Origin of the sequence: Candidatus Solirubrobacter pratensis (assembly GCF_000425945.1) — a bacterium.
In the GTDB taxonomy this organism is placed as follows: Bacteria; Actinomycetota; Thermoleophilia; order Solirubrobacterales; family Solirubrobacteraceae; genus Solirubrobacter; species Solirubrobacter pratensis.
Genome location: NZ_AUEK01000010.1, coordinates 1 through 55,695 on the forward strand (window position 1 = coordinate 1; position 55,695 = coordinate 55,695).

At 72.4% G+C, this 55,695-nt stretch carries 57 protein-coding genes, 1 pseudogene and 1 riboswitch (1 of these 59 only partly in view); of the genes and pseudogenes, 33 read left to right on the top strand and 25 right to left on the bottom strand.

Going from position 1 to position 55,695, the window contains the following annotated elements:
• Window positions 1-481 precede the first annotated feature (481 nt).
• Complete coding sequence (locus H958_RS0115450) at window positions 482-1,174, bottom strand: response regulator transcription factor (RefSeq protein ID WP_196807371.1); 693 nt, start codon at window positions 1,172-1,174, stop codon at window positions 482-484.
• 95 nt (window positions 1,175-1,269) lie between these two features.
• On the opposite strand from H958_RS0115450, the gene H958_RS0115455 reads away from it, so the two are divergent.
• The gene (locus H958_RS0115455; RefSeq protein ID WP_028059336.1) at window positions 1,270-1,530 is read left to right on the top strand and encodes a hypothetical protein; all 261 of its coding nucleotides are present in this window, start codon (window positions 1,270-1,272) and stop codon (window positions 1,528-1,530) included.
• An 11-nt stretch (window positions 1,531-1,541) separates the two neighbouring features.
• On the opposite strand, the gene H958_RS43425 is transcribed toward H958_RS0115455, so the two are convergent.
• Window positions 1,542-2,696, bottom strand: a complete 1,155-nt coding sequence (locus H958_RS43425; protein WP_196807372.1) for an alpha/beta fold hydrolase — start codon at window positions 2,694-2,696, stop codon at window positions 1,542-1,544.
• Between the two features lie 178 nt (window positions 2,697-2,874).
• Here H958_RS43425 and H958_RS0115465 point away from each other — a divergent pair, with 178 nt between their 5' ends.
• From H958_RS0115465 to H958_RS0115510, 10 genes are all read left to right on the top strand, one after another.
• Window positions 2,875-3,657: a DivIVA domain-containing protein gene (locus H958_RS0115465; protein WP_028059337.1), complete on the top strand. Its 783-nt coding sequence runs from the start codon at window positions 2,875-2,877 to the stop codon at window positions 3,655-3,657.
• A gap of 137 nt (window positions 3,658-3,794) precedes the next feature.
• The gene (locus tag H958_RS37625) at window positions 3,795-5,090 is read left to right on the top strand and encodes an extracellular solute-binding protein (protein WP_051324313.1); all 1,296 of its coding nucleotides are present in this window, start codon (window positions 3,795-3,797) and stop codon (window positions 5,088-5,090) included.
• Complete coding sequence (locus H958_RS0115475; protein ID WP_081685930.1) at window positions 5,090-6,025, top strand: carbohydrate ABC transporter permease; 936 nt, start codon at window positions 5,090-5,092, stop codon at window positions 6,023-6,025. Before H958_RS37625 ends, H958_RS0115475 begins: the two co-directional genes overlap by 1 nt.
• Complete coding sequence (locus tag H958_RS0115480) at window positions 6,022-6,921, top strand: carbohydrate ABC transporter permease (RefSeq protein ID WP_051324314.1); 900 nt, start codon at window positions 6,022-6,024, stop codon at window positions 6,919-6,921. Before H958_RS0115475 ends, H958_RS0115480 begins: the two co-directional genes overlap by 4 nt.
• Window positions 6,922-6,923: 2 nt before the next feature.
• Window positions 6,924-9,101, top strand: coding sequence for an alpha-mannosidase (locus H958_RS0115485; RefSeq protein ID WP_156028011.1), 2,178 nt, complete (start codon window positions 6,924-6,926; stop codon window positions 9,099-9,101).
• A gap of 44 nt (window positions 9,102-9,145) precedes the next feature.
• Window positions 9,146-9,745, top strand: a complete 600-nt coding sequence (gene nthA, locus H958_RS0115490; RefSeq protein ID WP_028059341.1) for a nitrile hydratase subunit alpha — start codon at window positions 9,146-9,148, stop codon at window positions 9,743-9,745.
• A complete protein-coding gene (nthB, locus tag H958_RS0115495) occupies window positions 9,742-10,410 on the top strand; it encodes a nitrile hydratase subunit beta (RefSeq protein ID WP_028059342.1) in 669 nt (222 codons plus the stop codon). Before nthA ends, nthB begins: the two co-directional genes overlap by 4 nt.
• Window positions 10,407-10,739 (top strand): nitrile hydratase accessory protein, encoded by a 333-nt coding sequence (locus H958_RS0115500; RefSeq protein ID WP_028059343.1) that lies wholly within the window; start codon window positions 10,407-10,409, stop codon window positions 10,737-10,739. Before nthB ends, H958_RS0115500 begins: the two co-directional genes overlap by 4 nt.
• Before the next feature lie 74 nt (window positions 10,740-10,813).
• Window positions 10,814-11,842, top strand: a complete 1,029-nt coding sequence (locus H958_RS0115505) for a hypothetical protein (RefSeq protein ID WP_051324316.1) — start codon at window positions 10,814-10,816, stop codon at window positions 11,840-11,842.
• Entirely contained in the window at window positions 11,839-12,846 is a 1,008-nt protein-coding gene (locus tag H958_RS0115510) for a carbohydrate kinase family protein (RefSeq protein ID WP_028059345.1), read from the top strand. The genes H958_RS0115505 and H958_RS0115510 overlap by 4 nt, the downstream gene beginning before the upstream one ends.
• Here H958_RS0115510 and H958_RS0115515 read toward each other — a convergent pair.
• On the bottom strand, window positions 12,843-13,310 hold the full coding sequence (locus tag H958_RS0115515; protein ID WP_028059346.1) for a VOC family protein: 468 nt from the start codon (window positions 13,308-13,310) through the stop codon (window positions 12,843-12,845). The two genes, H958_RS0115510 and H958_RS0115515, sit on opposite strands and share 4 nt — an antisense overlap.
• Before the next feature lie 124 nt (window positions 13,311-13,434).
• Here H958_RS0115515 and H958_RS47565 point away from each other — a divergent pair, with 124 nt between their 5' ends.
• From H958_RS47565 to H958_RS43430, 6 genes and pseudogenes are all read left to right on the top strand, one after another.
• Entirely contained in the window at window positions 13,435-13,788 is a 354-nt protein-coding gene (locus H958_RS47565) for an ATP-binding cassette domain-containing protein (RefSeq protein WP_196807373.1), read from the top strand.
• Between the two features lie 52 nt (window positions 13,789-13,840).
• The gene (locus tag H958_RS37630) at window positions 13,841-14,575 is read left to right on the top strand and encodes an ATP-binding cassette domain-containing protein (RefSeq protein WP_196807374.1); all 735 of its coding nucleotides are present in this window, start codon (window positions 13,841-13,843) and stop codon (window positions 14,573-14,575) included.
• A gap of 206 nt (window positions 14,576-14,781) precedes the next feature.
• Window positions 14,782-15,237, top strand: a pseudogene (locus H958_RS49075) (ABC transporter permease); the annotation flags it as partial.
• A 130-nt stretch (window positions 15,238-15,367) separates the two neighbouring features.
• Window positions 15,368-15,658, top strand: coding sequence for a hypothetical protein (locus H958_RS49080; RefSeq protein ID WP_407641145.1), 291 nt, complete (start codon window positions 15,368-15,370; stop codon window positions 15,656-15,658).
• Window positions 15,594-16,574: a substrate-binding domain-containing protein gene (locus tag H958_RS0115530; protein ID WP_028059347.1), complete on the top strand. Its 981-nt coding sequence runs from the start codon at window positions 15,594-15,596 to the stop codon at window positions 16,572-16,574. Before H958_RS49080 ends, H958_RS0115530 begins: the two co-directional genes overlap by 65 nt.
• Before the next feature lie 69 nt (window positions 16,575-16,643).
• Complete coding sequence (locus H958_RS43430) at window positions 16,644-17,069, top strand: plastocyanin/azurin family copper-binding protein (protein WP_081685931.1); 426 nt, start codon at window positions 16,644-16,646, stop codon at window positions 17,067-17,069.
• A 9-nt stretch (window positions 17,070-17,078) separates the two neighbouring features.
• Here H958_RS43430 and H958_RS0115540 read toward each other — a convergent pair whose 3' ends face one another.
• From H958_RS0115540 to H958_RS0115550, 3 genes are all read right to left on the bottom strand, one after another.
• Window positions 17,079-17,390 (bottom strand): hypothetical protein, encoded by a 312-nt coding sequence (locus H958_RS0115540; RefSeq protein WP_028059348.1) that lies wholly within the window; start codon window positions 17,388-17,390, stop codon window positions 17,079-17,081.
• 84 nt (window positions 17,391-17,474) lie between these two features.
• Window positions 17,475-19,019, bottom strand: a complete 1,545-nt coding sequence (locus H958_RS37645; RefSeq protein ID WP_051324319.1) for an APC family permease — start codon at window positions 19,017-19,019, stop codon at window positions 17,475-17,477.
• The gene (locus H958_RS0115550) at window positions 19,016-19,879 is read right to left on the bottom strand and encodes a carbon-nitrogen hydrolase family protein (RefSeq protein ID WP_028059349.1); all 864 of its coding nucleotides are present in this window, start codon (window positions 19,877-19,879) and stop codon (window positions 19,016-19,018) included. Before H958_RS0115550 ends, H958_RS37645 begins: the two co-directional genes overlap by 4 nt.
• A 73-nt stretch (window positions 19,880-19,952) precedes the next feature.
• Between H958_RS0115550 and H958_RS0115555 the strand changes: the two genes are divergently transcribed.
• Window positions 19,953-20,558, top strand: a complete 606-nt coding sequence (locus H958_RS0115555; protein ID WP_028059350.1) for a TetR/AcrR family transcriptional regulator — start codon at window positions 19,953-19,955, stop codon at window positions 20,556-20,558.
• A gap of 10 nt (window positions 20,559-20,568) precedes the next feature.
• Here the strand turns inward: H958_RS0115555 and H958_RS37650 are convergent, their stop codons facing one another.
• The 9 genes from H958_RS37650 to H958_RS37660 form a co-directional block, all read right to left on the bottom strand.
• Entirely contained in the window at window positions 20,569-21,516 is a 948-nt protein-coding gene (locus H958_RS37650; RefSeq protein WP_051324320.1) for a lysylphosphatidylglycerol synthase domain-containing protein, read from the bottom strand.
• 100 nt (window positions 21,517-21,616) lie between these two features.
• A complete protein-coding gene (locus H958_RS0115565; protein WP_051324321.1) occupies window positions 21,617-22,252 on the bottom strand; it encodes a TetR/AcrR family transcriptional regulator in 636 nt (211 codons plus the stop codon).
• On the bottom strand, window positions 22,249-23,787 hold the full coding sequence (locus tag H958_RS0115570) for a class I adenylate-forming enzyme family protein (RefSeq protein WP_051324400.1): 1,539 nt from the start codon (window positions 23,785-23,787) through the stop codon (window positions 22,249-22,251). Before H958_RS0115570 ends, H958_RS0115565 begins: the two co-directional genes overlap by 4 nt.
• A gap of 113 nt (window positions 23,788-23,900) precedes the next feature.
• The gene (locus H958_RS0115575) at window positions 23,901-25,208 is read right to left on the bottom strand and encodes an ABC transporter substrate-binding protein (protein WP_028059353.1); all 1,308 of its coding nucleotides are present in this window, start codon (window positions 25,206-25,208) and stop codon (window positions 23,901-23,903) included.
• The gene (locus tag H958_RS37655; protein WP_051324322.1) at window positions 25,196-26,278 is read right to left on the bottom strand and encodes a branched-chain amino acid ABC transporter permease; all 1,083 of its coding nucleotides are present in this window, start codon (window positions 26,276-26,278) and stop codon (window positions 25,196-25,198) included. The genes H958_RS0115575 and H958_RS37655 overlap by 13 nt, the downstream gene beginning before the upstream one ends.
• Window positions 26,278-27,165 carry a branched-chain amino acid ABC transporter permease gene (locus H958_RS0115585; protein ID WP_028059354.1) on the bottom strand — a complete coding sequence of 296 codons (888 nt, stop codon included), beginning with the start codon at window positions 27,163-27,165 and terminating at the stop codon, window positions 26,278-26,280. Before H958_RS0115585 ends, H958_RS37655 begins: the two co-directional genes overlap by 1 nt.
• A complete protein-coding gene (locus H958_RS0115590; protein ID WP_156028012.1) occupies window positions 27,162-27,941 on the bottom strand; it encodes an ABC transporter ATP-binding protein in 780 nt (259 codons plus the stop codon). Before H958_RS0115590 ends, H958_RS0115585 begins: the two co-directional genes overlap by 4 nt.
• A 5-nt stretch (window positions 27,942-27,946) precedes the next feature.
• Window positions 27,947-28,711 (bottom strand): ABC transporter ATP-binding protein, encoded by a 765-nt coding sequence (locus tag H958_RS0115595; protein WP_028059356.1) that lies wholly within the window; start codon window positions 28,709-28,711, stop codon window positions 27,947-27,949.
• A gap of 179 nt (window positions 28,712-28,890) precedes the next feature.
• Window positions 28,891-31,059 carry an MMPL family transporter gene (locus tag H958_RS37660; RefSeq protein WP_051324323.1) on the bottom strand — a complete coding sequence of 723 codons (2,169 nt, stop codon included), beginning with the start codon at window positions 31,057-31,059 and terminating at the stop codon, window positions 28,891-28,893.
• Window positions 31,060-31,254: 195 nt separating this feature from the next.
• On the opposite strand from H958_RS37660, the gene H958_RS0115605 reads away from it, so the two are divergent.
• The 6 genes from H958_RS0115605 to H958_RS0115630 all read left to right on the top strand — a co-directional run bounded on the left by H958_RS0115605 (window position 31,255) and on the right by H958_RS0115630 (window position 36,491).
• Window positions 31,255-31,548, top strand: coding sequence for a hypothetical protein (locus H958_RS0115605; protein WP_028059357.1), 294 nt, complete (start codon window positions 31,255-31,257; stop codon window positions 31,546-31,548).
• 32 nt (window positions 31,549-31,580) lie between these two features.
• The gene (locus H958_RS0115610) at window positions 31,581-31,913 is read left to right on the top strand and encodes a TfoX/Sxy family protein (protein ID WP_028059358.1); all 333 of its coding nucleotides are present in this window, start codon (window positions 31,581-31,583) and stop codon (window positions 31,911-31,913) included.
• Window positions 31,914-32,021: 108 nt separating this feature from the next.
• On the top strand, window positions 32,022-33,788 hold the full coding sequence (locus H958_RS37665) for a S8 family serine peptidase (protein ID WP_156028013.1): 1,767 nt from the start codon (window positions 32,022-32,024) through the stop codon (window positions 33,786-33,788).
• A 2-nt stretch (window positions 33,789-33,790) separates the two neighbouring features.
• Complete coding sequence (locus tag H958_RS37670; protein ID WP_051324325.1) at window positions 33,791-34,903, top strand: MBL fold metallo-hydrolase; 1,113 nt, start codon at window positions 33,791-33,793, stop codon at window positions 34,901-34,903.
• Window positions 34,904-34,986: 83 nt separating this feature from the next.
• Window positions 34,987-35,331: a YciI family protein gene (locus H958_RS0115625; RefSeq protein WP_028059359.1), complete on the top strand. Its 345-nt coding sequence runs from the start codon at window positions 34,987-34,989 to the stop codon at window positions 35,329-35,331.
• 2 nt (window positions 35,332-35,333) lie between these two features.
• Complete coding sequence (locus H958_RS0115630; protein WP_028059360.1) at window positions 35,334-36,491, top strand: RNA polymerase sigma factor; 1,158 nt, start codon at window positions 35,334-35,336, stop codon at window positions 36,489-36,491.
• A 38-nt stretch (window positions 36,492-36,529) separates the two neighbouring features.
• Here the strand turns inward: H958_RS0115630 and H958_RS0115635 are convergent, their stop codons facing one another.
• Window positions 36,530-36,913 carry a PPOX class F420-dependent oxidoreductase gene (locus H958_RS0115635; RefSeq protein WP_028059361.1) on the bottom strand — a complete coding sequence of 128 codons (384 nt, stop codon included), beginning with the start codon at window positions 36,911-36,913 and terminating at the stop codon, window positions 36,530-36,532.
• 45 nt (window positions 36,914-36,958) lie between these two features.
• Complete coding sequence (locus tag H958_RS0115640; RefSeq protein ID WP_028059362.1) at window positions 36,959-37,330, bottom strand: VOC family protein; 372 nt, start codon at window positions 37,328-37,330, stop codon at window positions 36,959-36,961.
• Window positions 37,331-37,389: 59 nt separating this feature from the next.
• Here H958_RS0115640 and H958_RS0115645 point away from each other — a divergent pair, with 59 nt between their 5' ends.
• On the top strand, window positions 37,390-39,489 hold the full coding sequence (locus H958_RS0115645) for an NADP-dependent isocitrate dehydrogenase (protein ID WP_028059363.1): 2,100 nt from the start codon (window positions 37,390-37,392) through the stop codon (window positions 39,487-39,489).
• On the opposite strand, the gene H958_RS0115650 is transcribed toward H958_RS0115645, so the two are convergent.
• Entirely contained in the window at window positions 39,464-40,015 is a 552-nt protein-coding gene (locus H958_RS0115650; RefSeq protein WP_028059364.1) for a TetR/AcrR family transcriptional regulator, read from the bottom strand. The genes H958_RS0115645 and H958_RS0115650 overlap by 26 nt on opposite strands.
• A 27-nt stretch (window positions 40,016-40,042) precedes the next feature.
• Between H958_RS0115650 and H958_RS0115655 the strand changes: the two genes are divergently transcribed.
• The 3 genes from H958_RS0115655 to H958_RS0115670 all read left to right on the top strand — a co-directional run bounded on the left by H958_RS0115655 (window position 40,043) and on the right by H958_RS0115670 (window position 41,979).
• The gene (locus tag H958_RS0115655) at window positions 40,043-40,495 is read left to right on the top strand and encodes an SRPBCC family protein (protein ID WP_037410402.1); all 453 of its coding nucleotides are present in this window, start codon (window positions 40,043-40,045) and stop codon (window positions 40,493-40,495) included.
• Window positions 40,496-40,592: 97 nt separating this feature from the next.
• Window positions 40,593-41,084: a hypothetical protein gene (locus H958_RS0115665; RefSeq protein WP_028059366.1), complete on the top strand. Its 492-nt coding sequence runs from the start codon at window positions 40,593-40,595 to the stop codon at window positions 41,082-41,084.
• A gap of 139 nt (window positions 41,085-41,223) precedes the next feature.
• Window positions 41,224-41,979, top strand: a complete 756-nt coding sequence (locus H958_RS0115670; protein WP_028059367.1) for a VOC family protein — start codon at window positions 41,224-41,226, stop codon at window positions 41,977-41,979.
• Here the strand turns inward: H958_RS0115670 and H958_RS37675 are convergent, their stop codons facing one another.
• Window positions 41,980-44,058 carry a glycoside hydrolase family 15 protein gene (locus H958_RS37675; RefSeq protein ID WP_081685934.1) on the bottom strand — a complete coding sequence of 693 codons (2,079 nt, stop codon included), beginning with the start codon at window positions 44,056-44,058 and terminating at the stop codon, window positions 41,980-41,982. It lies immediately after the preceding gene.
• A gap of 31 nt (window positions 44,059-44,089) precedes the next feature.
• Here H958_RS37675 and H958_RS0115680 point away from each other — a divergent pair, with 31 nt between their 5' ends.
• The gene (locus tag H958_RS0115680) at window positions 44,090-45,040 is read left to right on the top strand and encodes an RNA polymerase subunit sigma-70 (RefSeq protein ID WP_037410322.1); all 951 of its coding nucleotides are present in this window, start codon (window positions 44,090-44,092) and stop codon (window positions 45,038-45,040) included.
• A 70-nt stretch (window positions 45,041-45,110) separates the two neighbouring features.
• Entirely contained in the window at window positions 45,111-45,323 is a 213-nt protein-coding gene (locus H958_RS0115685) for a hypothetical protein (RefSeq protein ID WP_028059369.1), read from the top strand.
• On the opposite strand, the gene H958_RS37680 is transcribed toward H958_RS0115685, so the two are convergent.
• Window positions 45,320-46,153 carry a C40 family peptidase gene (locus tag H958_RS37680; protein WP_196807377.1) on the bottom strand — a complete coding sequence of 278 codons (834 nt, stop codon included), beginning with the start codon at window positions 46,151-46,153 and terminating at the stop codon, window positions 45,320-45,322. The two genes, H958_RS0115685 and H958_RS37680, sit on opposite strands and share 4 nt — an antisense overlap.
• A gap of 116 nt (window positions 46,154-46,269) precedes the next feature.
• Window positions 46,270-46,421: riboswitch (cyclic di-AMP (ydaO/yuaA leader) on the bottom strand.
• Between the two features lie 100 nt (window positions 46,422-46,521).
• Between H958_RS37680 and H958_RS37685 the strand changes: the two genes are divergently transcribed.
• A complete protein-coding gene (locus H958_RS37685) occupies window positions 46,522-48,231 on the top strand; it encodes a putative bifunctional diguanylate cyclase/phosphodiesterase (protein ID WP_196807378.1) in 1,710 nt (569 codons plus the stop codon).
• Window positions 48,232-48,840 (top strand): flavin reductase family protein, encoded by a 609-nt coding sequence (locus tag H958_RS0115700; protein ID WP_028059370.1) that lies wholly within the window; start codon window positions 48,232-48,234, stop codon window positions 48,838-48,840. It abuts the gene before it with no gap.
• Here H958_RS0115700 and H958_RS0115705 read toward each other — a convergent pair whose 3' ends face one another.
• From H958_RS0115705 to H958_RS37700, 5 genes are all read right to left on the bottom strand, one after another.
• Window positions 48,841-49,686, bottom strand: a complete 846-nt coding sequence (locus H958_RS0115705; protein ID WP_028059371.1) for an aldo/keto reductase — start codon at window positions 49,684-49,686, stop codon at window positions 48,841-48,843.
• A 4-nt stretch (window positions 49,687-49,690) separates the two neighbouring features.
• Entirely contained in the window at window positions 49,691-50,455 is a 765-nt protein-coding gene (locus tag H958_RS43435; protein ID WP_051324329.1) for a lysophospholipid acyltransferase family protein, read from the bottom strand.
• Window positions 50,456-50,534: 79 nt separating this feature from the next.
• Complete coding sequence (locus H958_RS0115715; protein ID WP_051324401.1) at window positions 50,535-52,145, bottom strand: lactate racemase domain-containing protein; 1,611 nt, start codon at window positions 52,143-52,145, stop codon at window positions 50,535-50,537.
• A 17-nt stretch (window positions 52,146-52,162) separates the two neighbouring features.
• Window positions 52,163-53,290 carry a zinc-dependent alcohol dehydrogenase gene (locus H958_RS37695; RefSeq protein ID WP_196807380.1) on the bottom strand — a complete coding sequence of 376 codons (1,128 nt, stop codon included), beginning with the start codon at window positions 53,288-53,290 and terminating at the stop codon, window positions 52,163-52,165.
• Window positions 53,290-55,491: an HAD-IB family hydrolase gene (locus H958_RS37700; protein WP_051324331.1), complete on the bottom strand. Its 2,202-nt coding sequence runs from the start codon at window positions 55,489-55,491 to the stop codon at window positions 53,290-53,292. The genes H958_RS37695 and H958_RS37700 overlap by 1 nt, the downstream gene beginning before the upstream one ends.
• A 44-nt stretch (window positions 55,492-55,535) precedes the next feature.
• Between H958_RS37700 and H958_RS43440 the strand changes: the two genes are divergently transcribed.
• Window positions 55,536-55,695, top strand: the 5' portion of a protein-coding gene (locus tag H958_RS43440; RefSeq protein WP_051324332.1) for a TetR/AcrR family transcriptional regulator. It continues 428 nt past the right edge of the window; 160 of the gene's 588 nt are visible here — the first part of the coding sequence; it begins with the start codon at window positions 55,536-55,538; its stop codon lies off the right edge, out of view.

Here is a 55,695-nt window from a genome sequence, read left to right on the forward strand (position 1 = left end):
TCCGGCGAGGGCCTGGCCGCTCGGCCGCGGGTCCTGTCCTCGCGGGTCCCGGGTCGGCGCTGAACTGACACCCGCGCTTGAGCGCCCTGCCACGGGAGCTCGACATCGCGCGTCGGCGCTGCTGCCACGTCAGCCCGGCTTCGCGCGCCGGGTGCCCTGCCGCGCCATTCAGCCGCCGACCCCCAAACGCCCACGAGGCCACCCGCGGGTGGAGCGGTTACGGCGCAGCGACGAGGCCGCCGCTCGCTCCGCCGGCGCTCGCGGGAGCCTCACTCGGCCCCGCAGCCACCCCTGCGCCAGAGTCGACACGCACCCCCTTACCAGCGCACTTCCGGTCCCTGATCACGGCCGGAGATCGCGCACGACCCTGGCCAGAGTCGACACGCATCCCTTACCCCGATTACGGCCGGCACCCGACCCGCGCGCGTCCCTGCGCACGAGCCGACACGCACCCCTCGTCAATCCGTGATCACGCGGCCCGTCAGCCGGGGCGGGATGCGTCGTCGCGTGCGGCCGCGCCGGCGATGCGGTAGCCGACGCGCGGCGTGGTGCTGATCACCGGTGGCTCGCCGAGCTTGCGCCGCAGGCGGCCGATGGTCACCGTGACGGTGTTGGTGAACGGGTCGGCGTGCTCGTCCCAGACCCGTTCGAGCAGATCCTCGGCGCTGAGGTATGCCGGGCTGGTGCGCAGCAGCGCTTCGAGCAGCGCGAACTCCTTGACCGAGAGGTCCAGCAGCTTCCCGTCCCGCGTGACCGCGTGCCGGATCGTGTCGAGCTCGATGCCGGCGACGCGCAGGGTCGGGGCCTGCGCGGCGGGTCGGCGGCGGGCCAGGGCGCGGATGCGAAGCACGAGCTCGGGGAAATGGAATGGCTTGGCGAGGTAGTCGTCGGCCCCCAGGCTGAGCCCGCTGACCCGGTCGCCCGGTGAGTCGGCGGCGGTGAGCATCAGCACCATCACGCGCTCGTCGCGCTCGGTGATCATCCGGCAGAGGGCGTCGCCGTGGATGCTCGGCAGGTCGCGATCCAGCAGCACGACGTCGTAGGCGGTGACGGCGAGCTTGGTGGCGGCTTCGAGCCCGTCGCGCGCCAGGTGGGCGGCCATGGCCTGGTCTCGCAGCCCTTCGGCGATCACGTCGGCGGGCGGTCGCGCGTCCTCGACCACCAGGACCCTCATGCCGGGACTCCCGGCTCGGAGGCTCGTGTCGCCACCGGCAGCGCGATGGTGACCTGGCCCTCATCGCCCTGCTCGCCCTCGGCGCCGCCGCCGTTGTGCGGGACACCGGCGCGGCCATCGGCCTCGTCCTCGGCCTGCTCTACCTCTTCCCGATCATCGCGTCAGCCGCCGCCAACCCACACTGGCAGCGCCGGCTGGAGCAGATCGGCCCGATGACCGCAGGGCTCGAGGTCCAGGCCACCACCGTCCTGCGCAGCCTGGCGATCAGTCCCTGGGGAGGCCTCGGCGTGCTCGCCGCCTGGGCCGCCGCCGCACTGCTTGCCGGCGGACTGCTCCTCCGGTTGCGCGACGCATGATGGGCGCCGGGTCAGTCGCCACCGAGGAACTGTGAGACGGCGTCGTGGGTCTGCCGCGGCCGCTCGACCTGCGGCACGTGCCCGCAGTCGAGCTCGACGTGCCGGGCACCCGGCAGCGCGTCGGTGACGTGGCGGGCGAAGGCGAGTGGGACGATCCGGTCGCGCCGGCCCCAGACGAAGAGTGCGGGCGGGTTGAGGGTGCGCAGGCGAGGCCAGAAGCCGCCGTCGCCCAGCGGCTCCTCGAGGTAGATGTGGCGGGCGGCGGCGTAGAACGCGGCGCGTCCGGCGGGAGTGAGGTACGCGCGCAGGAACTCGTCGACGCCCGCGGCGGCCCAGCCGTCCGCGGCGCCGGGGATGAGGCGGCGGACGATCGCCTCGACGACCGGCCGTGGGGCGGGCTGGAGGAGTCCGAGCTCCGGGCGGACGAGCCGGAGCAGCGGGGCCCAGGGGCGGTTGCGGCGCCAGGCGAGCGACGGCGCCAGCAGCGCCAGGCGGTCGACGCGCTCAGGGCTCTGGAGCCCGACCTCGAGCGCGATCCGGCCGCCGAGGCTGTTGCCGATCAGGTGCGCGCGTTCCAGCTCGAGGGCGTCGAGGACGTCGACGACGGTGCGGGCGAAGAAGCGCGGGTCGTACGAGGCGCCGATCGGCTTGTCGGAGTCGCCGAAGCCCGGCAGGTCGATCGCGACCACGCGGAAGTGGTCGGCGAGCGCGGCGAGCGTGGGCAGCAACGAGCCCTTCGTGGCTCCCAGGCCGTGCAGGGCGAGCACGGCAGGCCCCTGTCCCGCCTCCATCGCCGAGATCGCGAGCCGCCTGGTGGCGAGGGTGCGGAACCGAAGGCGCCCCTGCTCCGACGCGCCGCTGGTGGCCGCGAGGAACCCGACGCCGAGGTGCAGATCGCGGCGCACGGACAGCCGCCCCGCCTGGAACGCCGCCATGCCGCCGCGCAGGTCGCCGGCGATCGCGGCCCAGGTCTCGCCGTCGGCGGTGAGCGTCGCGTCCGGCTCGCCGGCGGCGGCGTCGAGCCGCGCGTGGCCGTCGGAGAGGATCGCGTCGAACGCGTCCTCGCCGTCGACCGCGAGCCGGACTCGCGCCTCGCGGCGCGCCGGCTCGAACGTCTCCGGGTCGTAGCGCTCGACGAGCGCGCGCAGGGTGGGCGGCGCGGGCACGAGCTTAGGATTCCCCGACCGGCCGGTGCCAATCACCGCCGCTTCGGTGAGCTCGAGCGTCGCGGTGCGGCCGCGAGCCCGGTGCTCCCCGACGGGCCGGCCGAGGAGCAGCGGCAACGGTGCTTGCCGACCGCCAAACGGCTTGTGCCCGAGGCGTGAGGCGGTGCATACTCGCGTGGTGGCCGGGAGCGAGACCCCTCCCCCGCCCGACGAGGCGCCGTCCGTGCAGGTCCCCGGCCTGGGAATCACCGACGTGCGCGATCCGCTGCCCCCTGAGGTCCGCGATCCGTCGTTCCCGAGCGCGGTGCGCGGCTACGACCGTCACGCCGTCGACCGCTATGTCGAGCACGTCAATCGCCTGATCGCCGAGCTGCAGGTCAGCGGTTCTCCACGCGCTGCGGTCCGCCACGCGCTGGAGCGCGTCGGCGAGCAGACGAGCGGGATCCTGCAGCACGCGAGGGACACCGCGGAGGAGATCATCTCGAGCGCGCGGGCGGAGGCCGAGGAGACGACCCAGCGCGCCAAGGCGGAGGCGCGCGACATCCTGGCCACCGCCGAGCGCGAGGCGAGCGAAGCCGCGTCGCATTCGTCGGCCGAAGCCGATGAGATCGTCGCGGTCGCCACCGCGCGGTCCACGGAGCTGCTCAGGCAGGTCGGCGACGAAGCCGAGCAGACCCTCGCCCGGGCTCGTGCGGACGCGAACGCACAACACCACCACGCGCGTGAGGAGATCGCCTCGCTCCGCGAGCAGGCCGAGGCGCGGCTGACCGCGCTCCAAGGCGATATCGCGCGAGTGGCCGAAGAGCGCCGGGCGCTGCTGTCCCAGGCGCGGGGCCTCGCGGCGCGGCTGTCCCAGGTCGTCGCCGAGGCCGAGGCCGCGAGCATCGAGGACGCCTCGGCGCACGAGCCGCCGCCGGCCCCGGAGACCGGCGCCTCGCGACCATCCGATCCGGAGAGCTGACACCCCCCACCTCAGCCGCGTGCGTTCGCGCTGCGCCCGGATTGGGAAGCACGGCGGCGAGGAGAGTCGTGCAACGGGCTGCGCATCGTCCAGTGGCGAATGGCGCGGGTTCATTCCGCCCCGCCCGACCGGCTTGCGTGCTGCTTGCGGCGCTCGTGCTGGCCGGGTGCGGCGGCGGCAACTCACTGGTGACGATCGACCGGGTCGGCCGGCCCGACGCGCCCAAGACGCTGAGCCTGCAGATCAACGCGTCCTACTCGCCGCAGGCCTCGACGCCGTCGGTCGCCGCGGGCTTCGAGAAGCTGTTCACCGCGTGGGTCCGCCGGCATCCGCAGTGGCGCATCGACCTCAACATCATCGGCGGGAACATGACCACGACCGAGCAGGCCCGGCTGCTCGAGAAGGCCAAGGTCGGGGAGGCGCCCGACTGCGCGAACGTCGACTCCTTCACGATCCCGCTGTTCATCGAGCAGGGGGTGCTGCAGCCGATCGACCGCTACATCAGCCGCGCGCAGCTGAATGACCTGTTCCCGTACGTGCGGCGCGTGATGACGGGACCCGACGGCCACGTCTATGCGTGGTGGTGGTCGACCGACCTGCGCGTGATCTATCGCCGCACGGACCTGGTCCCGAAGGCGCCGCGCACGTGGAACGAGATGCTCGCGTACGCGAAGGCCGCCCAGCGCAAGGATCCGAAGGTCGACGGCTACCTCTACAACGGCGGCCGCTGGGAGGCCACGACGTTCGACAACCTGGGCTACTTCTGGATGCAGGGAGGCAAGCTGCTCGCCCCCAGCGGACGGCCGATCTTCGCGGAGGGCGCCAACGGGCGGGACATGCTCAACGTCTTCAAGCTCCTGCGCCGCACGGTCGACACCGGGGTCACGCCGAGCCGCGTCACGACGTTCAACACCTACGACGAGCTCTCCACCGCCGCGCAGGCCGGCACGGTGGCCATGTTCCTCGGCGGCTCGTTCCAGTGGCCGACGATGAAGGAGCAGCTCGGCAAGGCGTTCGACAAGTGGCAGGTGTCCGAGCTGCCGGGGCCGCGCGCGGGGGAGACGGCGACCGGCACCGGCGGCTGGTCGGTGGCGGCGTTCAGCAAGGACCCCGAGAAGGTCGCCGCGTGCATGGACATCGTGAAGTCCATCTACGCCGGGCCGGGCAACGCCGTGACCGGTGAGCTGCCGACGTCGCGGCACCAGTTCGACACGCTCAAGGCCTTCAAGCCGCCGATCTACAAGACGTTCCGTCGCTACCTCGCGCACGCGCAGCCCCGTCCCGGCCGGTCGATCTACCCGTCGCTGTCGAACGAGATGCAGATCGCGATCGGACGCGTGCTGACCGGTTCCTCCACCCCAGCGGACGCGCTCAGGAACGCCGGCGACCGCGTCCAGCAGACGTACGAGCTGCTCACGGGAGGGGGGACCTGATGGCCGCACCGACCGTCCGCGGCGTGCCCCGGCGCGCGCAGCCGCGCCTCCAGTTCCCCGTTGACTGGCGGCCGCCGCAGCAAGTGCCGTGGCTCGCCCCGCTGATCGCCTTGGCGACGCTGTTCTTCCTCTGGCCGGTGCTCAACGTGATCCGGCTCGCGTTCACGAACTCGACGGTGCTGCGCGACGGCTACTCATACACGTTCCAGACGTTCTCGCAGACGCTCACCGACCCCGCGCTGCCGAGCGTGCTCGGCGTGACCGCGATCTTCGTGGCCGCCTCGGTCGCGGGCCAGCTCCTGCTCGGCCTCCTGATCGCGATCGTGATGCAGCGTGCGGTGGCGCGCGGGCTGCACGGCGCGGTGCTCGTGCGCTCGGTCGTGCTGAGCGCGTGGGTGATGCCGGGGATCCTGATCGGCGTCATCTGGCAGATCGTGCTCAACGAGGGCCCGTTCGGCCTCGTGAACTCGGCGCTCGGCGCCGTCGGCATCGGCCCCGTGTCGTGGCTGTCGGACACCAAGCTCGCCGTCGTATCGGCCGTGACGGCGAACGTCTGGCGCGGCACGGCGTTCACCATGCTGCTGCTCTACGCGGCGCTGCACACCGTCAACCGCGAGCTGGTCGACGCGGCGAAGGTCGACGGCGCCGGCCGGCTGCGCACGCTCTGGCACGTCACGCTGCCGCAGATCCGCCCCGTGCTGCTCGTCAACACGATCCTGATCACGATCGCGACGCTCAACACCTTCGACATGATCCTCTCGCTTACGGGCGGCGGTCCGGCGCAGGCGACCGAGGTCCTCGCGCTGCACACCTACAACGCCGTGTTCGTGAACTTCAACCTGGCGGGCGGCTGCGTGTTCGCGCTGTTCCTGCTGCTCGCGAGCCTGATCCTGACGGTGCTCTACCGTCGCCTGCTGAGGGAGGAGGAGCTGTGAGCGCGACGACGGTGAGCGGCGCTCGCGCCCGCCGGCTCGCCCGGCGGCGGCCGCGCAGCGCGACGGCGCAGGCGCGCATCGACGACGTCTGGACGTACGTGGGGATGGTGGCGGTGCTGCTGTTCTTCGGGCTGCCGCTGTTGTGGCTCGTGTCGCTCTCGTTCCGCAACGCGTCGGAGATCCTCGTCAGCACGATCAACCCCGTGCCGAAGAACCCGACGCTCGACAACTACCGCGAGGTGCTGCGCTCGGCGCAGTTCCCGCGCTTTTTGCTGAACTCGGCGATCCTGTCGGCGATCGGCGCGTGTGGAGCGATCGCGGTCGCGGCGCCGGCCGCGTACGCGTTCTCGCGCATGCGCTTCCGCGGCCGCCGGATGGTGCTCGTCGGCGTGCTCTCGCTGCAGATGGTCTCGCCGCTCGTGCTGGCCTTCCCGCTGTATCGCTACTTCGCGTCGCTCGGCCTGCTCAACTCGCTGCCGGCCACGGGGCTGGTCTACATCGCGGTGCTGATGCCGCTGGCGACGTGGATGCTCAAGGGCTTCTTCGACGCGATCCCGAAGGAGCTCGACGACGCGGCGCTGATCGACGGCGCCTCGCGGCGGCGCGCGTTCACGGCCGTCGTGCTGCCGATCGCGCTGCCAGGGCTGACGGCGGTCTTCGTCATCACGGCGCTGCTCGCATGGGCGGAGTTCGTGATCCCCTTCATCCTGCTCACGGGCCCCTCGCACCTGCCGATCTCCGTCGGCATCCTCAACTTCCAGGGCACGTACGCGACGAACGCGACGGGCATCCTGGCGGCCGGCAGCGTGATCGCCGTGCTGCCCGCGATCCTGCTCTTCATCGTGCTCCAGCGCTTCATCGTCGGCGCATTCATCGCCGGCGCGCTGAAGGGCTGAGCGTGCTCGTCCATATGATCGGCAACGCGCACGTCGATCCCGTGTGGCTGTGGAGCTGGCCCGCGGGCGTCGACGAGGCGCTGGCGACGTTCCGGGCCGCCGCCGATCGCTGCGACGAGTATCCGCAGTTCATCTTCACCCGAGGCGAGGCGTGGCTCTACCGCTGGGTCGCCCGCGTCGACCCCGCGCTGTCGGCCCGTGTCGACGAGCTCGTCGAGCGCGGGCAGTGGCACGTGACCGGCGGGATGGTCGTGCAGCCCGATGCGAACCTGCCGTCGGAGGCCGGCTGGCGCCGCCAGCTGCGTCACGGCCGCCGCTACTTCGGCGAGCGCTTCGGCATCGTCCCGACCGTCGCCTACAACGTCGACACGTTCGGGCATCCGGCGTCGCTGCCGGACCTGCTGGCCTCGGAGGGGTTCGGCGCCTACGTCTTCCATCGCCCCCATCCGGACCGCGTCCCGCTGCCCGCGCCGGCGTTCCGGTGGCGCGGGAAGGGCGGCGGCGAGGTACTGGGCTTCCGCATCGTGCCCAGCTACGTCACCCGCTCGGACGACCTGCGCGAGCAGGTGCTGCGGACGGCGGAGGCCGCCGCGCCGGAGCTCGGGCACGCGATGTGCTTCTACGGCGTCGGCGACCACGGCGGCGGGCCGACGCGCGCGAACATCGAGTGGATCCTCGAGCATGCGCAGGCGTTCGACGGGCTCGAGCTGCGTTTCTCGACGCCGCAGGCGTTCTTCGACGCGATCGCCTCCTCGGCGCTGCCGGAGGTGGACTGCGAGCTGCAGCACACGTTTCCCGGCTGCTACAGCGTCATGCACGACGTCAAGCGCCGCCAGCGGCGCGGCGAGCTCGCGCTCGACCGCTGCGAGCGCGTGATCGATCTCGTCGGTGGACCGGAGCGCGCCGCGCTGCACGCGCGCCTCGACGCCGCGTGGGAGGACCTCCTGTTCTGCCAGTTCCATGACATCCTGGCCGGCACCGCGATCCCGCCGGCGTGGGAGGCGGTCGCCGCCATGCAGGGGCGCGCGGCGATCGCCGGCGAGGAGCTGCTCGTGGAGGCCACGCGCCGTCACGCCGTCGCCTGCGTGCCGCCCGCACCGTTCCTGCAGCTGGTCGTCGTCAACGCCGACGACGCCCCGTGGGAGGGGCTTGTCGAGGCGGAGCCGTGGCTGGAGTTCGCGCCATGGGGCGAGCGCCGGCTGAGCGCCCCCGACGGCACGCCGATCCCGTTCCAGCTCGTGCAGCCCGAGGCCCAGGCGCTGACGTCGCGGGTCGTCTTCCCGCTCGCGCTCAGGGAGGGCGAGACGGCGCGCGTGCTGGTGCGCACGGATCCGGCGCCGGCGCTCGCACCCGCGCCGAACGAGCTCGCGGCGAGCCCGCAGCTGCTCGGCAGCCGCCGCCTGCGCGCCGGGCTCGACGGCGGGGGCGTCTCCCGGCTGCTGCTCGACGGGGCGCCGCTGACGGGGCGGATCGGCCTGCACCTCCGCCACGACGCGTCAGACACCTGGACCTGGGATGCCGACCGCTTCCCCGAGCCGGTCGACGCCACCCTCGCCGGCGGCGCGTGGGCCGTCGAGGAGAGCGGGCCGCTGCGGGCGCGCGTGCGGCTCGACGCGACGCTCGGCGCCTCGCGCGTGCGCTGGACGCTCTCGCTGCACGCCGGCGAGCCGTGCCTGCGCATGCTGCTGGAGGTCCTGTGGGCCGAGCGCTTGCGGGCCCTGCAGCTCACGGTGACGCTCCCGCAGCCGCCGGCCGGCCACACCGACGGGCTGCCCGGCGGCGCGGTCAGGCGCGACCCGGGACCCATCGAGTGGCCGGTCTGCGGGTGGTCGCGCGTGAGCGTGAGCGGGACCGATCTCGCGCTCGTGACGCCCGACGCCTACAGCCTCAGCCTCGATGGCGCGAGCTGGCAGTGGACGCTGCTGCGCAGTCCCAAGATGGCCTGGGGCGGCGGCCGGCCGCCCGTCTACGGGGGCCGCGACGTCCACACCGACCAGGGGGAGCACGCGTTCCAGCTCGATCTGCACGCGCGTCCGGCACTCGCGGCCGCCGAGCTTCACCGCGCCGCACGCCGTCAGTGCCAGCCGCCGATCGTGCTCCAGCGCTCCGAGGGGATGGAACGCGCGCCGGCACCGGAATCCGCCGAGCTGTTCGCGCCGATCCGCCGTCGCGATGGATGAGCGGTCGCCCGTGGCGGAGACGCGGCTGTAGGCATAATCGATCGATGGGACACGATCACGAGCACGATCACGGCTCGGAGCTGTCTGAGACCCAGCGCCGCGTCCGGGCGCTCGAGACCATCCTCGTGGACAAGGGGTACGTCGAGTCCGCTGCGCTCGACGCGCTGATCGAGACGTACGAGACCAAGGTCGGCCCGCACAACGGCGCGCGCGTCGTGGCGAAGGCCTGGACGGATCGCGAGTACCGCGAGTGGTTGCTTGCGGACGGCACGGCGGCGATCGCCTCGCTCGGCTACACCGGGCGCCAGGGCGAGCACATCGTCGCGCTCGAGAACACGCCGGCGGTCCACCACATGGTCGTCTGCACGCTCTGCTCCTGCTACCCGTGGCCGGTGCTCGGGCTGCCGCCGGTCTGGTACAAGTCCGCGGCCTACCGGTCGCGCGCCGTCGCCGACCCGCGTTCGGTGCTGCGCGAGTTCGGCGTCGAGCTTCCGGCGACCACCGAGATCCGCGTCCACGACTCGACGTCGGAGATCCGCTATCTCGTCGTGCCGATGCGCCCGGCCGGAACCGAGGGCCTCACCGAAGAGGAGCTTGCCGGGCTCGTCACGCGCAACTCGATGATCGGCACGGGGCTGCCGTGAACGGCGCGCAGGACATGGGCGGGATGCACGGCTTCGGCCGCGTCGAGCCCGAGCCCGAGGCCGGCGAGCCGGTGTTCCATGCCGACTGGGAGCGCCGGACGTTCGCCCTCACCCTCGCGATGGGGGCGACCGGCGAGTGGAACCTCGACGCCTCGCGCTTCGCGCGCGAGAACCTGCCGCCGGGGGAGTACCTCTCGCGCACCTACTACGAGGTCTGGCTGGCGGGGCTCGAGCGGCTCAGCGCCGAGCGCGGGCTGGTCGCTCCGGAGGAGATCGCGGCAGGCCGGTCGCTCGAGCCGGCGCGGCCACTCCGCCGCACGCTCGCCGCCGCCGACGTCGAGCGGATGGTGACCAGCGGCGGCCCGGTGAACCGCGAGCCGCAGCAGAGCGCGCGGTTCTCCGTCGGCGACCGCGTGCGTGCCCGCACGATGAACCCGCCGACCCACACCCGCCTCCCGCGCTATGTGCGCGGCCATGCCGGCACCGTCGTCTCGATCCACGGCTGCCACGTCTTCCCCGACGTCCACGCCCACGGCGGCGGCGAGGATCCACAGTGGCTCTACTCGGTCCGCTTCGATGCGCGCGAGCTCTGGGGCGCCGACGCCGACCCGGCCGTGGCGGTGTCCGTCGACGCCTGGGAGCCGTACCTGGAGCCGGCCGCGTGAATCCCTCCGTGCCGGGCATCCCGCGCGACGAGGACGGTCCCGTCTTCCGCGAGCCGTGGGAGGCGCAGGCGTTCGCGCTCGCCGTCGCCCTGCACGAGCAGGGGGTGTTCACGTGGCCGGAGTGGGCGGCGGCGCTGGGCGACGAGATCGGGCGGGTTCCGGACGATGACTACTACCGCCACTGGCTCGCGGCGCTCGAGCGTCTCGTGGCCGAGAAGCGGATCGCCGACGCGGCCACGCTTGCGCGCTATGCCGATGCCTGGGGACGCGCCGCGGAGCGCACGCCGCACGGCACGCCGATCGAGCTGCGCCAGGACGACCTGGCCTGAAGGCGCGCGCGCACCGCGCCCGTCGGCACACCCGTACGCGCTAGAACACGGCATCGACCAACACTGGAGCCCGAATGACGTCCTCCCCGTCAAGTCCTGCCGCGACCGCCGTCCGCCGCCTCGAGCGCAAGCTGGGCAGCATCGCCGCGGGCCGCTACGTCCCCGACGACTTCGTGATCGCGGACGCCAAGGACGCGGACATGGCGTTCGGCGTCGCGGCGCCCGGGCGCATGCCGGGCGCGCCCGAGGGCGTGGCCGGACCCGGCCGGTATCGCACCCGCGATGCCTATCTCGACGCGATGCGGGCGGTCGTCGCGCAGGGTGAGGTCGACATCCTGCTGGCCTCGGCCTCCAATGCCGAGCGGCTGGCCGCGGACGGCTCGGTCGGCGGCGAGGTGACGCTGGCGGTGCGGGCCAACGACAGCACGGACATCTGGTCCAGCCGCGGCGGGAGCTATCTCGCGCGGCCCTCGCGCCCCTTCCGCACGGTCGACCTGGCCGCGATCCAGCCGTTCTGCGACCTGGTGCTGTACTCGGTCACCTTCAACAACGACCGCGACGCCGACCTCGCGTCGCTCGAGGCCTACCGCGCGTTCCGGCTCCAGGCCGCGGCGCTGGGCATCCGGCACTTCCTCGAGGTCTTCAATCCGAACGCGCCGTCGGACCTCGCGCCCGAGGACGCCGGCGCGTTCGTCAACGACTCGATCGTGCGCGCCCTGGCGGGAGTGACGAGCGCGGAGCGTCCGCTGTTCCTCAAGGTCGCCTACAACGGCGCGGACGCGCTGGCCGAGCTCGTCGAGCACGATCGCTCGCTGGTGGTCGGGATCCTGGGCGGATCGGCCGGCACCACGCGGGACACGTTCGAGCTGCTCGACCAGGCGCAGCGGCACGGTGGGCGGGTCGCGCTCTTCGGGCGCAAGATCCAGCGCTCGGAGTCGCAGCTCGACCTCGTCGGCCTGATGCGGCCGGTGCTGCGCGGCGAGCTGACCCCGGCGGAGGCGGTCCGCGCCTACCACGAGGCGCTGGCCGCTGCGGGCATCCGGCCGCATCGCACGCTCGAAGCCGACCTCGAGGTGACCGAGCCCGCGCTGCGCGCCGGATGAGCGCGCGCGCCGGGGTCCTGTGCGCGGGGACGATCGTCGTCGACGTCGCGAAGGTGATCGACGCCTACCCCGCGCTCGACCACCTCGCGATGATCGAGGAGGTCTCCGTGAGCACCGGCGGGCCGGCCCTCAACATGGCGATCGACCTGCGCCGCCTGGGGGCGAGCTTCCCCGTCGGACTGCTCGGCGTCGTGGGCGACGACGGGCACGGCGCGTTCGTGCTGGCCGAGTGCGCGCGGGAAGGCGTCGACACCGCCGGGGTGCGGACGGCCGGCGATGCGGCGACGTCGTTCACCGACGCGATGGTCGAGCGCGACGGCGGACGGCGGACCTTCTTCCACCACATCGGCGCCAACCGGCGGTTCGACGCCTCCGACGCCGAGCTCGAGCGATCCCACGCGAGGATCCTCCACGCGGGCGCCCCCGGGCTGCACCCGCTGATGGACGGCGGCGGCTGGCCGGCGCTGCTGCGGCGCGCGCAGGCGGCGGGGATGCACACCAATCTCGAGCTGGTCACGCTCGAGCCGGAGCGGACGAACGAGGTCGCCCGGGGCTGCCTGCCCTTCCTCGACAGCATCGTGATCAACGAGATCGAGGCCGGCGCCCTGACGGGCATCGACGCCGAGGTGCCCGACGCCGACGGGCCGGTGGATTGGCCCGCCATCGAGACGATGGCGACGCGGCTGATCGAGGCGGGCGTCTCCACGCTCGCCGTCGTGCACTTCCCGGCCGGCGCGGTCGCGGCGGACCGCTCCGGGCGGACCTGGCGGCAGGGATCGGTCCGCTTGCCGCGCGAGCGCGTGCGCAGCACCACCGGCGCCGGCGACGCCTTCGCCGCCGGCGTCATCCTCGGCCTGCACGAGGGCTGGCCCACCGAGCGCTGCCTGCGGCTGGGCGCGGCGTCGGCGGCGGCCTGCGTACGCGGCGCGAGCACGTCCGACGGCATCCGGGCCGCCGGCGCCTGCCTCGCCGAGGCCGACCGCGCCGGCTACCGCGACACCTAGTTCATCGCCGCCATCGCGGCCTTGGCCCGCTGGGCCATCTCCTCGGGCGGCACGTCCTCGATGTGCGTCGCGACCGACCAGACGTGGCCGAACGGATCGGTCACCGTGCCGAAGCGGTCGCCCCAGAACTGGTCTGCGACCTCCATCGTGACGGTCGCGCCCGCGTCGACGGCCTGCTTGACCACGGCGTCGACGTCCTCGACGTACAGGAACAGGCTCCCGCTCGTGCCGCCCAGCTCCTTCGGCGGCCGCGTCGAAGACTGCGGCATGGCGTCCGCGAGCATCAGCCGCGAGTCGCCGATCTGCAGCTCCGCGTGCCCGATCTTCCCACCCGGAGCGTCCATCCGCCCGATCTCCTTCGCGCCGAACGCCCGCGTGTAGTAGTCGATCGCGGCGGCCGCGTCGTCTACGGCGAGGTAAGCGGTGAGGCTGTGGTAGCCCTCGGGAATCGGCTTCGTCGCCATCGTCCCTCCCAAAGGTCGTGAACGAAGTCCCCGGGATGCTACGCGTCGAGCGCCACTCCAGGGCCGGTCACGAGCCTAACCCGCCAGTTTCCGGACACCGCGTCAGGGGGGAGCCTTGCCTGTTGTGGGAGAGGATGCGGTGGTCCGGATCCGCGGGGTGGTCAAGCACTTCCCAGGCGTGCTGGCGGTCGACGGGGTCGACCTCGACATCCGCCCCGGCGAGGTCCACGTCGTGGCGGGGGAGAACGGCGCCGGCAAGTCGACCCTGATGAAGCTGCTCTCGCAGGTCGACCGTCCCGACAGCGGGGAGATCGAATTGGCGGGCGAGCGCGTCGCGTTCCACGGCCCGCGCCACGCGCAGCGCCTTGGGATCGCGATGGTCCACCAGGAGTTCGCTCTCGCGGGCGACCTCACGATCGCCGAGAACCTCGTGCTCGGCCGCGAGCAGACGCACCTCGGGCTGATCCGGCGCGGCTAGGAGAAGGCGCAGGCCCGCGAGCTGCTCGAGCGCGTCGGGCTCAACGGCGCAGATGGGCGACGTGCTGCTGCGCGTCGAGGGACTTACGCGCGACGGCGTGCTCGACGACTGCTCGTTCGACGTGCGCGCGGGCGAGATCCTCGGCTTCTCCGGGCTCGTCGGCGCCGGCCGCACGGAGCTCGCGCGCGCGGTCTTCGGCGCCGACCCGATCTCGAGCGGCACGATCGAGCTCGACGGCGTCGCGCTGCGGCTGCACTCGCCGCGTGACGCGATCGACGCCGGGATCGGCTACGTCACCGAGGACCGCAAGGGCGAGGGGCTCGCGCTGCAGCTGGGGATCGAGCCGAACATCACGCTCGCGAACGTCCCGGGGCCGCCCGCGTGGATCGATCGCGCCGCGGAGCATGAGGCCGCCGAGCGGCGCGCGGACGAGCTCGACATCCGCGCCCCCTCGCTGCGGCGCCGGGTCGAGACGCTGTCGGGCGGCAACCAGCAGAAGGTCGTCGTCGCGAAGTGGCTCGAGACGCAAGCGCGTGTGCTGTTCTTCGACGAGCCGGCGCGCGGCATCGACGTCGGCACCAAGGCCGAGCTGTTCCGGCTGATCGGCGAGCTCGCCGCCAAGGGGCGGGCGATCGTCCTCATCAGCTCCTACCTGCCGGAGCTGATCAACATGTGCGACCGCATCCTGGTGCTGCGCGACGGGCGCATCGCCGGGGAGCTGGCGCGCGACGAGTTCTCCGAGGAGCGCATCGCGTCGCTCGCGACGGGCGTGGAGGTGGCGGCATGAGTGCAGCAGCGGCGGTCGCCGGGCGGATGCCGACGGGCGTCCGCGACCGGCTCAACGAGATCGTCTCCCAGCTCGCGGCGGCCGCGGGTCTGATCGTCGTCTGCATCGCGCTGGCCATCGCCTCGCCGTACTTCCTGACGTCGAACAACCTCTTCAACGTCTGCGTCCAGATCGCCGTGGTGGCGATCATCGCCGTCGGCCAGACGATGGTGATCCTCACCGCGGGCATCGACCTCTCGGTGGGCAGCGTCGCCGGCCTGAGCGGCGTCGTCGGCTGCATGGCGATGTCCAACTGGGGCATGCCGATGATGCTCGGGATCGTCGTCGGGATCCTGATCGGGGCGGTCGCGGGCGTCGCCAACGGCGTCCTCGTCACCAAGGCCGGCCTGCCGCCCTTCATCGCCACGCTCGGCATGATGGGCGTCGCGCGCGGGCTGACGTTCATCGTCTCCGGAGCGGTCGCGATCTACGGCCTGCCGGACTCGTTCCGCAAGGTCGGCGAGGGGCAGATCGGCCCGTTGCCGTTGCCGCTGCCGCTGCTGTACCTGATCGTGATCGCGGTGGCCGGGCACCTGGTGCTCTCGCGCACCAGACTCGGGCGATACACGTACGCGATCGGCTCCAACAAGGATGCCGCGCGCCTGTCGGGCATCCCGATCAACAAGGTGCTCGTGTCGGTGTACGTGATCGCGGGCGCGCTGGCCGGCTTCGGCGGCATGATCGACCTCGCGCGTGCACTCGGGCCAGCCCAACTACGGCGTCGGCCTGGAGCTCGACGTGATCGCCGCGTGCGTGATCGGCGGCTCTTCGCTCTTCGGCGGCCAGGGCACGATCGGCGGCACGCTGATCGGCGCGTTCCTGATGGGCGTCATCCGCGACGGCGCGGTCCTGCTCAACATCACGCAGTACTACCAGGAGGTCGTGATCGGCGTGATCATCTGGGTCGCCGTCTACTGGGACCAGCTGCGGCGCCGCCGGCTGGCGGCCGCCTCCGAGGAGCCACGGCGAGGAGGTGAGGATGCGCAGACTGGCCGTTTTGCTCGCGGTGACCCTGAGCGGGTGCGGAGCGATCAGCGAGCATGAGACGCACGTCTCGGTCAATTCGGGCGGAACCGTCCGGCTGGCCGTGATCCCCAAGTCCGTCGGGCTGGACTACTGGGAGAAGGTCCACAAGGGCGCCCAGTGCGCGGCCTCGCAGGAGCACGGGGTTTCGGTGGTGTGGAACGGCGTCAGCGATGAGACCGACGTGGCCGGGCAGATCGACCTGCTCCAGAACTACATCGGGCAGGGCGTGAACGGGCTGGTGTACGCGGCGACGGACTCGACGGCGCTGACCGAGATCTCCACGACCGCGTCGCGCGCCGGGATCAAGGTGCTCAACATCGACTCGGGCACCGACCCGCAGCCCAAGAACGTGCCGCTGCTGGCCACCAACAACGTCAAGGGCGCCAAGCTGGCCGCCGACGCGCTGGCCAAGGCGGTCGGGCCCAAGGGCGGCAAGATCGCGATCATCGCGTTCCACGCCGGCTCGCAGACCAATGACCAGCGCGTGCAGGGCTTCACCGCAGGCCTGAAGCGGCACCCGAAGCTCAAGCTGGTCGAGACCCAGTACAGCGAGAACGACTACAACCAGGCGCTGACGGTGACGCAGAACGTCCTCACCGCGCATCCCGACCTGGTCGGCATCTTCGCCGCCAACGAGGCGAGCGACGTCGGCGCCGTCGAGGCCGTGCGGCTGGCACATCGCGCGGGCAAGGCGAAGATCGTCGGCTGGGACACGTCGCCCGACGAGGTCGAGGGCGTGCGCGAGGGGATGGTCAGCGCGCTGATCTCCCAGGACCCGTTCCGGATGGGCTACGACGGCGTGCGCGCGGCCGTGGCGCAGATCCGCAACCACCGGCAGCCGGGCAACCAGGACACCGGCGTCGTGGTCGTCACCAGGTCCAACCTCGACAATCCGAAGGTGCGCCAGTTCGTCAGCCCGATCTGCCGCGGCTGATCGACCGGCAACCGAAGAAACTCCCCGCGCTCTCACGCGCGGGCGTACCGTGTCCGCAAGGAGGACACGATGCACATATCAGCCACACGGCCCCTCGTCCTCGGGCTGATCGTGACCGCGCTCGCCGGCTGCGGCGGAGGCGGGAGCAAGGCCACCACGCCGACCCCGTCCGCGAGCGCGACGGCGACGACGTCGGGCGCGGCCGCCGGAGGCGGCGAGAAGCTCGCGCTGCAGGCCGACAAGAGCCGGCTCAAGTTCAACAAGAGCGCGCTGTCGGCCAAGCCGGGCAAGGTCACGATCGCGATGACGAACCCCTCGGCGCTGCAGCACAACGTGGCGATCGAGGGCAACGGCGTGACCGCGCAGGGCAAGATCGTCGGTCAGGGCGCCACGTCGACCGTGACCGCGAACGTGAAAGCCGGGACCTACACGTTCTTCTGCTCGGTCGACGGCCACCGGCAGGCGGGAATGGAGGGCACCCTGACCGTCAAGTGACGCGGCCGGTCAATGCGCCGCGGCCATCGGCGCCGACGCCGACAGGACGACCTCGCCGGTGTCGCTGCGCTGCAGCTTGACCCGGTCGCCGATGTGCCCGGCGACCCACGCGGCGGCCGCGCGTGTCGCCTCGTCGGCCTGTGGGGACGTCTGCCAGTGCGACACCGAGACGAGCCCCGCCGGGGTCTCGATCAGCTCGTAGGACTGGAACCCGGGACGCTCGCGGAAGGTCTCGAGCAGCCCCCCCGGCGCCTCGACCATCCCGACGACCTGCTCGAACGTTCCGGACAGCAACTTGTAGTACGCGACGCGTGCGTGCATGGCTCCAACTCCCTTCGATCACGCGTACAACGAGTATCGGCTCGCGCGATCGGCCGTGTCAACCGTCCAGGCACCCCCGGGCGATCAGCCGCGCAGCTCCTCGAGCAGGTCCGGCCGATGGCTCTCGATGTAGCCCTCGGTGAACGTCTCGCCGCGGAAGAACGCCCGCGAGCGCGCGTTCCAGACGATCATCAGCAGCACGCCGACCAGCAGCGTCGCCGCGCCGATGACGAACACGCCGCCGATGCCGAGCAGCGACGTCAGGCCGTAGTCGGACTGGAACGTGTCGCGCCCGTTGCGATACAGCGCCCAGCCGAGGATCAGCGTGCCCACGAGCGGGGCGACGCCCTTGCGCAGCAGCGCGCCCGCAGAGGCGAACATCTCACGCCGGAACTCGACCAGCGCGGCGAGGCCGAGCAGGACGTAGTAGAAGGCGATCAGCAGGACGAGCGCGCTGATCGAGTCGCCGAGGACGTTGTTGGAGACGATGCTGAGGACGATCAGGACGGCCGCGACGCCGACCCCGACGGCGGCAGTGGCGACGACCGGCGAGTGCCGGCGGGCGTCCACGCCGGCGAACGCGGACGGGATCGCGCGGTAGGCACCCATCGAGAGCAGGGTGCGCGCGGTCGGCAGCATGGCCGCCACCAGGCACGCCGCCGCGGAGGTCATGACCGCGAGCTCCATCAGCGTCTCGAAGCCCGAGCCGACCGCGGCGCCCCCGATGACGGCGAGCACGTCGCCGCTGTTGTCCGGGTTCGCGAGTCCGATGCCCTTCGCGCCGATGCCGGCGAATGCCTGCATGGCGACCGTCACGACGACGTAGAAGCCGAGCAGCGCCAGCGCCGACAGCATCAGCGCGCGCCGCGGCGTGCGGGTGCCGCCGTCGGCCTCCTCGGCGACCGCGGCGGGGGCGTCCCAGCCCCAGAAGAAGAAGATCGCCAGCAGGATGCCGGCCGACAGCGCTCCGCCGCCGCCGACGTGGAAGGGGCTGAGCCAGCTGGGCGACGGATCGACCGCCTGGGCGCCGGCGCTCCCGGCCGCCACCTTGACGAGCGCGACGACGACGAAGACGGCCAGCACGGCCATGCCGAGCGACAGCAGCACGGCCTGCACGCGCGAGGAGATCTGCACGCCGCGCATGCCGAGCCAGGTCGCGACGGCCAGCCACGCGCACCCGACGGCGATCGTCGCGGCCTCGTGCGTGGACGCGGCGTCTGCGCCGATCACGAGGAAGAAGTAGGTGCCGGTGATGTTGGCCAGGTTCGCGAGCGAGATCAGCGTGGCGCCGAGCAGCGCCCACGAGGCGATCCAGCCGGCGCGCGGCCCGAGCGCGCGGCCGACCCACACGAAGACCGTCCCGCAGTCCGGGTCGCGCGCCACGAACTCCTGCTCGACGACGGTCATGCAGAGGATCGGGACGAAGCCGAGGATCAGCAGCGCCGGCCCGTGCACGCCGACGGTCGCCGCGAGGAAGCCGAGCGTCACGGCGACGCTGTAGGCCGGAGCGGTCTGGACGATGCCGAGGATCGTCGAGCCGAGCACGCCGATCACGCCGGCGCGCAGGCCCTTGTGCGCGACGCCGGGCTCGGCGGCCGCGGGCGCGGCGGTCCGGGCGGTGGCGCTCATGCCCGCGCCTCGACGGGCCGCGCCGCCGGCGCTCCGTACATGGGCAGCTCGAGCGTCGCGGCCTGCTCGTCCCACTGCTGCCAGAGCTTGTTCATCCCGAACGAGCCGCGCTGTCGCGCGCGGGCGACCGCGTCGAGGTCGAGCACGTCGATCAGGACCTCCTCGCCGGCGCCGGCCTCGTAGCGGACGATGCCCTCGGCGTCGACGATCGCCGAGCGGCCGCCGCCCGTCGGACTGGCCGCGTTGAGGTTCACGACGGCCATCTGGTTGACGATCGCCGTCGCACGCGCCACCGCGAGCTCGCCGTCGCGATCCGACGTGCCCGTCAGCATCGGCTGCAGCATCACCTCGGCGCCCCACCACGCCAGCTGGCGCGGGATCTCCGGGAACGCGCCGTCGTAGCAGATGGCCAGCCCGATGCGCCCGACCTCGGGGATGTCGAACGTCGCCAGCTCGGTGCCGGGGCGCGAGGTCTCGTACGGCGCCCAGGGGAAGCACTTGCGATACACCGTCACCAGCTCGCCGTCCGGCGACAGCACGATCGCGGTGTTGCGGACGTGGTCGCCGTCGCGCTCGTACAGGCTGCCCGGCACGAGCCAGAGGCCGGTGTCGAGGGCGAGCCGCGCGAGGCGCTCGGTCTCCGCGCCGGGGATGTCGACCGCGACCTCGGCCGCGTAGCCGTGCGGCTCGCGCAGCACGTGGCCCGCAGCGGAGAGGTGGAGCTCGGGCACGGTCACGAGCTGCACCTCGTCGAACGTGCTCGCGACCGCGTGCACGTCGTGCTCGAACCGCTCGAAGGTGGACTGCGGGTCCTGCGCGACGGGAGAGGTCTGCAGCGCGGCGATCGCCAGCGTTCGCACCAGGGCATTCCTTTCTTTGAATTCAATGCAATTTGTATCGCCGGGCACGAGCGGCGTCAAGTACCGTTGCGGCATGGCCCGTCCCCGAGACCAGACGCAGCGACGCGCGCAACTCGTCGACGTCGCGCACGCCGTCGCCGCGCGCAAGGGCCTGTCGGGTGTGCAGCTGCGCGACGTGGCGCAGGCCGCCGGGCTCACGTCAGGCGCGGTGAAGTACTACTTCGACGACCTCGACGCGCTGTTCTTCGCCGCCTACGAGCGGGCGATCGAGCGGTTCTGCGCGGAGCGCGAGCGGGTCGTCGCGACGATCGACGATCCGTGGGAGGCGCTGGCCGCGGCCCTGCGCCTCGGCGTCCCCACCGGACCGGGCGACGCCGAGATCCGGCTGCTCTATGAGTTCGAGGCGGTGGCGTTCCGCAGCGCGGAGTGCGCGCGCATGATGGCCGGCTACGTCGACCGCCAGGTGACGATGTACGCCGACATCCTCCGGCGGGGCGTCGACCGCGGGGCGTTCGCGATCGCCGGCGACCTGCGCGGCGTCGCGCGCAACCTCGTCGCGCTCGAGGACGGCCACGGGGTGTACGTGCTCACGGGCCACGTCGAGCCGGCCGCCGTCGAGCGCCTGCTGCTCGAGCACGCCGCGACGGTCACCGGCCGTCAGGCCGCGAGCCGCTCATGACTGAGTGAGGTCATGTGAGCGCGATCGCGGCCAGGGCCACGCCGGTGCAGCAGAACGCCGCGCCGATGTCGGCCGCCCGCGACAGGCGTTGCCGGCGCACCGGGCATGCCCGCCAGAGCATGTCGCCCGCGCCCCACGCCGCGTAGGCGAGGTCGGCCGCGAAGCCCGTGGCGGTCAGCAGCACGCCGGCGGCGGCGGCCGGACCCACGCCGCCGGCGCCGAAGATCAGGATCGCCGCGCCGGCGCTGGTGCCCGGCCCGATCGGCAGGATGCCGAGCACCCCGGCACCGACGATCAACGCCATAGCGTCGAGCGGGCCGGCGTGCAGGCCGACGGCGTGCAGCACCAGCAGGTTGCGCGCCGTCTCGCACGCCGCGATCGCCGCGATCAGCCCGCCGATGCGCGCGCACGCTCCGCTCGCGCGCAGCGCCGCGAGGCCGCGCCATGGGCCGTTGGAGCGCCGGGCGAAGCGGCAGAGCGCGAGAAACAGCGCACACGCGCCGATGAGGACGGCGGGCGCCGTCCACCACGGCGCCCCGAGCGGGCCGACGAGCGAGATCGACATCGCCGCGGTGCCCACCAGCTGCACCGCGAAGATCGGGACCTCGGCGGCCACGAGCGTCGCTGCCGGCGGCGCCTGGTCGCTCGCGACGGTCCGCAGCCCCCAGACGCGCAGCGCCGTGCCGAGCGACGGCGAGAGGACGTTGGCGGCGAAGCTCAGCGACGCGACCTGGTACGCCGCGCGGCGCCGCAGGGTGCCCCCGGCGGCGGCGACCGACACCGCCCACGCCTCCGACCGGGCGACCACCGAGCCGGCGTGAAGCCCCGCCGCCATCAGCAGCGTGGCGACCGGAACGCCGGCGACGGCGCGCACGAACGCGTGGCGGTGGCTCGCCAGCGCGATCAGCATGCCGGCGACCAGCGCGACGCCGAGCAGCACGGTCGCGCCGCGGCGCACGGCGCGCGAGCATCGTGGGCGGCTCACCGGCACGAGCGACACGCTCTTGTATCGGCACGTCCGCGCGCAGTCCGCAGGCCCGGCCGGCGCTCGCCGCCGCTCAGCCGCCCGCGCCCAGCCCACGCAGCAGGAAGCGCATGGCTTCCTCGAAGACAGGCTGCGGGATCTCGTCGGTGTCGCCCCAGAGGATCCAGCGTAGGCCGATCAGCTCCCCTGCGCCCATCAGCGCCCAAGCGAGCACTTCCGGGTCGCCCGGCGCGATCTCGCCGCGCTCCATCGCCTCCTCGAGGCCGCGCGCGTAGCCGTCGACGATCCGCTCGTAGTGGTGGCGCAGCGCGGCCGGCGACGCGAACTCCGCCTGGCGGATCACGCGGTAGAGGCCGGGGTGCTCTGCGGTGAAGCGGAAGAACGCCTCGAACCCGAGGCGCTCGGCCTCCGCGCGGGTGCCCCCGCCCGACGCCGCCTCGTCCATCGCCCGGCGCACGCGGCGGTTGAGGTCCTCGACGAGCTCGTCGAAGATCCCCTGCTTGCCGGAGAAGTAGAGGTAGAACGTCCCGTTCGCGACGCCCGCGGCCTCGGCGATCTTGACGATCGAGGCCTCGTGGTAGCCGAGCTCGGTGAAGACCTGCTCGGCCGCCTCCAATAGCCGTGTGCGCGTGCGGGCCCCGCGCTCGGTGCGCGCGCCGCGAGCCGGCAGGGTCTCGGCGCTGGTGGCCGCAGCCTCGGGCCGGATCATCGCGCCCGCCCGGCGAGGTGGTGCTCGCGCAGCCCGGCCTTGAGCAGCTTGCCCGAGGCCGAGCGTGGGATCTCCTCGGCGAAGCGCACGGCGCGAGGCACCTTGAAGCGCGCCATGCGCGCGCGGCAGTGGGCGAGCAGCTCCTGCTCGCCGGGGGCGGCCCCCGGGCGCAGGACCACGATCGCGACGCCCACCTCGCCCCAGCGCTCGTCCGGGACGCCGATCACCGCGGCGTCGGCCACGGCTGGATGCTCGTGCAGGGCGGCCTCGATCTCGGCAGGGTAGACGTTCTCGCCTCCGGAGATGATCATGTCCTTGAGCCGGTCGCGGATGCGGTAGAACCCCTCCGCGTCGCGCTCGGCCACGTCGCCGGTGTGCAGCCAGCCGTTGTGCAGGCTCGCGCGCGTCGCCTCGGCGTCGCGCCAATACCCGGCGAACACGCCGGGCCCGCGGACCAGCAGCTCGCCGCTGCCGGGGCCTTCGACGACGGCGCCCGAGCCGGTGTCCTCGAGCGCGACCTCGACGTGCGGATACGGCTTGCCCACCCACCCGCGCCGGCGGCTCGCGTCCTCGCGCGACACGCACAGTACGTTGGGGGACGCCTCGGTAAGGCCGTAGCCCTGCGCGATCGCCACGCCCCGGGCTTCCCACGCGCGCAGGAGCGCCTCGGGCATCGGCGCGCCGCCCACGATCGCCCGGCGCAGGCTCGTGAGGTCGGCGTCGCCGAAGCCCGGCGCCTCCGCCATCAGCAGGTAGTTGGCAGGAACTCCCATCATCGCCGTGATCCCCCTCTGTTCGATCAGCTCGAGCGCCCGCTGCGGGTCGAACCTCGGCTCGAGCACGACCGTGGCCCCCTTCCACCAGGCGAGCAGCGGCTGCACGTTCCAGCCGCCGACGTGGAACTGCGGCAGCACCTGCAGCACGACGTCCGCCTCGCCGAGCTGGCCGATGCGGTCGAGGCTGAGGTTGGTCCAGAAGCAGTTGCGGTGGGTCAGCCGCGCGCCCTTGGGGCGTCCGGTGGTGCCGGACGTGTAGAGCAGCAGCAGATCGTCGGAGTCCTCCGGGCGCCGGCGCGCCGGGGCCGGCCCCTCGAGCGCGTCCAGCCGGGCGCGGGCCAGGGCCAGCCGGCGCGGGGTCGTCGCGGTCAGCGCGAGCGCCGCATCGGCCAGCGACTCCATCGGCGGCTCGACGAACAGCGCGGCAGGCGCCGCGTGCTCGAGCTGGTAGGCGAGCTCGGCCGGCGCCAGCCGCCAGCTCAGCGGAGCCAGCACCAGCGCCGCCTTGGCGCAGGCGAAGAGCAGCTCGACGTGCTCCGGCCGGTTGACGGTCAGCGACGCGACGCGATCGCCCCGGCGCAGGCCGAGCCGCACGAGCGCGTCCGCGAGGCGCTCGGACCGCTGGTCGAGCTCGGCATACGTCGTCGTCTCGTCGCCGTGCTCGATCGCGACCCGCGCCGGGGTCACCAGCGCCCGGTCGCGGATCCAGCGGCCGAGCGTCAGCTCGCCGGAGCCGCCCGCGCCCGGGCGGGCGGTCACCGTACGGAGCCGGACCGGGTGCGCGGATGCATGGCCTGCATCGTGCAGGCGGCGCATCCGCGTTACCGCGGTATGACGCTCGGCCAACGCTGGACCTCTGTCCGGTTGCGCGCTCAGCGCGACGCCTCGAAGTGCATGCTCTTCGCCGCCGTGCCGGTGAAGTAGCCCTGCAGCTGCGTGAGGAACCCGGGCGTGGAGGCGCTCACGCGCGAGATCCCGCTCATCCGCGAGACGGGCCCGAGCGCCGGTGTGTAGTTGATCTGCGGCACGAGGCCGCCGAGGTTGACGGAGCCGAGATGCAGCTTGGCGTCGACGATCCCCTGCCGGCTGAGGTCGCCGGAGGCGATCGCCTTGCGCAGGACTGCGGTCTCCATCTGCGCCATCGCGTACCCGTACATGAAGTAGTAGTCGGGGATCTGCGCGGGAGCGAACCGCTTCGTGTCGGCGAGGAACTTGCCCATGCCGGGCACGCTCTTGTCGCCCCACTGCGCCTCGTACCCGAGCACCCACACGTTGGACGCGAGCGCGCCCGCGACCGGCGTCGGCTTGCCGGCGGTGGTCCCGTCGGCGCTCATCAGGTACTCCGACCACGCCGGTCCCTGGAACACCCACGTCGGGTTGTACCCCTGCGACGCGCCGGTGCCGACGAGCTTCGCCCCCGCGCCGGGGACGCCGATGACGAACACGTACTGCGCGCCCGCCGACCGCATCTTCTGCACCTGCGCCGTGAGGTCGGTGTCGTCGACCCTGTACGTCGCGCGGGCGACGCTGTCGAAGTGGTAGGTCTTCAGCGCGGTCGTGTAACCGCGCAGCCCGTCCTGGCCGTACTCGTCGTCCTGGTAGATGATGCCGATGCGGGGGTGCGTCTCGCCCTTGTCGTGCACGATGTAGTGGAGGCCGTTGGCGACGTCGATCGCGTACGGCGTGCCGATCACCGCCATCAGCGGGTCGGTGACCAGCGCGGAGTCCTGCGTGGCGGCGCCGATCAGCATCTTCTGGTTGCCGGCGAGCGGCTGGATCGCCTTCGTCGTCGGACTGCCGAGCGACTGGGCGATGAACGCGACGTTCCCGGCGATGCTGTTGAACTGCTGCACCTGCGTCTGGGGGTCGTACTTCGAGTCGCGCTTGACGAGCTTGACCTTCCAGCCGTCGATCCCGCCGGATGCGTTGACGGCGTCGAAGTAGGTCTGCTGCCCGGCGGTCAGCGGCTTGCCGATCGCCGCCACCTGCCCGGAGAGCGGGCTCAGTACGCCGAGCGAGATCGTCTTCGTCTGCGCGTCGACGCCCGGGCCGGTCTTGATGCCCGACCCTCCTTCGCCGGCCGCCCCGCCGCTGGATCCCGTGCCGCAGGCCGCGAGGCCGATCGCGAACATGCTCGCGATGCATGCGCCGGCGAGCGGACGCAGGTTCACCTTGCCCATCTTGCATCTCTCCTCTGGACTAGCTGGTCTTCTTGCGAAGGTCCTTTTTCGGTATCGGCGGGCCGCACCGGGGCGCGCGGCAGCAGCGCCGCGGCGCGCCGGCCGAGCCCGACCATCCCGCGCGGCTCGAGCACGAAGAACGCGATGATCAGCACCCCGAACGCGATCGAGGCGATGTCGTCGATCGGCAGCCCCGTGGACGACTGCGGGATCAGCGACTGCAGCACCGAGGGCAGCGCGAAGATCACGATCGACCCGAGCAGCGGGCCCCACACCGTGCCGATGCCGCCGACGATGATCGCCGCGACGTACTGCACCGAGAGCAGCACGCTCCACTGCCCGGGCGTGACGAACGACAGGTAGGACGCGTACAGCGCTCCGCTCACGCCCGCCAGGAACGACGAGATCACGAACGCGTTCATCTTCGTGCGGGCGAGGTTCACGCCCATCACCGCCGCCGCGATCTCACGCTCGCGCACCGCCTGCATCGCACGCCCCGGCCTGCCTCGCGAGAGGTTCCAGACGAAGAGCATCGCGGCCCCGAGGATGAGCAGCGCGAGGTAGTAGTAGAGCCCGTTGTGGTCGATGACGAGCCCGCCGAGGGTGAGCTGCTGCCCGGACGCGAAGTCGAACGGGCCGAAGGTCACCGGCGGGACCGAGCGGCCGCCCGGGCCGCCGGAGATCGACGGCACGTTGAACCACAGGTGCTGGCCGATGTAGACGAGGCCGATCGTGACGATCGCCAGGTAGAGGCCGTGCAGGCGCAGCGCGGTCGGGCCGATCAGCGCCCCGCAGAGGGCGGCGACCACGCCGGCGGCCGGTAGCCAGATCGCGGCGGACAGGTGCGCGTCGCCGCCCAGGACGGCGGCCGTGTAGGCGCCGACCGCGAGGAAGAACGCGTGCCCGAGCGAGACCTGACCCGTGTACCCGGTCAGGACGTTGAGCCCAAGCGCCCCGATCGCCGCGATCAGCACGAACGATGCGGTGGTGAGCTGGAACGCGTCCAGGCCGAAGGGGAGGATGATCGCCGCGATCGCCACGGCGACGACTCCGGTGCTCTTCGCCCGCATCACACGCGCTCCACCGGCCGGGTGCCGAACAGGCCGTAGGGCCTGACCATGAGCACGAGGATCATCACGACATAGGGCGCGACGTCGGAGAAGTTGTTGCCGAGCCAGCCCGGCGAGTAGCCCGAGGTGAGCACCTCGACGATGCCGATCACGATGCCGCCGACGACCGCGCCGGGGAGCGAGTCGAGGCCGCCGAGGATGATCGCCGGGAACGCGCGCAGCGCGACGTCTCCCAGCGACGGGTTGACCGAGCTGGGGAAGCCGCTGAGGAACAGCCCGCCCACCGCCGCGACGCCGCCGGCGATCGCCCACGTGAGCGCGTAGACCCGCTTCAGCGGCACGCCGACCGCCAGCGCCGCCTCCTGGTCGGAGGCCGTCGCGCGCATGGCCAGCCCGTACCGCGAGAAGCGGTCGAACGCGAAGTACAGCGCCAGGACGAGCCCGGTGCAGACGATCGTCCAGATGCGCACCCAGTTGAACGTGACGCCGCCGGCGTGCGCGGCGGAGGCTCCCCACGGGTCGCCGAGGAGACGCGCGTTGCCGCCGAAGAGCGCCGGGATCGCCGAGTTGATCACGATGCTCAGGCCGATCGTGATCATCACCAGGACGAACACCGGTTGGCCGAGCACGCGCTGCAGCACGAGGACCTGGAAGACGACGCAGGCCGCCGCGAGCAGCGCGATCGTGACGACCACCGCCAGCGCGAACGGCAGGTTCAGCGAGGTCGCGAACACCGAGATGAGGTAGGCGCCGACGAGCAGCAGGCTGCCCTGGGCGAAGTTGATGACCTGGCTGGCGCGGTAGATCACCGTGAAGCCGACCGCGACCAGCGCGTACACGCAGCCGAGCGCGAGGCCCTGGAAGAGCAGCTGGAGGAAGGCGGTCACAGGATCGCCCCCTCCGGCTCGAGCTCCTCGCCGAGGTAGGCCCGGATCACGCGCTCGTCGCGCTGGATCTCCGCCGGGGTGCCGAGCGCGATCGTCTCGCCGAAGTCGAGGACCAGCACGCGCTGGGCGATCCGCATGACCATGTTCATGTCGTGCTCGACCAGCAGCAGCGTCAGGTCGCGCTGCTCGTGCATGCGGCGCACGAGCGCGGTGACCTCCTCGCGCTCGGTCAGGCTCATGCCGGCGACCGGCTCGTCGAGCAGCATCAGCTTCGGCTCCATCGCCAGCGCCCGCGCGATCTCGACGCGCTTGCGGATGCCGAACGGGAGGGTGCCGACCCGGTCGTGGGCGTGGTGGGCGAGCCCGGCGAACTCGAGCGCCTCCATGGCCGCGGCGCGATGGCGGCGCTCCTCGCGGCGCGCGTACCCGAGCCACAGCCCGGTCCGGAGGCTTCCCGACCGCATCAGGTGGTGCCGGCCGATCAGGACGTTCTCGATCGTCGTGAGCTCGCCGAAGAGCCCGAGGTTCTGGAAGGTCCGCGCGAAGCCCGCGCCCGCCAGGCCGGAGGCGCGCAGGCGCAGCAGGTCGGCGCCCTCGAACCGCACGCTGCCCGCAGTCGGCTGGTACACGCGCGAGAGGACGTTGAACAGGGAGGTCTTGCCGGCGCCGTTGGGGCCGATCACGGCGAACAGCTCGCCGCGGGCGACGTCGAAGCCGACGCCGTCGAACGCGGTGACGTTCCCGAACCGCAGGGTGAGGTCGCGCACTTCGAGCATCGCAGTCATGCGACCGGCACCGCCGAGGTCCCGAGATAGGAGGCGCGCACGCGCTCGTCGGCCAGAAGCTCCGCGGTCGGGGCGTGCGCCCGGACGCGCCCGGTCTCGAGCAGATAGGCGTGCTCGGTCACGCGCAGGGCGAGCGCGGTGCTCTGCTCGACGAGCAGCAGCGCGCAGCCGCGCTCGTTGACGGTCCGCAGCGCCTCGCCGATCTGCGCCACGACCCGCGGTGCCAGGCCGAGCGACGGCTCGTCCAGCAGCAGCAGCCGCGGCTGGGCCATCAACGCCCGCGCGATCGCGACGATCTGCTGCTGGCCGCCGCTGAGCTGGCCCGCTGGCTGGTCGGCGCGCTCCGCGAGCATGGGGAACAGCTCGCCGAGCTCGTCGCGGATCTGGCGCTCGGGGCGGCCGGTGCGATTCTGGAAGGCGCCGATGCGCAGGTTCTCGGCCACGCTGAGGTCCGCGAAGACGCGGCGGCCCTCGAGCACCTGCCCGATGCCGGCGGCGACCAGCGAAGCGGCGTCGGCGCGCTCGATCGAGCGGCCGGCGAAGCGGATCGTGCCGGTCGTGACCTGCCCCCCGTGGAAGCGCAGGAGCCCGGTCACCGCGCGCAGGGCGGTTGTCTTGCCGGCGCCGTTGGCGCCCACCAGCGCGACCGCCCCGCCGTCAGGCACGGAGAAGTCGACGCCGTCGAGCGCGAGTACGGAACCGCCGTAGGTGACGCGGAGGCGCTCGACCTCCAGCAGGGGTTCGTCCGCGAACGCGGTCATATCGGAACTGCCTCTCTCCTAGATCCCTCGAACCCAGGCTGGGTTCGCGACGCAGCATGAAACCTGATTCACCTCTCAGATTCAAGGCCAAAAATAATCGGCGCGCGCTGATCCATACGGCAGCGACGCGCCGATCGGGAAGGACGCGGCGGCCCGGCGAGCCGGGCCGCCGCAGGGGCTCAGACCGAGACGGGCTGCGGCTCGCCGCCTTGGCGCGAGGGCAGCTCGGCCGACTCGGGCGGCTCGATGTTGAGGTGCGGCAGGCGCCGCTCCAGCCACGCCGGCATCCACCACATCGCCGGGCCCACGAGATGCATCACGGCCGGCAGGAGCAGGAGCCGGATGATGAACGCGTCGATGAAGATCGCCGCGGCGAATCCGACGCCCATCATCGCCAGCGCGCGCTCGTTGCCGATCGCGAAGGCGCCGAAGACCGCGATCATGATGATCGCCGCCGCCGTCACCACGCGCCCGGTCATGGCAAGGCCGTGGCGGACGGCGTAGCGCGCGTCGCGCGTGTGCGTCCACTCCTCGTGCATGCGCGAGACGAGGAACACCTCGTAGTCCATCGAGAGGCCGAACACGACGGCGAAGACCATGATCGGCAGGAAGGACTCGATCGGGCCGGTCGCGTCCCCGAACAGGCTCGCCAGGTGGCCGTCCTGGAAGATCAGCGTGACGACGCCGAACGCGCCCGTGATCGAGAGCAGGTTGAAGATGCCGGCCTTGACCGGGATCAGCAGCGAGCGGAAGACGACCGCGAGCAGGAGCAGCGAGAGCCCGACCACGACGCCGATGAACAGCGGCAGCTTGTCGCGGATCGTCGCCGAGAAGTCGAGGTTCGTCGCCGTCGCGCCGCCGATCGACACGCGCGTGCCTGTCTCGCGCTCGATCGGCGGGAGGGTGGTGTCGCGCGCCGTCTTGACCGTCTCGTCGGTGCGCTCGTCCTGCGGCGTGGTCGTCGGGTAGGCGATCATCGTCGCCGTGTCGCCCGCGTCGTTGACCACGGGCGGCAGGACCTGGGCGATCCCGTCCTGCTTCTTCAGCGCGTCGCCGATCTGCGCCAGCGCGGCCTGGTCGCCGCCCTTGGGCAGCTCGACCGCGAGCAGCAGCGGCGCGTTGAAGCCGGCGCCGAAGCCCTGCTTGAGCAGGTCGTAGGCGACCCGCGTGGTGTCGTCCTTCTTGTACGTGCTCGCGTCGCTGGTCGAGAGCCGCATGTGCAGCGCGGGCAGCGCGAGCGCGATCAGGACGGCGAGCGCGAGCACGGCCACCGGCAGCGGGCGGTCCGCCACGAAGCGGCTCCAGCGGGCGGCGAAGCCCGTCTCCTCGTCGGCGCTCGTCGCCTTCGCGCGCTTGATCCGCCGGCCGATCCGCGTCCCGAGGATCGCCGGGATCAGCGTCAGCGACGCGATCATCGTGGCCAGGACCGAGAGCGCGGCGCCGATCGCCGGCCCGTAGAGGAACGAGATGCCCAGCAGCATCATGCCGAGCATCGCGATCACGACGACGATGCCCGCGAAGAGCACGGCGCGGCCGGAGGTGTCGAGCGCGATCAGCGTCGCTTCCCGGACCTCGCGCCCGGCGCCGCGCTCCAGCCGGAAGCGGTTGAGGATCAGCAGCGCGTAGTCGATCCCGACGCCGATGCCGATCATCGCCGCGAGCTGCGGCGACCAGTCGACGACGTCGAGCACGCGCGTGCCGATGACCGCCATCAGCGCCAGGCTCACGACCATCGCGAACAGGGCGTTCAGGAGCGGCAGGCCCATCGCGACGACGCCGAGCGTCATGAACAGGACGATCGCGGCGACGAGGATGCCGAAGATCTCGCCGGCGCCGCCCTGCTGGGCGGTCGACCAATGGATGACGTCGCCACCGAGCGCGACCTGCACCCCGCCCTTGCCATCCAGCGCGAGCGTGTTCTCGGCCATCGCCTTGACCTGCTTGACGTCGACGTCGCCGGAGCTCTTGCGGAACTGGATCTGGGCGAACGTGATCCTCCCGTCGCGCGAGACGGGCGCGCCGCCGGCGAAGGGATCGCCGACGGCGAGCACCTCGGGCGACTTCTTGATCGTGGCGACGGCCTGCTCGATCGTCGGGCGGTTGCCCGCGTCGAGCACCTTGCCGCGGTCGACGGCGAAGACGACCGTCGCGGTGTCCCCGGCCTGCTGCGGGAAGCGATCCTTGAGCAGGTCGTAGGCGCGCTGGGACTCCGTGCCGGGGAGCCGGAAGTTGTTGACGTAGTCGCCGGCCGCGGAACCCCACAGGGCAGCGAGAACGACGAAGGCGGCGACCCAGAGGCCGATCACAGTGCGGCGGCGGTCGTGGCACCAGGCGGCGAGCGTACGCATGAACGCGAAATTAGGCGTTCCCGGTCCGGCGCTCGCTGGAGGTAGCCGTACAGACGGGGCGTTGCTGGCCGCAGTACCCACTGAACCGGGGCGATGCGTCCGCTCGCGGCGCGTCGGGGACCCCACACGAGCCGGTTCGGCGCGCAGCCGGATGGGTAGCCGGACTTGAACCCCACTTCAGAAGGAGCGAGCAAAGTGCTCAGCCTCACCGACAACGCCGCCGAGGCCGCCCGCCAGCTCGCCGCGGACTCGGGTCTGGAACCCGACCCCGGACTTCGGATCTCCGCCGGCGAGCCGACGGCCTCAGGCACGCCGCTCGAGATCACGCTGGCCTCCGGGCCGCACGAGAGCGACCAGACGGTCCAGGACGGAGGCGCGACCGTGTACGTCGGCGACGACGTGGCCGGGTTCCTCGACGACAAGGTGCTCGACGCGGCGATCGAAGGCGACCGCGTGCGATTCCGCATCGGGACGGCTCGCGCCGCGTGAGCGCGGCGCTCCGGGCGTAGCATCCCGGGGCGATGGCGTACGACGAGGCGCTCGCCGGCCGCGTCCGCGACCGGCTCGCCGGCGAGTCCGGCGTGGAGGAGAAGCGGATGTTCGGCGGGCTCGCCTTTCTGCTCGGCGGCAGCATGTCCGTCGGCGTGCGCGGCGCGGACCTGATGGTGCGTGTCGGCTCCGACGGGGCCGACGACGCGCTCGCGCGCCCGCACGCGCGCCGGTCCTACATGGGCGAACGGGAGATGAAGGGCTGGATCCTCGTCGCGCCGGAGGGGCTGGAGAGCGACGAGGCGCTCGGCCACTGGGTGCGCCGGGGGCTCGCGCACGCGCGCAGCCTGCCGCCGAAGGGCTGACGGCATGGCGGTCGACGGCGGACCGGCGATTCACGTCGACACGCATTTTGCACTGAGCCTTCGCTTCCCGGTACGGTCGCCCCAGCGGCCGACGAGGAGGTGCGGAAGATGCTCGACGAGGCGGAGCTGGAGCGCCTGCTGCTCGGGTCCACCGGGTGGCAGCGGTACACGCAGGACTCGCCGGTCTACGCCGACGTCTGGTTCGGCTACTGCGGCCGGCCGGAGCGCCGGCAGGACCTCCTGCTCGAGCCGCACCACCGCGCGCCGGCCGGAGTCCTCGCCAAGGCCGTCCGCGAGCGGCTCGCGCTCGAGAGCACGCACCGGCTCGCGTACGCCGGCGAGTACGTCGCCGCCGAGCTGACGCTCGCCGAGTTGCTGGCGGCCGTGCTGCCGCTCTCGTCCTGGTGGAAGGACCTGATCCGCCCGCAGGAGGGCTCGGTGTTCGCGCACTTGGAGGCGTACGTCGCCGGACAGCGGCTGGACCCGGACCCGGCGGGCGATCCGCAGGAGGTCCCGCCGCCGTCCGACGAGCTCGCGTGGCTGCTCACCGTCGCGGGCCGCACGCTCACCAACACCTCCGACGGGGAGGCCGAGCAGCAGGGGCTCGGCGACCTGCGCGTCCTCACCGAGGAGGTCCTCGACCGCCTCGGTCACCCGACCGATCAGCCTGAGGCGATCCCGCCGCTGTGGTCGGTGAGCCTGAACCGCCCGGTGCGCCCGACGCTGTGGCGCTCGCGCGAGACGGTCAAGGCCGACGCCGCCGGCCGCCTCTTCCCGTCCGACACGGACGGCCTCGCCTGGGCGGTGATCGACTCCGGCATCGACGCCCGGCACCCGGCCTTCAGGCGCCGGTCCGGCGACGGGCGGCCGATCGAGGCCCCGGCGGACTTCGGCGACGCCACGATCGTCCGCGCGACGTACGACTTCACCGGCCTGCGCGACAAGATCGCCGCGGAGATCGCCGGGGCCGGCGCCGCTGCGACCACCACCGCGCTCCAGGACGCGCTCGCGCAGGGCCTGTCGATCGACTGGCGCCTGTACGAGCCGCTGATCGCCGTCCACCACGACGCCGGCTACGCGGTCCCCGCCGACCCGCACGGCACCCACGTCGCGGGGACGATCGCCGGCGACTGGCGGCCCGGCGACCCCGACGGGCCGCGGCACCCGCTCCAGGGCATCTGCCCAGGCCTGACGTTGTACGACCTTCGGGTCCTGGGTGCCGGCGGCGGCGGCGACGAGTTCGGCGTCCTCGCCGCGCTGTCGTTCGTGCGCTGGCGCAACAGCCAGAGCGGCGGGACCGTGATCCACGGCGTGAACCTCTCGTTCGCGCTCGATCACAACGTGCTCAACTCGGCCTGCGGCCGCAGCCCGGTGTGCCTCGAGGCCGAGCGGGTACACGACGCCGGCGTGGTCGTCGTCGCCGCGGCCGGCAACGACGGTCGCGCCGACTACACGTACCACGGCGTCAAGAGCGAGGGCTACCGGACGGTCTCGATCACCGACCCCGGCAACGCCGAGGCGGTCATCACGGTCGGCTCGACGCACCGCATCGAGCCGCACGCCTACGGCGTCTCGTACTTCTCCAGCCGCGGGCCGACCGGCGACGGACGCGCGAAGCCGGACCTCGTGGCGCCGGGGGAGAAGATCACCGCGCCGATCCCGGGCAACCGCTCCGCGCGGATGGACGGGACGAGCATGGCGGCGCCGCACGTCTCCGGCGCCGCCGCGCTGCTGCTCGCGCGCCATCGCGAGCTGATCGGCCGGCCCGGCGAGGTCAAGCGCGTGCTCTGCGACGCCGCGACCGACCTCGGGCGCGAACACCACTACCAGGGGCACGGCATGCTCGACATCCTCCGCGCGCTGCAGTCGGTCTGACGATGAGCGCGCTCACCCTCGAAGTCCTCCGCGCCGAGCACGGCGACTGCCTGCTGCTGCATCACGGCGACGACCTCGTCCTGATCGACGGCGGGCCCACCGGCGTCTACGACGCGACGCTCAAGCCGCGCCTGCAGGAGCTGATCGGCGAGCGCGGGGCGCCGCTGTTCCTGCGGATCGTCATGGTCAGCCACATCGACGACGACCACATCGTCGGCCTCGCCGACATGTTCGCCGACGCCCTGGAGGAGACCGGCGCCGTGCAGTGGCAGGCCGGCGAGTTGTGGCTGAACGCCTTCGGCGCGCTCACCGGCGGCGGGGCGACCGTGGAGACGTCGAGCGTCCAGAGCGCCGCCCTGGACGCGCTCGTGGCCAAGGCGCCGGGCAAGGAGAGCGAGGCGATCGCCGCGACGGTGCCGAACGGGAACGCGCTCGTCCGCGACGCGGGCGCGCTCGGCGTGCGGCGCAACGAGAGCGTCGGTGGCGGGCTCGTGGAGACCGGCGACGCCAGGACGAGCATCACCGTCCAGCCCGGCCTGACGTTCACCGTGCTCGCGCCCGCCGCGAAGCGGCTCGCGGGCCTGCGCTCGACGTGGGAGTCATGGGAGCGTGACCATCCCGCCGCCGACGCGCAGGAGGCCGCGAACCTCGATCGCTCGGTGTTCAACCTCTCGAGCATCGTGGTGCTCGCCGAGGCGGACGGCAAGCGCGTGCTGCTGACCGGCGACGCGGGCTCCGACGACATCCTCGACGGTCTCGGGATCGCCGGCCTCACCGGCGTGCAGAACGTCGACATCCTCAAGCTGCCGCACCACGGCAGCCGCCGCAACGTCAACCCCGGCTTCTTCGCGCGCGTGCGCGCGCGGAACTACGTCATCTCGGCCAACGGCCGAGACGGCAATCCCGACGACCCGACGCTGACGATGCTGTGCGACGCGCGCCGCGGCGACGACGAGCCGTGGACGCTGTGGCTGACGTACGGCGGCGCGCCCGGCGACGGCAAGCCGGGGCTGCACGAGCGGCTGGCCGCGTTCTTCGAGGCGCGCAAGGCGGCCGGGCAGGAGGTCGACGTCCGGTTCGCGCGGCCCGGCGAGCGCCACACGATCGAGGCGTGAACTGCGGCGATGGAGATCGCACCTGTCGATTTTCACGCGCCCCGTTCGTCCAATACGCGACCATCCCCAGCAAGGAGGACGCGATGAAGTACATGATGCTGATCAACCTCGGCTCCGAGGCGCGCGACTGGAAGACCCTCCCGAAGGACGACCAGGCCAAGGTGGCCGCCGCGTGGCAGGAGTTCAACCAGACGCCGGGCATCACCCCCGGCAACCAGCTCCAGCCGCCCGAGACCGCCACGACGGTCCGGGTGCAGGACGGCAGGACGCTGACCACCGACGGGCCGTTCGTGGAGACCAAGGAGGCGCTCGACGGCTACTTCATCCTCGAGGCCGACGACCTCGACGCCGCGATCGAGGTGGCCTCGCGCGTGCCGGCGGCGGCGATGGGCGGCGCGATCGAAGTGCGCCCGATCGTCGAGTGGTAGCGATCCTCGAAGAGGTCTTCCGCGCGCAGTGGGGCCAGGTGCTGGCCGCGCTGATCGGCTTCCTCGGCGACTTCGACCTCGCCGAGGAAGCCGCGCAGGACGCGTTCGCGATCGCCGCCGAGCGCTGGCCGCGTGACGGCGTGCCGTCGAGCCCGGCCAGCTGGCTGGTGACAACGGCCCGCAATCGCGCGATCGACCGGATCCGGCGCGAGAAGACCTTCGAGGAGAAGGCGCGCCTGCTCGAGACGCCCGAGGCCGTGGAGGACGAGATCACCGACCAGACCTTCCCCGACGAGCGGCTCGAGCTCGTGTTCACCTGTTGTCATCCCTCGCTCGCGACCGACGCGCAGGTGGCGCTCACGCTGCGGACGCTCGGCGGCCTGACGACGCCTGAGATCGCGCGCGCGTTCCTTGTCCCCGAGGCGACGATGGCGCAGCGGCTCGTGCGCGCCAAGCGCAAGATCAAGGCCGCCGGGATCCCGTTCCGGGTCCCGCCCGACCACCTGCTGCCCGACCGCCTCGCCGCCGTGCTCGCCGTCGTCTACCTGATCTTCAACGAGGGCTACGCCGGCCGCAACGAGCTTGCGAGCGAGGCGCTCCGGCTCGCCCGCGCGCTGGCCGAGCTGATGCCCGACGAGGCGGAGGCGCATGGGCTGCTGGCGCTGATGCTGATCCACGACTCGCGCCGCGACGCCCGCTTCAGCGACGGCGAGATCGTGCTCCTCGCCGACCAGGATCGCGCCCGCTGGGACCTCGCCGAGCTGGACGAAGGCCGCAGGACGCTGGACCGCGCGCTCGCCCTCAAGGGTCACGGGCCGTACGTGATCCAGGCGGCGATCGCGTCGCTGCACGCCGACGAGCCGCGCGACTGGCCCGAGATCGCGGCGCTCTACGCCGAGCTCGCCCGCATCACCGGCTCGCCCGTCGTCGAGCTCAACCGCGCGGTCGCGGTCGCGGAGGCGGAAGGACCCGACCACGGGCTCGCGCTGCTGGGCGCGCTCGACCTCGACGACTATCGCTACCTGCACTCGGCGCGCGCGGAGATGCTGCGTCGCCTGGACCGCACCGACGAGGCGCGGGAGGCGTACGGACGAGCGCTGGAGCTCGCCCACGACGCCGCCGAGCGGCGCCTGTTCGAGCGCCGTCTCGCCGAGCTGTGACGGCGTTGGAACGCGTACGCCGCAACGCGGGCGACGCGCTAGGCGAAGGCCTGCGCCCAGGCGCGCTGCGGCTCGACGAGGTAGACGACGCGGTCCTCGCGCAGCGGGTACGGCCCGCCGATGTACTTCGCCGAGATCCGGTCGATGATCTCCCACGCCGCGTCGCCCTCGACACGCTGGACGACGCGGCCGCGGATCTGGGCCATGGTGGACGGCTTGTCCTCCGCGGTCAGCGAGATCGAGATGCGCGGGTCGCGCTCCAGGTTGCGCGCCTTGCGCGAGCCGGGGCTGGTGAGGAACGCGACCCGCTCGTCCTCGAGACCGACCCACACCGGGACGCTGTGGGGCGAGCCGTCGGGGAGCAGCGTCGCGGCATGGGCGAGCGGCGTGCCGTTGAGGAGGCTGCGGACGTCTTCGGTCATGTCGGGCAGCCTAGTCCGTTCCCTAAGGGAACGCAACCCTCCCGGTCACATCTCCAGGATCGCGAGGATGTTCCCGGCGGGGTCCTTGAACCATGCGATCGGCGGCCCGCCCGCGTTGCGCGAGACGCCGTTCGCCTCCTGCCCGAACCCGTCGTAGCGCTCGAACTCGACGCCGCGGGCGGCCAGTTCGGCGACCGCCGCGTCGATGTCCTCGACTGGGAAGTTGAGGATCGTGTACGTCGCGGGCTCGAAGCCGGGCCTCGGATACACGAGCGTGTCGCGGCCGCCGGCGAGGTGCAGCGTGAGCAGCCCGTTCTCCTCGCTGACGTCGAGGCCGAGCGTGCCGCCGTAGAACGCACGCGCCTTCTCGAGGTCGTCGACGGCGAATCCGCTGAAGGCCTTGCTGGTGGTGAGCATGTCGATTCAGACTGCCAGGAGCGGCGAAAGTGATCGCGAGATAGCGTGTCGCCCTCCTCATGAAGCTGATCTACACGTACACGGACGAAGCCCCCGCGCTCGCGACGCACTCGTTCCTCCCGATCATCGAGGCGTTCGCCGGGGCCGCCGGCGTCGAGGTCGAGCTGCGCGACATCTCCCTGGCCGGGCGCATCCTCGCCCAGTTCGGCGAGCGGCCGGACGCGCTGGCCGAGCTCGGCGAGCTGGCCAAGACGCCTGAGGCCAACATCATCAAGCTGCCGAACATCAGCGCGTCGATCCCGCAGCTGAAGGCGGCCATCAAGGAGCTCCAGGACGCCGGGTACGACATCCCGGACTACGACCAGCAGCCCGAGCCCTACGACCGGGTGAAGGGCAGCGCCGTCAACCCGGTGCTGCGCGAGGGCAACTCCGACCGGCGCGCGCCCGCGTCCGTGAAGGCGTTCGTGCGCAAGCACCCGCACTCGATGGGCGCGTGGTCGAAGGACTCCAGGACGCACGTCGCCACGATGGGCGACGGCGACTTCCGCTCGACCGAGCGCTCCGTGACGATGGAGGCCGGCGACACGCTGCGGATCGAGCACGTGGCGCCCGACGGCACCGTCACGGTGCTCAAGGACGGGCTGAAGGTCCTGCCCGGCGAGATCGTGGACGCGGCGGTCATGCGCCGGCGCGCGCTGGACGCGTTCCTGGCGCGCCAAGTTCAGGACGCGAAGGCGCAGGGCGTCCTCTTCTCGCTGCACATGAAGGCGACGATGATGAAGGTCTCGGACCCGATCATCTTCGGCCACGGCGTGCGGGCGTACTTCGCCGACGTGTTCGCGAAGTACGGCGACCGGCTGCCGAGCCCGAACAACGGCCTGGCGGCGATCATCTCCGCGATCCAGGGCGACCAGGAGATCGAGGCGGCGATCGAGAAGGCCTACGCCAACGGGCCGGCGCTCGCGATGGTCGACTCAGACCGCGGGATCACGAACCTGCACGTGCCCAGCGACGTGATCATCGACGCGTCGATGCCCGCGCTGATCCGCGCGTCCGGCCAGATGTGGAACGCGAGCGGCCGCCAGCAGGACACGAAGTGCGTCATCCCGGACTCCAGCTATGCGCCGCTGTACGCCGAGACGATCGCCTTCTGCCGCGAGCACGGCGCGTTCGACCCGGCGACGATGGGCACGACGCCGAACGTCGGCCTGATGGCGCAGAAGGCCGAGGAGTACGGCAGCCACGACAAGACGTTCGAGATCGAGGCACCGGGCACGGTCCGCGTCGTGGACTCCAACGGCACCGCGCTGCTGCAGCACGGCGTCGACGCCGGCGACATCTGGCGCGCGTGCCAGACCAAGGACGCGCCGGTGGAGAACTGGGTCGGCCTCGCCGTCGAGCGCGCGCGGGCGACCGGCGCCCCGGCCGTGTTCTGGCTCGACGAGACCCGCGCGCACGACGCCGAGGTGCTCAAGAAGGTCCGGCAGTACCTGCCCCGGCACGACACCGAGGGGCTGCGGATCGAGATCCTGCCCGTCGCCGAGGCGACCCGCTTCACGCTCGAGCGCGCCAAGCGCGGTGAGGACACGATCGCCGTCACGGGCAACGTCCTGCGCGACTACCTGACCGACCTGTTCCCGATCCTCGAGCTCGGCACGAGCGCGAAGATGCTCTCGATCGTCCCGCTGATGAACGGCGGCGGCCTGTACGAGACGGGCGCGGGCGGCTCGGCGCCGAAGCACGTCCAGCAGCTGCTGCGCGAGAACCACCTGCGCTGGGACTCGCTCGGCGAGTTCCTCGCGCTCGCGGTGTCGCTCGAGAAGGCGGGCGCGGCGGCGCTGGCGAAGGCGCTCGACGCGGCCACCGGGCGCCTGCTCGAGAACGGCAAGTCCCCGTCGCGCAAGGCCGGCGAGCTCGACAACCGCGGCAGCCACTTCTACCTGGCGCTCTATTGGGCGCAGGAGATGGCCTCCGAGGACGAGCGCTTCGCGCCGCTCGCGCGCACGCTGGAGGAGAGCGAGGAGCCGATCGTGGCCGAGCTCGACGGCGTCCAGGGGCAGCCGGTGGACCTCGGCGGCTACTACTTCGTCGACCGCGAGAAGACCGACCGCGTGATGCGCCCGAGCGCGACGCTCAACGAGGCGATCGGCTCGCTATAGCCGCGATGTGCGCCTCCATCGCCGCGTCGACCCCTTCGCGGTCGCCGGTGGCGAGCAGGTCCAGCAGGAGCCCGCGCGTGACCGCGATGCCGAGTCGCGCGGTCGCGCGCGGCTCCGGCACGCCGTAGTCCTCGAGCAGGAGGGCCGCCGGCTCCAGCCACGCGTCCACGATCCCGTCGAGGAACTCCGTCGTGCGGCCCTGCAGCGCCTGGCCGTAGAGCTCGAAGAAGAGCCGCTCGTTGCCCCAGACCGACCGATCGGAGATGTGCCGCCAGAACGCGCGCATCGCCTCGTCGAGCGGCAGCGAGGGATCGATCGCGAGAGCGGCCGCCCGCTGGCGCTGCTCGACCTCGTGCACCACCGCGACGCGAAGCCCGTCCTTGCCGCCGAAGTGGTGGATCAGCATCCGGTGGCTCGTGCCGATCGCGGCCGCGAGCTCGCGCAGCGAGAGGTCCGAGATTCCGTGCTCGGCGACGTGCGCGATGACCGCGTCGAGCAGGCGCTGACGCGGGCTTTGACCGGTCACCGCGAGAACTGTACCATCTGGTACATCATGAGCGTGACCGTTTCCATCGACGTCCCGCAGCCGCGCGAGGACGTCTACGCCTACCTCGACGTGATGGCCAACCACGAGCAGTTCACCGACCACATGCTCACCGAGTGGCGGTGCTCCGGCCCGGCCACGGGCGTCGGCTCCAAGGCCCGCGTGACCACCAAGCTCGGCGGGATCACCGACCATGCCGAGATCGAGGTGATCGAGGCCGAGGAGAACCGCCTGATCCGCGAGCGCAACGTCGCCGCCAAGGGCCGGCGCGTCGGCACGGGCACCTACGAGCTGAGCGATCTCCCGGGCGGAGGCACGCATATCGAGTTCACCTACGAGTTCGAGCGCATGCCCGCCTACGAGCGCCCGTTCGTGCCGCTCATGAACTCGGTGCTCCGGCGCGGGAACGCTCGGGCGATGACGCGCCTCGCGGAGCGGCTCGGCGTATCCTCGCCTGTGTGAGCCTGCCGGGACGTTCGACCACGATCGTCGTCGAGCCGCTGGAGCGACCCAACGCCGCTCCGGCGCCTCCGGCGCCGAAGAAGGAGCCCGCGAAGGCGTGAGCGCGCCGGACCTGCTGGCCGCGGCCATCGGGTTCCGCTCGTGGCGGATCGCCAACGGGCACCTGCAGTCGCCGTACATCCCCTGCCGCTGGGACGGCCGCACGATGCGCGCGGTGTGTTATGACGCGAACCGTGCGCTCACGCGCGGCGCGGGCTGGCTCGACGAGCCGCACGATTCGCCGCACCCGGACTGCCGGTGCGGCATCTACGCCTACCACTCGCCCGGCGCGCGCAGCTACTACGGCGAGGTGTGGTGGTGCGAGGGGATCGTGTCCGCGTGGGGGCGGCTCGAGGTCCACGCCGACGGCTACCGCGCCGAGTTCGCGCGCGTGGAGGCGCTCGGCGTGCCCGATCTCGGCAACCCGCGGCTGGACGCCGCCGTCGAGGCGGTGGGGCGGGACCTCGGCGTGCCGGTGATGGCCGCCGCCGCGCTGCCGGCGTTCGCGGGCGAGCTCGGCGACCCCATCCCGCCCGGGCTGCGCCCGTGAAGCTCGAGACCTGGCACGCGCCCCCCGGCGACGTCATCCCCGACCACCCGCGGCACCGGCCACGTGCGGGCGCGCGCGGCTGCGGGGTTCAGCGTCCTCGGCGGCGACGGAACCGCGCGCTGGACGTAGGATCGCCCGCATGGGCGAACGAACGAGCTACGCACCAGGCACCTTCTCGTGGGCCGAGCTGGTCACGAGCGACGCCGACGCCGCGAAGGCGTTCTATGCCTCGCTGTTCGGCTGGAGCTACGACGACCGTCCCATCGGCGACGGGCAGGTGTATTCCATGGCGCAGCGCGACGGCAAGACCGTCGCGGCCCTGTTCGCCGGCGACCCGCCGCCGCACTGGAACTGCTACTTCAGCGTCGCCTCGGCCGACGAGTCGAGCGCCAGGGCGAAGGAGCTCGGCGCGACGATCCTCGCCGAGCCGTTCGACGTGATGGACGCGGGTCGCATGTCGGTGCTGACCGATCCGACCGGCGCGGTCGCCTCGCTGTGGGAGGCACGGCGCACGATCGGCGCCGAGCTCGTCAACGTCCCGGGCGCGATCACCTGGTGCGACCTGCTCACGCCGGACGCGGGCGCGGCCGAGGCGTTCTACGGCGGGCTGTTCGGCTGGACGTTCGAGGAGATCCCCGGCGCCCACGGCTACCGCGTGATCAAGAACGGCGACCGCTCCAACGGTGGCGTCATGCCGCTGCAGGCCGCCGGCACGCCGCCCAACTGGATGCCCTACTTCGGCCACGAGGACCTCGAGCGCGTGCTCGCCGAGGTGGGCGGACTGGGCGGCCAGGTGTTCAACGGCCCGGTGCGCATGCCCCAGGGGTCGATCGCGGTGCTCGGCGACCCCCAGGGCGCGGCGTTAGCGGTCTGGACCGGCGAGTACGACGAGTAGCTACTTCGCGTAGCGCTCGGCGACGATCGACGGGCGCTCGACCGGGGCGCCCGCCTGGATCGACCAGGCGAGCCGGACGTACTGCGCGTGCGTCCAGGCCAGCGGCGTGGCCGAGCGCGTGCCCTCGCCGGTGTCCTCGAAGACCTGCTCGGGCAGCATCAGGCCGTCGTTGGCCGTGCGCGCCATCGTCGCGAGGTAGCCGTCGGCGCGGCGCCCGGCGAGCAGCTCGTACTCGCCGCGTTCGCCGGTCAGCAGCGGCCAGGCGCGCCCGTGCGTCTGGCCGGCCGCGGTGGGGAACAGGTCCCAGTCCCCGCCGTCGTCGGTCTCGCCGTAGCCGTCGAACGTGAAGCGGTGCCAGACCGGGCCGTTGGGCGTGTCGGCGCGCAGCTGCGAGTCACCGACCGCGAGCGAGTTGAGGATCGCCGGGTCGTTCCACTTCTTGGCGCCGAACAGGACGAGACCGAGGAACGAGTTGTCGACGATCTCGCGCTGGTCGACCGGGCGCGGGAAGTTGTCGCCGAGGCCGTACGTCGTGCCGGCGTTCGGGTTGCCGTCCTTGGTCACGCGCAGGTAGTACGGCTTCGGCGAGTACGGGCCGTTGGTCGTGGCCGTCAGCGCCTCGACGGTCTTCTGCCATTCGTCAGCCTTGACAAGGTAGGCGGCCGACTTCGCGTCGTCGCCGTTCGCGCGCGCGACGGCGGCCGCGCACACCAGCCCCGCGATCTCGGTCGCGATCGTGTTGGGCGAGTAGCCGTCCTGGTTCTCCCAGCGCTCCTGCTGCGTGCGCGGGCCGTTGGCGAGGATGAAGTCGGCGGCGCGCTCGATGTGGGGCCAGTCGCCGGCGCCCGTGCGCCCGAGCCACCAGGCGAGCACGACCGGCAGCGCGACCTCGTCGAGCTGCAGGCTCGTCCAGTGCGGCTTCCCGTCCGGCCGGGTGTTCTGCCACCACGAGCCGTCGGGCTTCTGGATCCGCCACAGGTAGTCGAGCTGGCGCGTCGCCGCGTCGCCGTCGCCGGCCGCCTTCTGCGCCGTGACCACGTGGTAGAAGTCGCGCGGCCAGACGAGGTGGTAGGGGCCGGAGCGGCCGTCCGCCGGCTTCTCGAGCGTGAGCGTTCCCCAGACCCACGGCATGTTCGGCGCCGCGACCGTCGCGCCGCGGTTGCGCTTGTCCTCGGAGGCGGCGAGGACCATCAGCGACTGCTGGTAGAGCCGGACGCCGCGCCCGACGCTCGCGGGCGGCCGCTTGAGCGAGGCCAGATAGGACCTCCAGCCGGCGGCGTAGTCGTGCGCCGCGTCACGCGAATGCAGCGAGGCGCGCGCGGTGGAGACGGCGGCCTGCGGATCGCGCCCGAAGCCGATCGCGAGCGTCATGTGGTCCTTGCGCACGCCGTCGAGCCGCGTCAGGGCGCCCTGGACGACGTTGCCGGGCGCGTCGGCGGTCGAGCGCGAAAGCGCGTGGTCCTGCAGGTCGATCCACGGATCGCTGCTCTCGCCGCGGTAGCCGGACGACGCGTCGCGCAGCGCCGGCCGCGCCGCGACGGCGGACGCCGACGAGGCGTCCCACGCGACCATGCCGCGCCCGCGGTCGTCGTCGCCGGTGTCGCTCGCCGCGGGATCGGCGAGCACGTAGAGGCGCAGCGGGCGACCGGTCTTGGACTCGAAGCGCACGTCGGCGAGCACCGAGGTCCGCGCGGGATCGGTGAACCACGTCTTCGTCAGCTTCCAGCGCGGGCTCTCCACCACCTGCCTGAACGTCAGCGATCCCGGGACCGGCTCCACCCGCGCCCGCACGCCCGGCGCGACCGGCTCCACGTGCCGTGGGTCGTCGTCGACGGTCTCACGGTCCACGAACGCGCGCCGGCTCCGGGCCTGCGATGGCCCTGAGGGATCCCCTGGCGGCACGTCGGTGACCGCGAACTGCAGGCCGCGCAGGCTCGGCGTGTCGAGGTCCGGGTAATAGACCTCGCTCAGCGATGCCTGGCGCAGCGTGAACCAGACGGGGCTCTGCAACTGGCGCGCGGTTCCGAACCCGTGCTTGTCGGCCGGCGCCCAGCATGCGACCGGCGCAAGCGGACCGATGAGTTCGCTTGCGCCGGTTCGTTACAACTCCATGACCGCCGTGATCGACACCGAGTTCGCCACGCTGACCGAGCGCCACCGGCGCGAGCTGCACGTCCACTGCTACCGCATGCTGGGCAACTTCCAGGAGGCGGAGGACCACGTGCAGGAGACGTTCCTGCGCGCCTGGCGCAGCCGCGAGCGCTTCGCGGGCGGGTCGCTGTTCCGCGCCTGGCTCTACAAGATCGCGACCAACGCCTGCCTGGACACGCTCAAGCGCGGCAAGCGGCGCGCCGGCGCGACGTTCGCCGAGGTGCCGTGGTTGACGCCGTTCCCCGATCGCCTGCTCGACGAGGTCGCGCCGAGCGAGGAGCAGCCCGAGGCGGTCGTCGTCGCGCGGGAGACGATCGAGCTGACCTACATCGCCCTGATCCAGCACCTCCCGCCGCGCCAGCGCGCGGTGCTGATCCTGCGCGACGTGCTCGGCTGGCCGGCGGCCGAGACCGCGGCGATGCTCGACATGAGCGTCGCCGCCGCCAACAGCGCGCTGCAGCGCGCCCGCGCGACGATCGGCGACGAGCTGCCGGAGCCGCGCCCGGACGAGCTGACCCCCGAGGAGCGGCGGCTGCTGGAGGGCTTCATCAGCACGCACGAGCGCGAGGACACCGAAGGCGCGGTCGCGCTCATGCGCGAGGACATCCGGATCACGATGCCGCCGCAGCCGATGTGCTTCGAGGGCCGCGACGCGGTCATGCCGCTGCTGGCGACCGCGTTCGGCGACGAGCGGCTGGGCGAGTGGAGGCTCGTGCCGACGCGCGCGAACCGCATGCCCACCGCCGCGTCCTACGTGCGCGTGCCGGGGGACACCGAGTTCCGCGCGTTCAAGCTCGACGTCATCCGCGTGCGGGACGGGCTGATCGCCGAGGTGACGACCTTCAGCGCCGATCTTTTCCCGGCGTTCGGCCTCGCGACGACACTGCGGGAAGGCGCCCCTCGTACGTAGGGCTGGCCCCCGAGAAAACGGGTGCCCGTCCCACTGGGGCGAACTTCAGCCCGGTGGAACTCTCGGAACCATGTACAACCGTGAGCTCGACCATCGCGTCAACGACGGCCTTGATGTCCGGATGCTCTGGGATCCCGGTGACAACAAGGTGACCGTCGTCGTCAACGACTCCCGCACTGGAGAGGTGTACGAGATCGAGGTCGGCCCGGGGGACAGCGCCCTCGACGTCTTCCGCCACCCGTTCGCATACGAGCCGATCCGCAAGATCGTCCTGACCAGCTAACCGACCCGGCGCGCGCCCACGTAGTGCGCCCCCCAGTATCCCCCCGCGATCTCGTGCTCCATCACGCCGTGCGTGGTGGCCGAGATCGCGCTGCCGGGACCGGTCGCGATGCCGACGTGCGACGCGCCGGTTCCGTCGGTGTCGAAGAACACGAGGTCGCCGGCCTGGATCGCGCCCTGGTCCACCGGCGTGCCGACGCCGAACTGCGCGTAGCTCGTGCGCGGCAGCGAGATCCCCGCCCGGCCCATCGCCCACTGCGTCAGGCCGGAGCAGTCCCAGCCGCCGGCGCCCGTCCCGCCGTAGAGGTAGCGCGAGCCGACCTGCGAGCGCGCGGCCGCCACGGCTGAGGAGCCCGACGCGGCCGGCGCCGCCGGCGTCCCCGCACCGGCGCCCGCGCGTGCGGACACGCCGAGCGCCGCGAGCGTCCGCGGCCCGACGACCCCGTCGACCTCCAGCCCGTGCGCGCGCTGGAACGTGCGCACGCTCGCGCGCGTGACAGGCCCGTAGACGCCGTCGGCGGCGAGCCCGAGCTTGGCCTGCAGCGCCCGCGTGGTGGACGCGGGCGGCGCCGGGCCGTCGGCGGCCTGACCTCCGCCGAGACCCAGCGCCGCCGCGGTGATCGGCCCGATGATCCCGTCGACCTCCAGGCCGTGGGCGCGCTGGAAGTTGCGCACGGCCTGGCGGGTCATCGCGCCGAACTCGCCGTCGGCCGCGACGCCCAGCGCACGCTGCGCGGCGCTCACCCCGGGGCCGCGGCTGTGCGTGCGCAGGAGCGTCGCGCCGGCCGCCGTGGGGGTGGCGAGCGTCGCGGCGAGTGCTACGGCAGACACGGTCTGCACACCAGGGCGCCGTTGTGAAGCCAGCTCGCGCCGGCGGCGGGAACGCGCAAGCGAGCGCTCCCAGAGCTCTGGGCACGCGAGATCGCGTGTGCCGGACATTCAGTTCCTCCTCGTATTCAGTAGGCCTACGAGGTGAGCTGACGGGCTCGCGCCTGCGCGCTACGCCGCTGCTGCGGCGATTCGCCCCCGGGACCGCAAGGTCCAATGGTTCCCCCGCTTCCGCGATCCCGGAGACCGCGGAACTCGGCCGATGTTTCGTGAATCACACCAGAAAGCGGGGACGGATTCCAGTCAGTGGGCGATTCGGAAGCGGACCGCGGGCTTCGTGCCGCTGGTGACACATGCGACGATGCACGTGGATGTGGACTGTGGTGCAGTACGCGGCGCTTGCGGTCGCGCTGGCATTGGTCGTCATGCTCGTCATGCGCCGCCTCGGCCCGCCGTCCGCGATGTCATGGCTCGACGCGGCGATGGGCGCGTCTTCGATCGCCGCGCTCGCGGCGCCCGCGGGGCCGGAGGCCGCCATTGCCCTGGGCGGCCTGGCCGGCGTGCTCGCCCTCAGCCGCTGGCACCTGCGGCCGCAGCCGCCGCAACCCGGTCCCGAGTTCAGCCCGGTGGTCCTCACCGCGGTGCTGACGTTCGCCGCGATCGGCCTCGCGCTGCTCGTCGTCGGCCAGTTCACCGACATCCTGCCGGTCTCCGCGGCACTCGCGGCGGTCACCGTGCTGACAGGAATGGCCCGAGCCGGGTTGACCGTCACGGAGCGTCTGCGCGCCAGCCGTCGCGAGGCGGTGACCGACGACCTGACCGGGCTCGGCAACCGCCGGTATCTGATGGCGCGGCTCGAACGCGCGATCGCCGAGGCCGCCGGCGAGCACCAGGATCTGGCGCTGCTGCTGGTCGATCTCGACGGCTTCAAGGAGCTCAACGACACGCTCGGCCATCACGCCGGCGACGAGGTGCTGCGCCAGATCGGCCCGCGGCTCGCGAGCGTGCTGCGCGAGCGCGACACGCTCGCGCGGCTCGGCGGGGACGAGTTCGCCGTCATCCTGCGCCCGGGCGACGAGGCGGCCGCGAGCGCGGCCGGGCTGCGGCTGCGGGCATCGCTCGAGCAGTCGTTCGCGGTCGGCGGGATCCGCGTGCACATCGACGCGAGCGTCGGCATCGCGATGTTCCCCGCTCACGCCCTCGACGGGCTCGGGCTGCTCCAGCGCGCCGACGTCGCGATGTACGAGGCCAAGCGCACCCGCACCGGCCACGAGGTCTATCTCCCCTCGCGCGACCGCCACAGCCGGGAGCGGCTGGAGCTGCTCGGAGAGCTGCGCGATGCGCTCGACGCCGGCGAGCTGGTCCTGCACTACCAGCCGAAGGCGGAGATCGCGACGGGCGTGGTGCGCGGCGTCGAGGCGCTCGTCCGCTGGGCGCATCCCCAGCGCGGGCTGCTGGCGCCGGACGAGTTCCTGCCGCTCGCGGAGCAGAGCGGGCTGGGACGGTCGCTGACCGCGTTCGTGGTCGATCGCGCGCTCGACGAGATCAGCGCGTCCGGCCTCGACCTCACCGTCGCGGTCAACCTCGGCCCGGCGGACCTGCTCGACCTCGGGCTGCCGTCGGAGGTCGACCGCCTGCTGCGCCGGCGCCGCTTCGCGCCCGAGCAGCTGCGGCTGGAGGTCTCCGAGGACGTGGTGATGGCCGACCCCGAACGGACGCTCGAGGTCCTGCGCGGACTGCGCGCGATCGGGGTCGCGACGGCGCTGGACGACTTCGGCGCCGGCCACGCCTCGCTCGGGCACCTGAAGGCGCTGCAGGTCGACGAGCTCAAGATCGACCGTCAGTTCGTGATGCACCTGACCGAGGACTCGCGCGACCAGGCGATCGTGCACGCGACGGTCGAGCTCGGGCGGCGCCTGGGCATGCTCGTGGTCGCCGAGGGCGTGGAGAGCGCCGAGGCGTGGGACGCGCTCGCCGTGCTGGCCTGCGACGAGGCGCAGGGCTTCTACCTCGGCCGTGCGATGCCGATGGATGCGCTGCCGGAATGGCTGGGCGCGCGCGCCCGCCAGACTCTGCGCTGAATGGTCTTCTACGAACCGCACGCGCGCGACCGCGCACTGCTCCCGCACGATCCGTTCAAGGCGATCGTCGCGCCGCGCCCGATCGGCTGGGTGTCGACGATCGGGCCGGACGGGGAGCTGAACCTCGCGCCGTACAGCTTCTTCAACGCCGTCGGCGAGGACCCGCCGATGATCGGGTTCTCCTCTACGGGCGCGAAGGACTCGGCGACGTTCGCCGCGGGGACCGGCGAGTTCGTCTGGAACATGCCGACCTGGGACCTGCGCGAGGCGATGAACCAGACGTCCAAGGCGCTCCCGCGCGGGCAGAGCGAGTTCGGCTTCGCCGGGCTGGAGGCCGCGCCGTCGCGGCTCGTCGCGCCGCCGCGGGTGGCGGCGGCGCACTGCGCGCTGGAGTGCCGCGTCGTGCATCAGGTCGAGCTCAAGACCATCGACGGCGCGCCGGCCGACCAGTACCTCGTGGTCGGGCAGGTCATCGGCGTGCACATCGACGAGGCGTACATCACCGACGACGGGCGCGTCGACACCGCCGCGCTGAAGCCGATCGCGCGCTGTGGCTACCGCGAGGAGTACGCGGTGGTCGAGTCGCTGTTCGCGATGTGGCGCCCGTAGCTACATGAACAGCGGCGCCGTGCCCAGCTCCGCCATCTTCTCGTCGCCGGGGCGGTCGCCCGCTCGCTCGGCGGCGTCGAGCAGCTTCGGCAGGATGTCGACGTCACCGGTCGTGAGCAGGAAGACCTGCCGGTTGGCGAGCACCCAGCTCACGGCGCGGTCGATCTCCGGCTGCTCGCGCAGCGGCTCGTACCACGTCGCGGCGGTGTGCGCGCGGCCGTCCCACGGGCGGAACGCGAGGCTCTTGATCGTCTGCAGCGCGACGTCGCGCTCCTTGCAGGCGGCCGCGAGCTCGTTGAACGTCTCCGCGTAGCGCGGGTCCTGCATCATCACCCAGTTGTACGGGCACAGCACCGAGTCGAAGTCGAAGCGCTCCAGGCTGCGACGGTGCATGCGCGCGACCGAGAGGCCGTGGCCGGTGACGCCGATGAAGCGCACTAGGCCCTCCTCGCGCGCCTCGATGCACGCCTCCAGCGCGCCGTCGGCGCTCAGCGCCGTCTCCCACTCGATCACGTCGACGAGGTTGTGCAGCTGGATCGAGTCGACCCGGTCGACGCCGAGGCGATCCAGGCTGCGGCGGATCTGCTCGCGCGCGGCGCGGTAGGTGCGCTCGCCGGTCTTGGTCGCGACGAAGAACTCGTCAGGGTGCGCCTTGAGCCAGGTGGCGATGCGCAGCTCGGCGTCGCCGTAGCTCGCGGCGACGTCGATGTGGTTGATGCCGTGCTCGAGGAGGAGCTCCAAGGTGCGGTCCGCATCGGCCTTGGAGACGCTTCCCAGGGCGGCGGCGCCGAAGATCACGCGGCTGGACTCGTGTCCGGTCGCGCCGAAGCGAGCGCGCTCGATCATGCCCCTAGGTTACGGATTCGATCGCCTGCTGCATCCGCCCCGTCAGCTCCTGCGGCGTCTCGCCGGGGCGCGGGTGGATCGGGCGGGCGAAGGTGATCTTGGTCCGCGCGCGGCGGTTGAGGCCGCGGCCCTTGGGCATGATCAGCGCGCTGCCCTCGATGTGGACCGGCACGATCGGGGCGTCGGCGGTCAGCGCGAGCTCGGCGACGCCGGCGCGGTAGGACTCCGGCCCGGCGCCGCGGGTCCCCTGCGGGTAGAGCAGGACGTTGCGGCCCTCGCGCAGGTGCGCGGCGGCCGCCGCCAGGCCGCGGCGCTGGCCCCCGCCGCGGTCGAAGGGGAACGTGTTGATCCAGAACGCGCTGGCGAGCGCGTAGGCGCGCTTGCGGTAGAAGCGGTCGCTCGCGGCGCCGACCACGGTGCGGCTGCGCCAGGCGTACGGGAGCGCGAGCAGCACGAGCGGCGTGTCGATGTCGCTCTCGTGGTTGGGCGCGAGGATCGCGGGCTGCGGGGCGTGGATGAGGTCCTCGGCGCCGACGACGGTCGGCATCGCGAGCAGACGGGTGGCGGGGAAGAGCAGCGCCTGCTGGGCGGCCTCGCGGACCTTGCTCGGCCCGGGCTCGCGCAGCCAGGCCTCGTCCTCGCCGGTGCGCTCGCGCCACGGATCGGCGCCGACGGCGATCGTGCGCCAGCGCCGCGGGGTGCGGCTCCGCTTCCCCGCGTTGCCGCCGGCGAGCCGCTCCAGCCGGCGACCGCCCTCCGCGAACCTCATGCGGCCGGCCCCTGTGCAGCGGGGCGCGAGCGAGCCGTCAGGCGAGTTCCCGCCGGAGCATGCGAGCGCGCAGCGCGACTCATGCGGCGACTTCCGCGTAGAAGAGCGGCGGGCAGTGGAAGTGGGTGACCGACGGCTCGCGCCCGACGACCTGCTCGGCCATCTCGAGCGCGTCGCGCATCGTGTCGGCGCGGCGGAAGCCCATGCGCCGGCACGCCTCGGGATCGCCGCCCACGAAGATCACGTCGCCCAGGTGCTCGAGCCCGTGCGCGCCCCAGTACCACATGTAGAGCGGGTGGACGCCGTGGTAGGCGTACGACGTCCGGTACAGGTGGCGATACCACTCGTCCTCGGCGTACGCGCGCTCGAAGCGCTTGTGGATCTCCATCGGGTCGCGCGTCTCGGTCAGCACCTCCTCGAAGAAGTCGACGTACGAGGGATGGTGGACCGGGTGGAACTCGGGCGTGACGGGGTGCGTGAAGATCATCACGCCGCCCTCGCGCGCGAGCGGCACGCCCTTGTAGAGGTTGAAGAAGTAGCCGAGCCCGAGGCACATCACGAGCACCGGGTTCATGATCGAGTTGACGTTGTAGGGGCAGACGTACGGCAGCCCGGCGGTCACGACGTCGGCCTGCCCGTGGACCTGCACCGCCTGCTGGGCGGCGCAGTGCTCGAGCGTCACCTCGTGCACGGGGTTGACCGCTCCGGCCGTCACGCCTGTCACGCCGTAGGGCGCGTACTGCTTGTGGAAGAGGTCGTGCCGCAGCTTGGCCGGCATGCGGTCGGTGGTGCGCTTGATCGCGGCGAACGTCGCCTGCTCGCGCGGCGTCCAGCGCGCCTCGGGCTTGGAGATGAAGCGCAGCGGGCCGCCGAACGTGTCGTTGTTGAGCGTCGTCTCGATGTGGAAGATCGGGACCGCGGCCTCGACCACGTCGCCCTGGCGCGAGGCGCTCTTGTGCAGCTCGCTGCTGGAGGGGTCCATGAACGAGCGGCTGTGGCGCATCGTGTGCGGCGTGTGGTGGTGCTTGAGGCTGCCGTACGTGCCGAGGCCGACGGCGACGGACTTGTGCCCGCCGTCCATCGTGACCAGGTTGATGTTCACGTAGACGAGCAGGTCGGACTCCGAGGCACGCCTTGAGAGCTCGACGCGCTCGCCGCTGCCGGTCTCGCCGAGGTGCACGATGCCGTCGGGATCCTCGGCGTCGTGGTTGTAGAGACGGTCGGGATAGAACTCCCGGAACACGCGCGGCCCGACCGCGCGCTCGAGCTCGGCGGCCGTCATGCGGCGGTGCAGCGCGAGCGCGGCGATCAGGTGGATGTCCTCGACGCCGGCGCGGTAGGCGCGCTCGAGCACCTGCTCGATCACGAGCGAGCGGATGTCCGGCTCGCGCATCGGCGGCAGCGGCAGGCTGATGTCGTCGAACGCGATCGTCAGCTTCATGCCCGGGCTCAGGAGGCTGTCGAGCGGGTCCATGCCGAGCGGGCTGTCGAGCGCGGCGGCGATCGCGGCGTCGACGTCGGCCAGGCCCTTCAGCGGCGGCGGCGGATAGACGATCCGCGAGCCCACGGGCAGGCGCTCGAGCCGGAACTGCTCGCCGGAGTGGAACAGCGTCGGCGGCGACTTCTCGGTGACCTCGACGACGCACGCCTCGCGCTCGGCGGCGACGTGACGGCGCGGGCGCTCGATCATGCGGGCGGGAGCGATGCTCATGTGGCGACCTCGAAGACCGTCTTCACGCGTCCGTTGCGGGTGGCTCGCGGCGCCTCCTCCAGCGCCTTCTTGTAGTGCTGCAGCGGCCAGCCGCGATCGATCAGCCGGCCCGGCCGCAGCTCGCGCGCGAGCTCGAGCGCGGCGGGGAAGTCGTGCTCGTAGCCGTAGGCGCCGCGCAGCTCGAGCTCGCGCAGCCACGCGGCCGCGAGATCGGTCTCGAGCTTGCCCGGCATGCCGACCATGACGACGCGCCCGCGCGGTCGGGCGATCGTCGTCGCCTGCTCCAGCGACGCGCCGGAGCCGACGCAGTCGAGCACGCGGTCGAAGCCTCCCAGCAGCAGCTCGCGGCCCTGGTGGCCGACGAGCCGCCGCGCGCCGGTGAGGCGGGCGCCTTCGACGTGGATGCGGTCCGGCGAGCAGACGTCGTCGGCGCCGAAGCGGCGGGCGGCGCCCTCCTGGCCCTTGTGCTTGACCACCGCCAGCAGCGTCGCCGCGGGCGCCAGCCGCCTGACGGCGGCGAGCGTGAGCAGGCCGATCGTGCCGGCGCCGATGATCGCGATCTTCTCGCCCGGCTGGGGATCGGCGATCGCGGCGGCGTGCAGCGCGCAGGCGAGCGGCTCGACCAGCACCGCGTCCTCGTCGGACAGGTCGGCGGGCACCGCGTGCAGCTGCGACTCGTGGGCGACCAGGCCCTCGCTCCAGCCGCCGCCGGCATCGCGGCAGTAGCCGGTCTGCAGGCCGGCGGAGATCGCGCCGTCGATCGTGTGCCGGCACAGCGCGGGCAGGCCGGAGGCGCACTCGGGGCACGCCGGCTCGATGCCGCGGACGGTGCAGCCGAGTGCGGGCTGGACGACGACCCGCTCGCCCCGGCGGGGACCGCTGACGATCTCCCCGACGACCTCGTGGCCGGGCACGAAGGGCGTGGAGGTGAGCGCGGCGAGGTGCAGCGACGCCTTGCCGGAGAGGAGCGCCTGGTCGGACCCGCAGATGCCGGACAGGCGCGGCTTGACCATGAGCCAGCCGGGCCCCGGGAGGCGTGGGGGCCGGATGTCGCCGAGGGTCAGCGCGGTCGCCGGTGCCACGAGGTAGCGGGCGACGGACGGCGTGTAGGTGAGCGCGAGCACTACGCGGCAGCCTTGGTCGCGGTCGTCCAGGTCTCCACCGGCCATCTTCTCCGGCGCGCCTCCCTCGACAACCTGAAGTCCGGGTTGATCGCGTGCGGGTGGCCGACGAGCTCGAGCAGCGGCAGATCGGCGAGGCTGTCGCCGTAGGCGTGGCAGTCGGCGAGGTCGACGCCGTGGTCGGCGGCGAGCCGCGCGGCGAGCGAGGCGCGCCCGTCGGCGGTCAGCGGCGGCTCGGCGAGCTCGCCCGTGAAGCGGCCGGTGCGCTCCACGAGCCGCGCCGCGATCAGCTCGTCACCGAGGTGCTTGAGCGGCTCGACGAGGAAGTCCAGCGCGCCGGTCACGAGGATCACGCGGTCGCCGCGGCGGCGGTGCTGGCGGATGCGCCGCACCGCCTCGTTCTGGATCCGCGGCTGGATGAAGTCGGGCAGCGCCTCGGCGGCCTGGGCGCGCAGCTCGCGCGCCGGGAGGTCGCGGTAGAGGCGGTAGAAGCTGCGGTTGAAGGCGATCCGCGAGCGGCGGTCGGCCTTCACCCAGCCGGGTACGCGGGCGGCGATGCCGGCGGTCCAGACGAGCTTGTCCAGCTCGGGCATGTCGCGCGTGCGCAGCCAGGCGTAGAAGTGCGCGACCGTCGAGTCCAGCACGACGCCCTCGACGTCGAAGATCGCCAGCGCGGGCGGGCCGTCGGCGAGCTTCGCGCGCGGCCGCTCACGCGTGCTGCGGGGACGCGGCGAAGGCGGCACGGTCAGCGCCCGCAGCGACGGCAGGTGGATCTCGTAGAGGTAGCGCTCCCACTCGATCGTGTCGACGTCGAAGGAGAACCGCTCGCGGTCCTCCGGGTGCAGACGCGCGAGCAGGCCGCGCGTGCTGCGGTCGTCGAAGACGCAGTCGAGCTCCCCGTAAGGGCCGTAGATCTCGCTCAGCCGGCGGATCCGGTCCAGGCGGCGCTGCGTCTTGTACAGCTTGAGCTCGATGTCGTCGGCACGCGGGAGCGGGACCTTCTCCATCAGGTCGCGGCCGGAGTCGAGCAGGCGCGTGACGCGGTCGATCGTGGACGTGACCTTTGCGTGCGAGGAGAACCGCCACTCCGGCACGGCGACCGGCAGCCCGTCCTCGTCGGGCAGCGGGCGCTCGCGGAAGTAGCGCGTGACGACGTCGGCCATCGCGCGGACCGTCAGCGGGTTGCGCGACGAGGAGGCGACGTTCATCGTGCGGATCCCGTCCGGCTCGTGGCCGGCCGCCGCCAGGCACGCGTTGGCGACCATGTCGACCGGCACGATGTCGACCGCGATCGAAGGGCTGGCGGCGAAGCGGCCGGCGATCAGGCCGGCGCCGTAGGCGAGCAGGATCGGGTCGGCGACCTTCAGGCTCTCGAGCCAGCCGGGGTAGGGCGTCCGCAGCGCCGACTCGACGATCGCGGGGCGCACGATCGTGAGCGCGCGCGGCTGCTCGGCGAGCAGCTTGCGTTCGCCGAGCGCCTTGGAGAGCCCGTAGGTGTCCGTCCAGCCGAGCGCGCGCGCCCGGTCGCGCCCACGCTCCGTGAGCTGGTCGCGCACCCAGTCGCGGCGCAGCGACTCCGCCCGCGCGCCGATCGCCGGGCCGCCGGCGGGACCGACCGCGCGCCGCGCCTCGGCGACGAAGCGGTTCTGGTGCAGCGGCAGCCGCGACTCCGACTCGAGGTCCTTGCGCCAGGCGCGCGCGACGTCGAGCTCGGCCTCCAGGTCCACGTCGGGCTCGCTCGGTGCAGTACCCGAGGGGCGCTCGAGCACGAGTCCCGTCCGCTGCCCGGCCGCGTAGGCCGTGCTGACGTGGACGACGTAGGGGTCGCTGCCGGCCTTGCGCAGCGCCTTGACCAGGCGCGCGGGGCCCTTCGAGTTGAGCTCCAGCGCATGATCGAGCGGCTGTTCGAAGGAGACGCTCGCGGCGCAGTGGACGACGACGTCGATGCCGGCGAGGCCGGCGAGGCCCTCGTCGGACAGGTCGCCGGAGATCGCGGTCACGCCCGAGCCGTCGAGGCCTTCGAAGATCTCGCCCTCGAGGACCTGCTCGAGTCGCTGTCGCGCGTCTCCGCGCAGCAGGACGGTCACCGCCGTCTCGGGCAGCTCATGCAGGCATTGGGCGAGCACCGCCTTGCCGACGAAGCCGGTGGCTCCGGTCAGCAGCAGCGCCTTGCCCGACAGGCTCTCCCTGAGGGTCACGGTCACTTCGGCTACGACCGTACCAAGTGTCTCTACTAACGTGTCAGTCGATGGCCTCGACGGACCGCATTCTCGCGGCGGCGCGCGGCGAATTCGCCCAGCACGGCTTCGGCGGCGCCCGCCTCCAGGACATCGCCGCCCGCGCGCAGCTCTCGCATCCGACGCTGCTGTACCACTTCGGGTCCAAGGAGGGCCTGTACGCGGCCGTGA

What these genes read in the sequence shown, in the direction of transcription:
- H958_RS0115450 (WP_196807371.1), bottom strand. Translation starts at nt 1,174, where the DNA reads ATGAGGGTCCTGGTGGTCGAGGACGCGCGACCGCCCGCCGACGTGATC.
- H958_RS0115475 (WP_081685930.1), top strand. Translation starts at nt 5,090, where the DNA reads ATGGCCGCACCGACCGTCCGCGGCGTGCCCCGGCGCGCGCAGCCGCGC.
- nthA (WP_028059341.1), top strand. Translation starts at nt 9,146, where the DNA reads ATGGGACACGATCACGAGCACGATCACGGCTCGGAGCTGTCTGAGACC.
- H958_RS0115505 (WP_051324316.1), top strand. Translation starts at nt 10,814, where the DNA reads ATGACGTCCTCCCCGTCAAGTCCTGCCGCGACCGCCGTCCGCCGCCTC.
- H958_RS0115510 (WP_028059345.1), top strand. Translation starts at nt 11,839, where the DNA reads ATGAGCGCGCGCGCCGGGGTCCTGTGCGCGGGGACGATCGTCGTCGAC.
- H958_RS0115515 (WP_028059346.1), bottom strand. Translation starts at nt 13,310, where the DNA reads ATGGCGACGAAGCCGATTCCCGAGGGCTACCACAGCCTCACCGCTTAC.
- H958_RS37630 (WP_196807374.1), top strand. Translation starts at nt 13,841, where the DNA reads ATGGGCGACGTGCTGCTGCGCGTCGAGGGACTTACGCGCGACGGCGTG.
- H958_RS0115530 (WP_028059347.1), top strand. Translation starts at nt 15,594, where the DNA reads ATGCGCAGACTGGCCGTTTTGCTCGCGGTGACCCTGAGCGGGTGCGGA.
- H958_RS43430 (WP_081685931.1), top strand. Translation starts at nt 16,644, where the DNA reads ATGCACATATCAGCCACACGGCCCCTCGTCCTCGGGCTGATCGTGACC.
- H958_RS0115540 (WP_028059348.1), bottom strand. Translation starts at nt 17,390, where the DNA reads ATGCACGCACGCGTCGCGTACTACAAGTTGCTGTCCGGAACGTTCGAG.
- H958_RS37645 (WP_051324319.1), bottom strand. Translation starts at nt 19,019, where the DNA reads ATGAGCGCCACCGCCCGGACCGCCGCGCCCGCGGCCGCCGAGCCCGGC.
- H958_RS0115555 (WP_028059350.1), top strand. Translation starts at nt 19,953, where the DNA reads ATGGCCCGTCCCCGAGACCAGACGCAGCGACGCGCGCAACTCGTCGAC.
- H958_RS0115565 (WP_051324321.1), bottom strand. Translation starts at nt 22,252, where the DNA reads ATGATCCGGCCCGAGGCTGCGGCCACCAGCGCCGAGACCCTGCCGGCT.
- H958_RS0115575 (WP_028059353.1), bottom strand. Translation starts at nt 25,208, where the DNA reads ATGGGCAAGGTGAACCTGCGTCCGCTCGCCGGCGCATGCATCGCGAGC.
- H958_RS37655 (WP_051324322.1), bottom strand. Translation starts at nt 26,278, where the DNA reads ATGCGGGCGAAGAGCACCGGAGTCGTCGCCGTGGCGATCGCGGCGATC.
- H958_RS0115590 (WP_156028012.1), bottom strand. Translation starts at nt 27,941, where the DNA reads ATGCTCGAAGTGCGCGACCTCACCCTGCGGTTCGGGAACGTCACCGCG.
- H958_RS0115595 (WP_028059356.1), bottom strand. Translation starts at nt 28,711, where the DNA reads ATGACCGCGTTCGCGGACGAACCCCTGCTGGAGGTCGAGCGCCTCCGC.
- H958_RS37660 (WP_051324323.1), bottom strand. Translation starts at nt 31,059, where the DNA reads ATGCGTACGCTCGCCGCCTGGTGCCACGACCGCCGCCGCACTGTGATC.
- H958_RS0115610 (WP_028059358.1), top strand. Translation starts at nt 31,581, where the DNA reads ATGGCGTACGACGAGGCGCTCGCCGGCCGCGTCCGCGACCGGCTCGCC.
- H958_RS37665 (WP_156028013.1), top strand. Translation starts at nt 32,022, where the DNA reads ATGCTCGACGAGGCGGAGCTGGAGCGCCTGCTGCTCGGGTCCACCGGG.
- H958_RS37670 (WP_051324325.1), top strand. Translation starts at nt 33,791, where the DNA reads ATGAGCGCGCTCACCCTCGAAGTCCTCCGCGCCGAGCACGGCGACTGC.
- H958_RS0115625 (WP_028059359.1), top strand. Translation starts at nt 34,987, where the DNA reads ATGAAGTACATGATGCTGATCAACCTCGGCTCCGAGGCGCGCGACTGG.
- H958_RS0115635 (WP_028059361.1), bottom strand. Translation starts at nt 36,913, where the DNA reads ATGACCGAAGACGTCCGCAGCCTCCTCAACGGCACGCCGCTCGCCCAT.
- H958_RS0115640 (WP_028059362.1), bottom strand. Translation starts at nt 37,330, where the DNA reads ATGCTCACCACCAGCAAGGCCTTCAGCGGATTCGCCGTCGACGACCTC.
- H958_RS0115645 (WP_028059363.1), top strand. Translation starts at nt 37,390, where the DNA reads ATGAAGCTGATCTACACGTACACGGACGAAGCCCCCGCGCTCGCGACG.
- H958_RS0115655 (WP_037410402.1), top strand. Translation starts at nt 40,043, where the DNA reads ATGAGCGTGACCGTTTCCATCGACGTCCCGCAGCCGCGCGAGGACGTC.
- H958_RS0115670 (WP_028059367.1), top strand. Translation starts at nt 41,224, where the DNA reads ATGGGCGAACGAACGAGCTACGCACCAGGCACCTTCTCGTGGGCCGAG.
- H958_RS0115680 (WP_037410322.1), top strand. Translation starts at nt 44,090, where the DNA reads ATGACCGCCGTGATCGACACCGAGTTCGCCACGCTGACCGAGCGCCAC.
- H958_RS0115685 (WP_028059369.1), top strand. Translation starts at nt 45,111, where the DNA reads ATGTACAACCGTGAGCTCGACCATCGCGTCAACGACGGCCTTGATGTC.
- H958_RS37685 (WP_196807378.1), top strand. Translation starts at nt 46,522, where the DNA reads ATGTGGACTGTGGTGCAGTACGCGGCGCTTGCGGTCGCGCTGGCATTG.
- H958_RS0115700 (WP_028059370.1), top strand. Translation starts at nt 48,232, where the DNA reads ATGGTCTTCTACGAACCGCACGCGCGCGACCGCGCACTGCTCCCGCAC.
- H958_RS0115705 (WP_028059371.1), bottom strand. Translation starts at nt 49,686, where the DNA reads ATGATCGAGCGCGCTCGCTTCGGCGCGACCGGACACGAGTCCAGCCGC.
- H958_RS43435 (WP_051324329.1), bottom strand. Translation starts at nt 50,455, where the DNA reads ATGAGGTTCGCGGAGGGCGGTCGCCGGCTGGAGCGGCTCGCCGGCGGC.
- H958_RS0115715 (WP_051324401.1), bottom strand. Translation starts at nt 52,145, where the DNA reads ATGATCGAGCGCCCGCGCCGTCACGTCGCCGCCGAGCGCGAGGCGTGC.